This window comes from Nocardioides palaemonis, from assembly GCF_018275325.1.
In the GTDB taxonomy this organism is placed as follows: domain Bacteria; phylum Actinomycetota; class Actinomycetes; order Propionibacteriales; family Nocardioidaceae; genus Nocardioides; species Nocardioides palaemonis.
On record NZ_JAGVQR010000001.1, the window covers coordinates 2,420,518 to 2,476,718 of the forward strand.

Below are 56,201 nucleotides of genomic sequence, written 5' to 3' on the forward strand. Positions count from 1 at the left end.
CGGTGTCGGAGACGACCAGCTCGACCCAGACCGTGGAGCCTCGGAGCGCGGGTCCGTTGTCGGAGCGTCGCAGGTCGAAGCGGACCCGTCCCTCGTCGGTGAACTTCAGTGCGTTGTCGAGCAGGTTGCCGGCGACCTGCATCAGCCGGGCAGGGTCGCCGACGACCGACCGCGGGACGTCCGGACCGATGTGGAGGTCGAGGGCGACCCGGGCGAACCTGGCGCGCGCCCGGTGCGCCTCGGTCAGCTCGGCGGCGAGGTCGTGCAGGTCGAAGGGGACCGACGACAGCTCGACGTGGCCTGCCTCCATGCGGCTGAAGTCGAGGATGTCCTCGACGAGCGACTGCAGCAGCCCGCCCGCCCGGCGCATCCGGTGGACGAGGTCGCGCTGCACGTCGGTGAGCGGGGTGTCCTCCATCATCTCGGCGCAGGCGAGGACCGTCGTGAGCGGCGTGCGCAGCTCGTGGCTCATCGTCGCGACGAACATCGACTTGGCGCGGGAGGCCGCGAGCGCCTCGTCCCGGGCGACCTCGAGGTCGCGCAGGACGAGCTGCTCGGCGCGCATCAGGCGGTAGGTGCGCACGAACGCCAGGGTGATCAGGACGGTCGACCCGACCGCGAGCACCATCGGGTGCTCGTGCCCACCGAGCACGTCCGAGAACACCTCGAGCGCGGGTGGGACCAGCAGTGGCAGCACTCCGACCAGGAGCGGCGCGAGCCACGCACGGGAGGACGGTTCCTCGGCTTCCGTGGTGGGCGTGGTGGACTCCCAGAGCCATGCGGCCCGGGCCATCAGGACGACCGCGACCATCCAGCTGGCGCCGGCAGCCACGTACCCGCCGTGGGTGGGGGCGTGGAGGTAGAGGATGTTGGTGGTCAGCCAAAAACCGACACCGAACGCGAAGCCGGGACCCAGCGTCCGACGCGACCGCTGCCCGATCATCGCCATCAGCACGAGGGCGAGCAGCACGGCCTGCAGCAAGGGGTAGGCCGCCCAGACCAGGCGGACGTGGGTCGGCACGCCGGCGTCCACGAAGCGCCCGATCGCGAGCATCCAGGTGACCAGGACGCTGACCGCGACGACGGTCGTGCCGTCCAGCACCAGGCAGCGGGCGCCGCGGCGGTCCGCGCCGGCGCGGACCAGGACCACCAGCAGCGCCCCGCAGAACACCACGTAGCTGGCGAGCCACGCCGGGTCGGCGACGGACAGGTCGGTCGTCGCGCCACCGGCGTCGAAGACCTTGCAGAGCGCGTCACCGAGCACGGCCAGCACGACGCCGGCGGCGACCAGGCCCGCCACCAGTCGCTGACCCCGGGGAGCGCTCACCGTCGCGACGACCGCAGAGCCGGCATTGAAGACGAGGACGGAGAAGTAGACCGCGTAGTGGACCAGCGGGCGGTCGTCGACGACGTAGACCGCGATCGCGACCACGAGCATCAGGGCGGCGAACGTGTCGACGACGCGGGTGTGGCCGAGGACCATCCGGCGCACGGCGGCGGGGCTGGCCACGGACGCGAGCGTGCTCATGCCGACCGGTCCAGGTCCGCGCCGGCCGCCGGAGCCGCGTGGCCGGTGTCGAGCAGGGCCGCCACGTGGGCGTCGAGGTCACGCAGGGCGAAGGGCTTGGTGAGGTAGCCGGTCGCGCCGGCGGCGAAGGCTCCGGCCCGCGTGTCGGCGTCGGCGTGCGCGGTCACCATGAGGATGGGGGTCTCGGCCAGGTGGACCAGCTCGCGCAGTCGCGCGCAGAGCTCGCCCCCGTTCATCGCCGGCATGCTCCAGTCGAGCAGGGCGAGGTCGACGTGGGCGGTCGTGGCGTGCGCCAGGGCGGCGCCCGGGTCGCCGACGCTGGTCACCTGGTGGCCCATCCGGCGGACCCGCATGGCGATCAGCTCACGGATGTCGTCGTCGTCGTCGACGACCATCACGTCGGCCATGTCGTCACACCCTTTCCATCGATTCCGTGGAGGACTCGCGCCGTCCGTCCCCGGTTTCCTCGCTGCTGTCAGGCCCTAGCCTAGGAATCCTCAGCGGTCATCGTTGAAGGTCGAAGCACGTGAGGACCTGTGTCCGCATCATGTGGCCCGTCCGGGTCATGGGGCACCCACCCCCGGACCAGCGGTCGCGACAAGGGTCCCGGCCGCGCGGTCGGCCACCACCGCGAGCCGCACGGTCGCGACGAACTCGCTCCCTGCGCCCGGCTCGCTGGTGACGGTGATGGTGCCGCCCATCATCTCCGCCAGCTGCCGGCAGATGGCCAGGCCCAGGCCCGTGCCGCCGTGGCGACGCGTGCTCGATCCGTCGACCTGCTCGAACGCGCCGAAGACCGCGGCCAGCCGGTCAGGAGGGATGCCGATGCCGGTGTCGCGCACGACGACCTCCACCGTGACCCCGCGTGGGTCGCGGACTCCGGGCGCGTCCGAGGCGCCGGCGAGGCGTACCTCGAGGGTGAGCCGACCCGCGTCGGTGAACTTCAACGCGTTGTCGAGCAGGTTGCCCGCGACCTGCTGCAGACGGCCCGGGTCGCCCAGCACGAGTCGCGGGAGGGCCGGGTCGACCACGGCCTCGAACTCCAGGCCGGCCTCCGCCGAACGGGCGCGGTAGGAGTGGGCGAGGTCCTCGGCGACGGCCGGCAGGTCGAAGGGGACGACCGCCAGCTCGAGATGCCCGGACTCGATCCGGGAGAAGTCGAGGATGTCCTCGACGAGGGTGTGCAGCAAGCCTCCCGATCGCCGCATCCGGCGCTGCAGGTCCTGCTGGTCCTGGGTCAGGCTGACGTCGTCGAGCATCTCGGCGGTGGCCAGCACGGTCGTGAGCGGCGTGCGGATCTCGTGGCTCATGGTCGCGACGAAGGCGGACTTGGCCCGCGAGGCGGCGAGGGCCTCGTCGCGCGCCTCCTCGAGCTCGCGACGGGCCTGCTGCTCGACGATCATCAGGCGCGCGGTGCGGATGAAGGCGAGCGCCACCAGCAGCACCGAGCCGACTCCGAAGGCCACCGGAGAGTGCGCGGTGCCGCGCAGGTCGGCCGCCACCTCGATCGCCGGCGGGACGAACAGCGGCACCACCGCGATCGCCAGGCCGACCAGCCAGCCGTTGGACGACCGGGCCTCCTCCGGCACCCCGAGGACGGGTCGCCAGCTCCAGGCCGAGCGCGACAGCAGCAGCGGCGCCACCATCCACGCCGACTCCACGATCTCCTTGCCGAGTCCGTCGGGGTCGACGAGGTAGACCACGTCCGACGCCAGCCAGACCAGCACACCGATCCCGAACGCACCGTCGATGGCCGAGCGGGCGCGCGAGCTCAGCAGCACACGGACGACGAGGGCGAGCAGCAGTGCGTCGGAGACCGGGTAGGCGATCCAGACGCCCCGGACGTACGACGGCGCGTCGGCCGCCACGGTCCGGCCGAAGCTCACGCTCCAGAGCACGAGGACGCTCACCACGACGATGGTCGCGGCGTCGATGGCGAACGTGGTCTCGAGGCGACGTCCCGGCTGGGTGCGTGCCATGACCACCCACATGGCGGCGGACAGGAGGAGGAACCCGGCGAGACGAGGCGGGTGGTCGACCGGAATCGCCGGCGACACCCCGGCGGCGTCGAGCACCTGCCACACGACGTCGCCGAGGGCGGTGAGCGACACCCCGGCAGCCACCAGGCACGGCACCAGCCTCTCGTCGCGCGGTGCCGTGCAGGCACCGACGGCGGCCGCGAGCGCTGCGAAGAGGATCGGCACCAGGTAGGCGACGCGGTGCAGCGGTGACTCGGACGTCAGCGCATGGACCAGCAACGAGGTCACCAGCAGCACCATGACGGCGCCATCGACGGCGCGGAACCGGCGCATCACCACGTCCCGGACGCCGTCGAGGGTGTGCGGGACGGCCAGCGCGGTCAGCGTGGACATGGAGATCCCCCGGTCGGTCATCAGGCCCCCAGCCGGTGCGGAGTGCTCCGCGCGGCCAGCTGGGCCGACACCACGTGGTCGAGCTCGTGGAGCGAGAAGGGCGCGGTCAGGCACCCGGAGGCACCGGCCTCGGCGACGCGGCGCCGGGTCCCCTCGTCCGCGTGGCCGGTCACCACGAGGATCGGGGCACCGGCCAGGTGCGGGAGCTCGCGCAGGCGGGCGCAGAGGTCGCTGCCGGACTCGACGGCGGCCGTCCAGCCGACCAGCGCCAGGTCGACGTGGGCAGCGCGGGCGACCGCGAGGGCTGCGCCCGGGTCGCTCACGCACGTGACGCGGTGACCGGCCCTCCGCGCGGCCAGCGCGAGCACGTCTCGCACGTCCTCGTCGTCGTCGACGACCAGCACCTCGGCCATGTGACACCACGTCCTGCCCCGTCCGCGCGGCCCGCGCCCGGGTGGCGCAGGCCTGCCTCGTCGTCAGGCTAGGCAGCCGTGAGCGGCCGCTCGGGGCGAACGGCGCGACCCGGGACCAACGTCGTCACGCTGGCCCGACCGGTCTAGTGCGGACGCGCGCGGTGCCGGGACCTTCGGGGTCAGGAGGCGCGGACGGAGGTCCCGAGGAGGGCGCACACCGAGCCGGCGAGGTCCTGCAGCGCGAACGGCTTGGTGAGGTAGGACGTCGCTCCCGCGCGCTCGGCGCGCTGGCGGGTGGCGAGGTCGGAGTGGGCCGTGACGATGAGCACCGGGAGCCCGTCGAGGTGCGGCAGGCGGTGCAGCCGCTCGCACAGCTCGCCGCCGTCCATGACCGGCATGCTCCAGTCGAGGATGGCGAGGTCGAAGCTCTCCGTGGCAGCCACGTCGAGGGCGGCGTTCGGGTGGCCGACGCTCGTCACGTCGTGCCCGTCGCGACGCACCCGGAAGGCGATGATGTCGCGGATGTCCTCGTCATCGTCGACGACCAGCACCGCAGCCATGCATCCCTCGGATCCGTCCTCTGCGCACCGGCCTCGAGCCGGGGCGACCACCTGCACGGGCCCGTCCCTGGACCCGTGCGCCCACGCTAGTTGCTCGCAGGCGCCTCGGTGGCGGAATCGGTGAATCCACCTGTGTGACGGCTGTGACGGGTGTCGACGGACGTGACGCGTCAGGCCTCGTGCACGCACTCTCCGTCGACCCACGTCGACCGGACCCGAGCAGCACCGAGGTCCTCGGGCGCCCCGAACGGGTCCCGGTCCAGCACGACCAGGTCGGCGACCGTGCCCGGCGCGACGCGGCCGGCGTCGTCGCGGTGGTTCACCCACGCCGAGCCGCTGGTGTAGGCGGCGAACGCCGTCTCGACCGGGAGCGCCTGCTCCGGCAGGAAGGGATCGGTCCCCGCCCTGCCGGCGTCGCCGTGGGTGGTGCGGTGGACCGCGGCGTGCAGCGCCGCGAGCGGGTCGGGGGTGCTGACCGGCCAGTCGCTGCCGGCGACCAGCCGCGCCCCGGCGGCGTGCAGGTCGGCGAACGGGTACTGCCGCGCGGCCCGCTCCTCCCCCAGGAAGGGGATCGTCAGCTCGGTCATCTGGTCGTCGTGGCAGGCCCACAGCGTCTGGAGGTTGGCCGCGACACCCAGCGCCGCGAAACGCCACACGTCGTCGGGGTGGACCAGCTGGAGGTGCGCGACGTGGTGGCGCCGGCGCGGGTCGGTGCCCTCGAAGGCGTCGAGCGCCTCGCGCACCCCGCGGTCACCGAGGCCGTGGACGTGCACCTGGAAGCCCTGCCGGTCGAGCTCGGCGACGTGGCCACGCAGGGCGACCGGGTCGACGAAGGAGAGACCGGAGTTGCTGGTCGCGTGGCCGCACCGGTCGAGGTAGGGCTCGACGAGCGCGGCCGTGCCGTTCTCGGCGACGCCGTCCTGCATGACCTTCACCGACGTCGCCCGGAACCGTCCGCGGCTCCAGTCCTGCCGCTTGGCGACCAGCTCGGCCACCTGCTCGGAGCCCCGGTCGCGGTCCCACCACAGCGCCCCGACGACGGTGGCGACGAGGTCGCCGGACGCGGCGGCGCGGGCGTAGGCCGGGCCGCAGTCGCGCATGCCGGAGTAGGACCCGACGATCGCGTCCTGCCACGACGTGACGCCCAGCGAGAGCAGGTGGCGCTGGCCCTCCAGCAGCGCGTCGTACATCTCCTGCTCGCCGGCCACCGGGAGCACCCCGTCGAGCAGCCGCATGGCGCCCTCGTGGAGCACCCCGGTCGGCTCGCCCGCCGCGTCCCTCTCGACGCGACCGTCGACCGGGTCGGGCGTCCCGGCGGTGACACCGGCGAGCGCGAGGGCGCGGGAGCTCACCCAGAGCCCGTGGTGGTCGCGGTTGGCCAGGGCCACCGGGCGGTCGCCGACGACCCGGTCGAGCTCGGCCGCGGTCGGCAGCCCGCCGGGGAAGGCCGCCATCGCCCAGCCGCCGCGCTGCACCCACGTGCTGCTGGAGCGGGCTGCGTACGCCCCGACGTGCTCGAGGTATGCCCCCGCGTCGGCGGGCAGGTCGCTGAGGTCGCAGCCGAGCCGCTCGAGCCCGCCCTGGACCGGGTGGACGTGCGCGTCGGTGAATCCCGGAAGCAGCAGACCGCCGTCGACGTCCACGACCCGCGCCCCGGGCTGGCCGAGGTCGCCGCCGACGGCCGCGACCCGCCCGTCCTGCACGAGCACGTCGCCGACCCTGCCCCGGTGTCGGAAGCCGTCGAACAGGGACGCGTTGCGGAAGACGGTGGTGGGCACGGGGTCATCCTGCACCCGAGGGGTCCGCTACGTTCGTGTCCCATGTCGACGATCTCGGGCACGACGGACGAGCGAGGGCTGGCCCGCCTCGCCCAGCGCAGCGCAGCATGGACCGAGAAGTGGTTCCCCGACGCCTACGTCTTCGCCCTCGCGGGCGTCGTCCTGGTGTCGGTGGCCGCGATGGTCAACGGCTCGAGCCCGGTCCACGTGGCCGAGACCTTCGGCGGCGGGTTCTGGGACCTCGCCACCTTCACGCTGCAGATGGCGATGGTCGTGCTTACCGGCTACGTCGTGGCCACCTCTCCCCCGGTGGCCCGCCTGATCGAGCGGATCGCGCTCGTCCCGTCGACGCCGCGCGGCGCCGTGGCGTTCGTCGCGCTGCTGTCGTGCCTGGTCTCGATGCTCAACTGGGGCCTGAGTCTGGTCTTCAGCGGCCTGCTCGCCCGCGCGATCGCCCGTCGCGGCGACCTGCGCGCCGACTACCGCGCGCTCGGCGCCGCGGCGTACCTCGGCCTCGGCGCCGTCTGGGCGCTCGGGCTCTCCTCGTCGGCCGCCCAGCTCCAGGCCACCCCTGCGTCGCTGCCGCCCGAGCTCCTCGAGATCACCGGCGTCCTCGACTTCGGCGCCACCATCCTCACCTGGCAGTCGCTGCTGATGGCGGCGGTCCTCATCGCGCTGAGCGTCGTGGTCGCGTGGGCGTCGGCGCCGCAGGGCGGGGCGATCCGGACCGCGGAGGACATGGGCGTCGACCTGTCCGACGAGGTGCAGCCGATGGCCGAGCGCACCCGCCCCGGCGAGTGGCTGGAGTACTCCCGGATCCTGCCCGCGCTCGTCGGTCTGCTCACCCTCGGCTGGCTCGTCCAGCAGCTCGCGACGCTGCCGTTCCTGTCCGTGATCAGCAGCCTCAACGGCTACCTCATGGTGTTCCTCGTCCTCGGGCTGGTGCTCCACGGCACCCCGCGCGGCTTCCTCAACGCCGTCACCCGCGCGGTCCCGACCACCGCCGGGGTGCTGGTGCAGTTCCCGCTCTACGCCGCGATGGCCGCAGTTCTGACCCGCGCCGAGGGGCGAGGCGGGCTGACCGTCTCCGAGCACCTCGCCGACCTGTTCACCAGCATCGGCGGTGGCGGCGGCTTCGCAGTCGTGATCGCGCTCTACACCGCGCTGCTCGGCCTGCTCGTCCCCTCCGGCGGCGGCAAGTGGCTGGTCGAGGCGCCCTACGTCATGCAGTCGGCGACCGACGTCGGGATGAACCTCGGCTGGACGGTGCAGATCTACAACGCCGCCGAGGCGCTGCCCAACCTGGTCAACCCGTTCTTCATGCTCCCGCTGCTCGCCGTGCTCGGCCTGCGGGCCCGCGACCTGGTCGGCTTCACCTTCCTGCAGTTCCTCTTCCACCTGCCGGTCGTGCTGCTGCTGCTCTGGCTGCTCGGGATGACGTTCGAGTTCGTGCCTCCCGTCGCCCCCTGACCCGGCGTCGACATCCCACTCGAGCGGACAAAGGTCCGCTCGACGCACGCCATGGCGTGCGCCTGGCGACAACGACGGTCGACAAGTCCGCCTGCATCGCCGCACGTGCGGCGGACGTGGCCCCGGAATGCGTCGTACGAGGGCCAGGACCGCCGCACGTGCGCGCGCCCGGAGGCGGCTGGTACGCCGACCTACGCTGACAGGGTGGACGACGACGCGCGGCGCAGGGCGGCGGACGCCGCGATGCTGCCGATCCTCGCCTCCCTCGCGCCGGCGGGGGTGACCGGCGTCCACTGGCTGCCCGACACCGGCGGCGACCCGGTCGTGTGGGTCGAGGTGTCGACCGAGGCCGGGCGGGTCGCGGTGGAGTCCTACCCCTGGGTGCTGCCACAGGTGCAGATCGTGCTGTCCAGGCTGGGCCTCGCACCGGAGAAGGTGCTGGCCCTGCGCCTGCAGGTGACGTCCGCGGAGGCGCAGGGCCGGTTGTTCGAGGAGTGACCGCTCAGGCCCGGGCCCCGGTGATCGGGGTGATCCAGGACTGGTGGGTCCGGCTGTCCTTGGTGATCGCCAGCAGCTCGTCCATGTGCGGCTCGAGGCCGGTCACCTTGTCGAGCGGGACGCCGATGACCAGCTGGAAGCCGAGGCCCCTCCACGCCCGCACGGCGCGGCCGGCGAACTCGGAGTCGGCCTTGACGAAGCCCTCGTCGAGGAAGACCGGCGCGAACCGGGGCCGCGAGCGCATCTCGTCGCCGAGGCGGAAGCGCAGGGCGGAGCCGACGATGAACGCCACCAGCTCCTGGCTCTCGCCGCCGCTCTTCTCCCCCAGCGTGCGGTAGGTCGCGCGCAGCTCGCCGGACAGGGCGTCGTAGCGCTCGGCGCTGACCTCGACGTGCCGGCGCACGTCGAGCAGCCGGTCCCGGTCGGACGTGCCCTCGCCGCCCGCCACCGGACGCCGCAGCTGGGCCATGAACCGGCTGAGGTCGGCGAAGCGCTGCTCCAGCCCCGCCTCGTCGAGGTCGGCGGTCGGCCGTTGGGTGAGCGTCCGCAGGTCGCGCAGGAACACCTGCACGTGGGCGGGCGAGAGCCGGCGCAGACGGATCCGGAGCCGGTCGCCGGCACCGCCGAACTCGAGGCGGCGCAGGATGGCGTTGATCGGCTCGAGCCGGTCCTCGATCTCCTCCACCGAGGCGGCCATCGCACCCAGCAGCGGCACCAGGTCCTGGCCGCTCCACTCGGTCAGCCGACGGCGCCACTCCGTGCGGCGCCCGGCCAGGCCGGTGCTGCGGACCTCGTCGAGGATGCGGGCGTAGTCGCCGTAGGAGTCGGGCGTCGCGCCGAGGTTGGGCGACTCCCACTGCAGCTTGTAGGCGCGGAAGACCGTCGTCAGCTCGTCATCGGCACGGCGCAGCTCCGCCTCGGCGTCGCCCACCGCCTCGCGCAGCCGCTCGGCGAGGCGGTGCGAGGACTCGGTGAAGCGGTCGAGGTCCTCGGGGTCGGCGGGGGCGGCCGCGGCGCGGAAGTCCGCGGCCAGTGCCGCCTCCTGCGCCTCGGAGAGCGAGTCCTCGCCGACCGCTGCGAGCCGGTCGGTGACGAGGTCCTCGTCGTCGACGAGGCGCCCGTGGACCTCGTTGAGCTCGCGCTGGCGCGCCTCGAGCTCGAAACGCGTACGCCGTGTCGCCTCGAGCCGCTCGCCGAGCTCCTCGATCTGGCGCTGGAGCACCTGCAGGCCGTCGTCGGCCGACAGGACCTCCTCGCGCCGCGCCTCGAGCTCGGCGATCCGGCGGTCGCTGGCGTCGACGTCGAGGTCGTCGAAGCGCGCCGTGGCGACCGCGTCGTAGGCCGCCCGCTGGTGCTCGAGCACCGACGCGCGACGGTCGAGCTCGGTGACCTCTGCGTCGATCGCGTCGAGCTCGGCCTCGATCCGGGCGAGCTCGGCGTCGACCTCGCCGATCGCGTCCTCGTTGGAGAACCCGATGATGTCGCGGGCGTCGCCGCGCCCGTGCGCACCGCGCCGGCCGTTGCGGGTCTGGCCGGCGAGGGTCACCCGGAAGCCGGGGCCGTCGAGGTCCCGGGCGTCCTCGACGCACAGCGCGTTGCGCGCCGGCTCCGCGACGTGCGACTGGACCCATCCGGAGAACGGGCTGTCGCGGAAGAGCAGCTTGCCGGCGATCCGCTCCGGGTCGTCGGGGGCCAGGTCGGGCAGGTCGAGCTCGACGCCCTCGAAGACCAGCCGACCGCGCAGCCGCAGGCCGTCGATGGCCCGCGAGAAGCGCGCGAGCTCGTCGAGCGGCACGAGCATGGTGCGGGCGCTCGCGCCGAGGACGGTCTCGACGGCCGTGCGCCAGCGCGACTCCTCGGGCGCGACGTCGACCAGCTCGGCGAGGAACGGCAGGTCCTCCTCGGGCAGCCCGCTCGCGCGGGCGACCTCGGCGCGCAGCTCCTGCATCCGCGAGCCGACCCGGCCGGCGCGGCCCTCGAGGGCCGCGCGCTCGCGCCGCAGCTCGGCCTTGCGGTGGCTGAGCGGGTAGCGGCGGTCGCGGGCGCCGTCGCGCTCGCGGGTCAGCCGCTCCTGCTCGCGGTCCCGGCCGGCCAGCCACTGCCGGGCGTGCAGCTGGAGGACGGAGAACGACTCCACCGACATGAGCGCGGAGTCGACGTCGGGCGCCTGGACGTCGGACACGTCGATCAGCGGCAGCATCCGGTCCTGCAGCACCGCGCGCCGTCCCTCACGGTCGGCGCGGAGCGCGCGCTCCTGCTCGACCGACTGGGCCAGCGCCTGCAGCGACGAGCCGCCGGCGGCGCGGTGGGCGTCCTTGGCGGTCTCGAGGTCGCCCTGGAGGGCCCGCTCCGCGGCCGCGGCCGCGGCCAGCTGGTCGGCGACCGCCGCACGGTCCACGCGGTTGGTGGTGACGGCGTCCCCGATCAGGCGCAGGTGCGTGCGCAGCAGCCAGGTCCGCAGCGGGGTGTCGCCGGTGCGGGCGACCCCGAAGGAGTCGAGCTCGGCCAGGCGACGGGCGGCGCGGACCTTGCGCTCGTGGATGTCGGTGATCGGGCCGAGCAGCTCGAGCTTCTGCTCCTCGGTGCGCATCGCGGCGTGGGCGGCGTCGAGGTCGTCGAAGTGCTCGATGGCGCGGTCGGCGGCGGCGTAGGTCGCCGGCCGCTCGAGGACCATGTCCTTGTAGAGCTCGTCGACGCTGCGCACCTGGTTGCCGGACTGGATCCGGGCCAGCAGCCGCAGCGCCTTGGCGCCGTCGCCGTTGGCGCCGATGCCGAGCCGGGCGTGGAGGACGGCGGCGAACTCGGCGTAGGTCCGGTGGACCCGCACGCCCGGGAACAGCTTCTTGAGCGTGGTGGCGTGGAAGCGGTCCGGGACCGCCACCTCGAGCATCTCGAGGGCGAGCGGCCCGTCGTGGGTGACCAGCTGCATCTGCACGTCGCCGGAGCGGGTCGCGCGGCGCGGGACGTAGTAGGTGCGCAGCACGGTGAACTGCCCGCCGCGGTCGTTGACGTAGGTCATCGCGACCGCGCCCCACGTGTCGCTCCCGCGCCCGCGCAGCAGCTTCTCCACCGGACGCCCGGTGCGCGGGTCGTCGACCACGTCGACGGCACCGCGCAGGTAGGACAGCAGGTTGCGCTGGCCGATGCTGCGCGCCCGGCCGGCGACCGCGTCGTTGGAGGCGCCGTTGAACTTCGTGTCCGACGGCATCATCAGCGCGGTGTACGCGTCGAGGATGGTGCTCTTGCCGACGCCCGAGGCGCCGGAGATCATCGTCGCGTCGCCGCCGAGCGGCACGGTCGTGAGTCCGGAGAAGCCGCCCCAGTTGACCAGCTGCAGCAGCCCGGCGCGCCACTGCATGGTGTCGTCGGCCGGCGTGGTGACGGTGTCCTCGGCGAAGAGCCCGTCGCGACCGTCGGCCACGTCGCCGGTCGAGTCCTGGTGGCGGGTCCCGTCGACGCTCATGCCTGCTCCCCCGCGTCGTCGCGGCCGCTCGGGTCCGCCGGTCCCTCGGCGAACAGGTCGTCCTCGGCCGCCGCCTCCTGCGGCGTCGTGCCGTTGGCCCGGCGCAGCGCGTCGAGCAGCTCCTGCAGCAGCTCGAGCGGCAGCAGCGGCTCCACGGCCTCGCTGATCTCGAACCGGTCGTCGCCGGGTGCGCCGATCAGCAGGCCGGCCTTGACGATGCTGGTCACCGCGTTGCGGGCCCGCTTCTCGTCGCCCGCCTCGTCGGTGGCGTGCGCGGGCCGGAAGCTCTCGACGTGGTCGACCACGTCGTCGCGGTCCACGAACACGCGGGTCTCGCCACCCGCGTGGCCGGCACGGAGCCGGTCGCGCAGGTGCACCAGGACGAGCGTCTCCTCGCGCGACCAGGCCGCGTCGTAGAGCAGCGTCGGGAAGCGGCTGCCGGTCTCGGACGTCGCCTGCCGCTTCCACGCCACCTCGCGCGCGCGGTCGACCTGGAGGTCGAGGAAGAGGTCGTTGAGCCGGCCGCGGAGCACCCGCTCGTGCTCAACGAGCACCTTCCAGTCGCGCGGGTGGGTGCGGGCGCTGATGAAGCGCTGCTTGAGCAGCGTCACCAGGGCGTGGCGCTGCTCGTGCGCGAGGCCGCCCTCGTCGCCCTCCCACAGCGACACCGACGCGAGGTCGCCGGCGTCGTCCGCGTCCGCGTCCTCGAGGTCGAGGTCGAGGTCGTCGCCGGGCTCCTCGGGGGTGTCGAGGTCGGTCTCGAGGTCGGTGTCCACGCTCATGCGCGGGCCTCCTGCGGGTCGTGGTCGGGGATGTCGTCGGGCAGCTCCACCCGCGGCACCGCGAAGGTGCGGGTGGTGCCGTCGTGGCGGACCGCGGCGTACGCCTCGGGGCTGCGGTCCCCCGACGGCCCGTCGCCGGGCGCCGACAGCTCGGCGGCGAGGTGCAGCAGGCCGAAGATCTCGACCGGACGGCGCAGCGACGGCTCGAGGCCGTCGAAGAGCTCGCCCAGCGTCCGGGCCCCGCGGTGGGTGCGGGTCTCGTGCAGCCGCTCGCGCAGCACGCCGAGCTGCGGGCCGCCGTGGGCGACCAGCTCCTCCAGCGACAGGCCGGGTGCGTCGGCGGGGTCGGCGACCGTGATCGGCTCGGGCAGCACGTCGTCGGCCGGGTCGTGGAACCGCTCGCGCAGGTGCTCGACCGAGGCCCGGGCCGGGAGCAGCGGCACGTCGTGGGTGGCCCGCGGGCCGGTCGTGGCGAACCACGTCATCAGCTCGGACTCGACCTGGCGCAGGGTCTGCTCGAGCTCGCGGTCGCGCACCGCGTCGTGGGAGACGATGTACTCCTTGAGCGTCGCGGTGACCCGGGAGCGCTGCGACAGGACCCGGTCGAGGCCCTCGCGGACGAGGGAGACGGTGCCGCGGAGCTCGGCGCGGTCGGCGTCGCTGAGCAGCCGGTCGGCGAGCGGGTGCTCGAGCAGCGCGGTGAGGTCCTCGCGCAGCTGCGTGACGAGCGCGTCGTCGCGGAGCAGGGCGAACGCGCCCTCGAACGCGCGACCCTCGTGGGTGGCGGTCATCAGCGCGTCGGCGCGCGCGAGGTAGGCGTCGACGATCTCGCCGGCCGGCCGGTCCTCGGCGCGGAACGCCGCGAGGATCTCGCCGCGGATCGCGCCGAAGCGCTCCTCGACGCGCGCGAAGTCGCTGGGCAGCGCGGAGATCAGCGACAGCAGCTCGGTGAAGCCCTCGTGCATGTAGTCCTCGGTCGCACCGAGCATCTCCTCGCCGTCGACGAGGCGGTCGCGCTCGGCGCGCAGCCGGGCGATCTCCTCGTTGAGGATGCTCACCCGCGACGTCCGGTCCGGGTTGGCCTCGGAGTTGAAGCGGCGCACCGTGCCGAGGATGGTCGCGATCCGATGCTCGCTGAGCGTGGCGCGGTCGCGGCTGAGGTTCTTGACCAGCTCGAGGGCCTGCTGGGCGTGGGAGGTGAGGGTGTAGACCTCCTGGCCCTGCTCGTCGAGCGCGCGCACCAGCCACTGCCCGCGCATCCACCGCTGGCAGATGTCGCGGCCGCTGCCGACGGGGAGGTCGGTCTCGCCGGCCTCGCGGACCCCCGCGAGGTGCTCCTCGACCTGGGTGTGCAGCCGCGCGGTCGGGATCGGTCGGTTGTTGCGACCGAACGCGGCGCGGAAGATCGTGATCACGACCGGCGCCTGCCGCTGGTGGAGCAACGTCAGCGTGGGCTGGGCGAAGGCACCCTTGACGCGCGCGAGCTCGCCGGCGATCTCGCTCACGCGTCACCCAGTCCTCTGCAGCCGTCCGACCCTGACCCGCCGCGCACCTCGGTCGGGCCGTCGCGGCCCGAGGAGTTTCTCACCCGCCCGCTGCGGTCCCGGCGTGCGGGTCCCGCGTGTCGTGCACGGCGGAGCGCAGCGCGCGCTCGAAGCGGTCGGCGAGCGGGTGCGCCGATCCCGTCGGACGCAGCAGCACCAGCTCCACCGCCGGCGCGTCGGCCAGCGCGACGTGGCGTACGCCCGGGTGCGGGCGCTCGCGCGCGGCGGCCGGCAGCACGCCGACGCCGCGGCCCGCCGCGACCATCTCGATCCACTCGTCGTAGGTCTGGCAGGCGACCGCCACCTCGGGGCGCTCGCCCTCCGCCCACAGCTCCGGGGTCACGGTGCCGCTGCCGGCGTTGACGACGAGCGGGTGGGCCGCGACCTCCGACCAGCGCAGGCGCCGGCGGCGGGCCAGCGGGTGACCCGAGCCGACCGCGGCGACCCGGTCCTCCTGCCGCAGCGGGACCGACCGGGTGCCGTCCTCCACGACCGGGCCGTAGACCACGGCGAGGTCGGCGTGGCCGGTCGCGACGCCCGCCGTGCGGTCGTCGCGACGGACCAGCTCCACCTCACCGCCCGCCGTGCGCGCCAGCTCCGCGGCCGCGCGCCGGACCAGCTCACCGGGGAGCAGCCAGGTGAACCCGAGGCGGAGCGTCGGGTGGTCGCTGACGTTGCGCAGCGCCGTCTCCAGGGCCGGCAGGGCGTGGTCGAGGTCGCCGCGCAGGCGCCGGCCCGCGTCGGTGAGCGCGAAGCTGCGGGTCGTGCGGTCGACCAGCCGGGTGCCGACGCTGCGCTCGAGGCGGGCGAGCGCGCGGGTCAGAGTCGGCTGGCTGACCCCGGCGACGGCCGCCGCCACCCCGAAGTGCTCCTCCTCGGCGAGGAGCAGGAACAGCCGCAGGTCGCGGAGCTCGACATCCATGCACCCAGTGTATGAATCACCCCGTTGCTGCAATTCCCCGCGGGCCGCGGCGCTCCTAGCGTGGCGAGAGCACCGGACCGGTCGGGAGCGGCGCCCCCGACCGGCGACCACCACCAGGCGCCAGGAACCAGGAACCCCGTTGCTCCGAGACGACGTCCTCCGCGCGACCACGACCCCGCTGGCCGCTCCGCTGACCGGCAGCGCCTTCCCGCCCGGGCCCTACCGGTTCGTGGACCGCGAGTACCTGAACATCACCTACCGCACCGACCTCGACGCGTTCCGCGCGGTCGTGCCCGAGCCGCTCGAGGTCGCCGACCCCGTCGTGCGCTTCGAGGTGATCCGGATGCCCGACAGCAGCGGGCTCGGCGACTACACCGAGTCCGGCCAGGTCCTGCGCGTCACCCACGAGGGGCGCCCGGCCGACTACGTGCACAGCATGTACCTCGACAACGGGCCCGCCATCGCGCTGGGGCGCGAGGCGAGCGCGTACCCCAAGAAGCTCGGCGGGCCCCGGCTGGCCGTCGACTCGGACACCCTCGTCGGCACGCTCGACTACGGCAGCCTGCGCGTGGCCACGGCCACGATGGGGTTCAAGCACCGCCCGCTCGACCTCGCCACGGCGCGCGCCGAGGTGGCCGCGCCGACGTTCATGCTCAAGCTCGTCCCGGGCTACGACGGCGCGCCGCGGATCGCGGAGCTCGTCCGAACCGAGATCACCGACCTCACGGTGAAGGGCGCGTGGACCGGCCCCGCCCGGCTCCAGCTCTTCGAGCACGCCCTGGCGCCGCTCGCCGACCTGCCCGTGCTCGAGGTGCTCGGTGCGAGCCACGTGCTCACCGACCTCACGCTGCCCCGCGCCGAGCTCGTCCACGACTACCTCGCGGCCTGACCGCCGCCCACCCCGAGGAGACACCCATGAGCACCACACCGATCCCCACCCCTGCCGACCACGACCACGTCCGGCTCGACCTGGCCGGGCGCACGGCCCTCGTGACCGGCGCCGGCAGCGGCATCGGCCGCGCCACCGCGCTGCGGCTGGCCCGCGCCGGCGCCCACGTCCGCGCCCTCGACATCAGCGCCGACGCCGTCGAGGAGGTCGCCCGGACGACCGGGGGCACCGCAGAGGTCGTCGACCTGTCCGACCTCGACGCCGTCTCCGCCCTCGACCTGCGCGCCGACGTCGTCGTCAACTGCGCCGGCATCCAGCACGTCGCGCCGGTCCACGAGTTCCCCGTCGACCGGTTCTCGCTCATCCTGCGGATCATGCTCGAGGCACCGTTCCGCATCATCCGCGGCGCACTGCCCCACATGTACGCCCAGGGCTGGGGCCGCGTCGTCAACGTCTCGTCGGTCCACGGCCTGCGCGCCTCGGAGTTCAAGGCGGCCTACGTCGCGGCCAAGCACGGCCTCGAGGGCCTGTCGAAGGTCGTCGCGCTCGAGGGCGCCGGGCACGGCGTGACCTCCACCTGCGTGAACCCCGGCTACGTCCGCACGCCGCTGGTCGACCAGCAGATCGCCGACCAGGCCCGCGAGCACGGCATCTCCGAGTCCGAGGTGGTCGACGACGTGCTGCTCGCCTCCGCGGCGCTCAAGCGGATGGTCGAGCCCGAGGAGATCGCGGACGCGGTCGCCTTCCTCTGCAGCCCCACCGCCGCCACCATGACCGGCACCTCCCTGGTCCTCGACGGCGGCTGGAGCGCCCACTGACCCTCTGACGGACGTCAGTCGTCCTCCGACGACCCCGACGAGTGGGCGCTGAACGTCGGGACGCCGTCGACGCACCGGGCGACCAGCTCGACGTCGGTGCCGGCACGGTCCTCGCGCCCCTCGAACTCGACCACCAGCGCGGCGTCCTCGGGCTTCACCTCGGCGTGGAAGCCGGTCGCCGGCTGGGCCGAGACCAGCCGGACCCGCCCGCCGTCGCAGGCGACCACGACGGTCCCGGCCGCGCCCTGCCACGTCCGTCGCGCGGCGGGAGGGGGCGACGTGGGCGGGTCGGGTGAGGACGACGGTGACGACGGCGTCGAGGACCCGGTCGGCGTCGACGACGGCGAGGGCGTGGCCGACGCCGTGGGCGAGGCGGGCGACGTGGGAGCCGGCGTCGTCGGCGAGGCCGGGGCGGGGCTCGACGTGCGCGAGGGCGAGCGTGACGGTCGCTTCGTCCCGCCGGCCGCGTCCGCCCCGGGGCGACCTCGGTCGGGGGCGGTGCTGACCACCGTCCGGCCCGACGCCTCGAGGTCGTCGCCGGCGCGCGAGATCACGACCCAGACCAGGGTGGACACACCCGCCACGACGGCCAGCCACACGGCGACCGCGACGAGGACGCGCTGACGGGTCATGACGCCATCCTTCCAGCCCGCGTGCAGGTCCCGGGGACTACGGTTCGCCCATGACCAGCATCCTCGTGGTGGAGGACGACGACGCGATCCGCTCCGCGGTGGTCCGCGGGCTGCGCGAACGCGGTCACGCGGTGGCGGCGGTCGGCACCGGCCTGGCCGGGCTGGAGCACGTCCTGTCCGAACGACCGCAGGTCGTCCTGCTGGACCTCGGGCTCCCGGACGTGGACGGACTGACCCTGCTGGCGATGATCCGGGCCGCCAGCGACGTGCCGCTGATCGTGATCACCGCTCAGGACGACGACCCGACGATGGTGCGCGCCCTCGACAGCGGCGCCGACGACTACGTCGTCAAGCCGTTCGGCACCGACCAGGTCGCCGCACGGATCCGCGCCGTGCTGCGCCGGGGTGGCCGCGACCTGGTCCCCTCGGTGGTCCGGGTCGGTGGACTGGTCGTCGACGAGGGCACGCGCACCGTGACCCTCGACGGCCAGCCGGTCGAGCTCTCCCGCAAGGAGTTCGACGTGCTGGCGCTGCTGGCCTCGCGCCGCGGGCAGGTGGTGACCAAGCGCGAGCTGCTCACCGAGGTGTGGCAGCAGGCCTACGGCGGGTCGGACCGCACGGTCGACGTGCACCTGTCGTGGCTGCGGCGCAAGCTCGGCGAGTCCGCCGCCGAGCCGCGACACCTGCTCAGCGTCCGCGGTGTCGGCGTACGCCTGGTGGACCCTGACGCGCAGGACGAGTGATGCGGCGGCGGATCTCATTGCTCGTCGTCGCGACGACCTCGGCGGTCGTCGTGTCCTTCGTCATCCCGCTGTGCCTGCTGGTGCGCACCCTCGCCGAGGACCGGGCGATGGCCGGCGCCGACCAGGAGGCGCGCAACGTCGCGATCCTGGTGGCCGGGCTCGCCGGCGACGACGCCCAGCTCGCCGAGCTCGTCGCCGGCATCGACGGCCGCGGCGAGCCCGACACCGGCGTGCTGACCGCCGACGGTCGCCAGCTCGGGTCGGGCGACGACCTGGCCGAGGACCCGGAGGTGCGTCGCGCGCTGCAGGGCGAGGCCTTCACCGTCGTCGACGACCGGGGCGGGCGCGTGCTGCTGCCGGTGATCACCGAGGGCGGCACCGCGGTCGTCCGCTCGCAGGTCGGGCCGGACGACCTGCGCCACGGCGTGGCGGGCGCGTGGACGGGGATCATCACGATGGGAGCCCTGCTGCTCGCCGCGTCGGTGGCGATCGCCTGGCAGCTGGGGCGCACGGTCAGCGCACCGCTGCGCAGCGTCGCGGCCACGGCCCACCGGCTGCGCGAGGGCGACCTCGACGCCCGTGCCGCCGTCCTCGGCCCGGCCGAGACCCGGGAGCTGGCGCAGGCCCTCAACGACCTCGCGGACCGGATCGCCGAGCTGCTCGCCACCGAGCGGGCCGCGGTGGGCGACCTGTCCCACCGGCTGCGGACGCCCGTGACTGCCCTGCGCCTCGACTCCGAGGCGGTGGCCGACGCGGACCTCGCCCAGCGGCTGCAGACCCACATCGGCGTCCTCCAGCGCTCGATCGACGCGATCGTGCAGGAGGCACGACGCCCGGTCCGGGCCGACCTCTCCTCGCGCACCCCGGTCGTCGCGACGGTCCGCGGGCGCGTGGAGTTCTGGCGACCGCTGGCCGAGGACCAGGGCCGTGCCATGCGCGTCGAGCTGCCCGGCGAGGACGCTCCGGTCGCCCTGCCCGCGCAGGACCTCGCCGACCTCGTCGACGTGCTCGTCGACAACGTCTTCGCGCACACCCCGGAGGGCACCGCGCTGGGGGTCGCGCTGGCGGTGTCCGCGGAGGAGGTCGTCCTCACCGTCTCCGACGCCGGGCCCGGACTGACGCGCGGCGACGCGCGACGCGAGGGCACCACCGGCCTCGGGCTGGAGATCGCCCGCCGCACCGCCCTCGGCTGCGGTGGGCGCCTGGAGGTCCGCGACGGGCGCGACGGCGGCGTCGTCGCCGAGGTGCGCCTCCCGGTCGCCTCCCCCTGACGTCACCTCAGTCGTCCTCGTCCTAGTCCTCGGCGTGCTCGTCCTCGGCGTGCTCGTCCTCGTGGTCGTCGCCGTGGTCGTCGGCGTGCTCGTCCTCGCCGTGGTCGTCGCCGTGGTCGTCGGCGTGCTCGTCGGCGTGCTCGTCGGCGTGGTCGTCACCCTGGTCGTCACCCAGGTCGTCGCTGCCCTCCGTGCCTGCGCCGTGGTCGTCGGCACCGTCGTCAGAGCCGCGGACCGCCCCGGCCGGGGAGGCGGGCGCGGGCTGCGGCGTGGACGGCAGCACGACGGTGCGCACCACGTCGGTGACGCACGTGCCGCGCTCGAGGACGCTGCCGGCCGGGCAGGGCGCCCAGCGCACCCGCTGGCGGGGCTGGGCGTCGGTGGTGGCGGGTGCTCCCGGGGTCTCCTGGGCGGCCGGTCGGGTGACGACGTCGACGCCGGCCTGCGAGCGGTAGGCCGCGACGGAACCAGCGGTCCCGGCGGCGAGGAGGGCCGACACGACGCCGGCGGTGAGGATCTTCATGGCGACAGCGTGCGGCGACGGACGTCATCGGCGCCTCGCGTGGACCTCAAGTCGAGGTCAAGCCCGCGCATGACGTGGACTTAACAGCGTGATGAGGCCGCCTTGCGCGCCCACGCCCCACGCTGGCGCCATGACCTACACAGCCTCCACGCGGGACCGCTACCGCCTCGCGGTGTGGACCACCACCGCGGCCGTGGCGGCCGGTGCCGTCACCGCCACGGGATGGGTCGCCGGCGCCGCAGCCCAGCAGCAGGACCGTGCCGACGCCGCCGAGCAGGCGCGCCAGGAGGCGCAGGCCCGCAAGGAGTACGACGCGTGGCTCGCCGCGTACGGCGACCAGGCCGCGGAGCGCCCGGTGCGCACCGTGGTCCGGCACCGGCCCACCCGCACGCGGGTCACCACCCGTTACGTCACCGCGGGTGCCACCACGTCAGTCGGCGCGGGCGGCACCGTCAGCACACCGGCACCCTCCGCGCAGACCGCTCCCGCCCCGGCCGCCGGCACGAGCGGGACGAGCGGCTCCGGCGGGAGCGGCGGCGCCTCGACGCCGGCACCTCCGCCTCCGCCCCCGCCGCCCCCGCCGGCGCCGAGCAGCGGGTCCTGAGCCGTGACCGGGCACGCCAGCGCTGCCGCCGACCGCACGTCCGGGTGCTGGGCGAGCTTCGCCGCGCTGGGCACCTCCACCTTCGTCGCCGTGCGGGAGGCGCACGAGCTCGACCTCGCCGTCACCCTCGCCCGCGAGGTGCTGACCGACGTCGACGAGGTCTGCAGCCGCTTCCGCGACGACTCCGACCTGTCCCGCGTCAACGCCCACCCCGGCCGGTGGGTCGAGGTGGACCCGCTGCTCGTGGCAGCCGTGCGGGTCGCGGTCGACGCGGCCCGCGACACCGGCGGCCTGGTGCACCCGCTCCTCGGGCGCCAGCTGGTGCAGCTCGGCTACGACCGCGACTTCGACCTCCTGGTCGACCTCGGCCAGGACGCCGAGGAGGCCGATCCGCCCACGCTGGGCTCCTGGCACCTGATCGACCTGGACCCGGCCGGCGCGGTGCGGATCCCGGGCGGGACCAGCCTGGACCTCGGGGCCACCGGGAAGGCGTGGGCCGCCGACCTGGTCGCGGCGGCCTACGAGGAGCGACTCTCAGCGGGCGCGGTCGTGAGCGTCGGGGGCGACGTACGGATCGCCCGGCCGGACGGCACGCCGTGGCCGGTGTCGGTCACCGAGCGTCCCGGGGACGCGGACGCGACCCTCGTCGCGCTGGACCACGGCGGCCTGGCCACCTCCAGCACGCAGGTCCGGCGCTGGAGCCGGTCGGGGGTCCGCCACCACCACCTGCTCGACCCGCGCACCGGTCAGCCGGCACGCGAGGTCTGGCGCACCGTCACCGCGACCGGTCCCACCTGCGCGGCCGCGAATGCCGCCTCCACCGCGGCCGTCGTGCTCGGGGAGGACGCCCCGGACTGGCTGGAGGACCGCGGCGTGACTGCACGCCTCGTCGCGACCGGCGGCGAGGTCCGGACGACCGGCGCCTGGCCGGGGAGGAGCGCACGATGACCGAGGGTCCGCTGTTCTGGTACCTCAACCGCGCCACGGGCCTGGTGCTGCTCGTGCTGATGACGCTGAGCGTGGTGCTCGGCGTGCTGGCGACGAGCGGCCGGGCCGGCCGGGGGGTGCCGCGCTTCGTGAGCCAGTCGCTCCACCGCAACCTGTCGCTCCTGTCGGTCCTCGCCCTCCTCGCCCACGTCACCACCGCGGTCGTCGACGAGTACGTCGACATCCGCTGGTGGCAGGCGCTCGTCCCGGTCGGCGCGACCTACCGCCCGCTGTGGCTCGGCCTGGGCACGGTGTCGCTCGACCTGCTCGCCGTCGTGGTGCTGACCAGCGTGCTCCGCACCCGCCTGTCCCACCGGTCGTGGCGGCTGGTCCACCTGTCGTCGTGGCTGGCGTTCGCGGCAGCCGTCGCCCACTCGGTGGGCATCGGCACCGACCTCTCCTCCCCCGACGCGCTCGGCGTGGTGCCCGCACTCGTCTGCGTGACGGCCGTCCTCGTGGCCCTGGCCGCCCGCCTCGGCACCGTCGCCCGCGACAGCAGCTCCCCCGCCACCGGACGGTCGGCATGAGCGCGCCCTCCCCCGTCCCGGTCCCGGACCGCGTGGTGGTCCACCCCGGCCCGGCGCTGCTCGCCGGCCTCGAGTCGGGTCCGTGGCTGCCCGCCCACCGCGCCCGCTTCGGTCCGCTCCCCGACGTCTCGCTGGACGACCTGCTGGACCGGGTCGCACGGGTCGGGGTCGCGGGACGGGGCGGCGCCGCCTTCCCCTTCGCCACCAAGCTGGCCACCGCCGCGCGAGGGCGCCGGCCGGTGGTGGTCGTCAACCTCGCCGAGGGCGAGCCCGCCAGCGCGAAGGACACCGCGCTCGCGCTGACCCGCCCGCACCTGGTGCTCGACGGCGCCGTCGCGACGGCACGGGCGCTGCGCGCCCGCGAGGTGCACGTGGTGCTGCCGGGCGAGCGGCCCCGTACGTCGGTGGCCGTGCTCCGAGCGCTCGACGAGCGCCGCGACCCGGTGCGGGTGCGCGTCCACACGGCGTCCCCGACGTTCGTCGCCGGGCAGGCCCGTGCCGTGCTCGAGCTGATGGCGGGGCGCCCCGACCTGCCCGTGACCGCCTGGCAGCCGGAGGCAGTCGCCGGCCACGCGGGTCGACCCACGCTGCTGTCCAACGCCGAGACGTGGGCCCACGTCGCCCACCTGCTCCTCGCGGGTGACCCGCTGCGAGCCGGGCTCGGCACGACGGCGGAGCCCGGCACCACGCTGCTGACGATCAGCCGCGAGGGCGCCCTGCCCGAGGTGCGCGAGGTCGCGCACGGCACCCCCTGGCGCGACGTCCTGGCCGACGTCCCCGACCGACCGGCCGCCGCGCTGGTGGGTGGGTTCCACGGCACGTGGGCGTCGTGGGACCACCTGGAGCGGATGCGCGTGTCGCGGGCCGCGATGCGCGCGGAGGGCATGCCGCTCGGCGCGGGGATCGTGCACGTCCCCGCACCCACGACGTGCCCGCTGGCCCTCACGGCCGACGTGCTCGCCTACCTCGCCGACCAGTCCGCGCGCCGCTGCGGCCCGTGCCTCAACGGCCTGCCGGCCCTTGCCGCCGAGGTCCGCGGCCTGGTCGCCGGCCGCGACGGCACCCGTCGGGTCGAGCGGCTCGCCGCCCTGGTGGACGGCCGGGGCGCGTGTGCCCACCCCGACGGGACGGTCCGGCTGGTCCGCTCCGCGCTCGCCGTGCTGGGCGACGAGGTGGAGGCGCACCGCAGCGGGCAGTGCGCGACCCGCAGCCTGCGGGAGGTGACGTGGTGAGCCACGCACTGCGCGTCGACTGGCCCAGCTGCCACGCCCGGGGCCTGTGCCACGAGCTGCTGCCCGAGGTGGTCGACCTCGACGAGTGGGGCTACCCGTTGGTGACCGGCGAGGTCACCGAGGCCCTGCTGGCCGACGCCCGCGCCGCGGTCCGCGCCTGCCCGCGCCTCGCGCTCCGCCTGGTGGAGGCACCTCCCCGCTGACCGTGCGGAATATACCCCTGGGGGTATATGGTTGGAGTGTCGACAGGCCCGCACCCGGTGGGCCGGCCCCGAGGAGGAGCCCCCATGTACTTCGCCCAGCACTACCTCGACTGCCTGTCGCAGGCGTCGTACCTCATCGGCGACACGACCAGTGGTCGCGCCGTCCTGGTGGACCCGCGCCGTGACATCGACGACTACCTGCGTGACGCCGAGGAGCAGGGCCTGCGGATCGTGGGCGTCATCAACACCCACTTCCACGCCGACTTCCTGGCCGGACACCTCGAGGTGGCCGCCGCGACCGGCGCGTGGATCGGCTACGGCACCGCGGCGCAGGCCGACTACGAGGTCCGCCACCTCGCCGACGGCGAGCGCATCGCGCTCGGCGACGAGGAGGGCGTGACCCTCGAGGTGATGCACACCCCCGGCCACACCCCCGAGTCGATCAGCGTGCTCGTCCGCGAGCACGGCACCGACGAGGTCCCCTACGGCGTGCTGACCGGCGACGCGCTGTTCATCGGCGACGTCGGCCGACCCGACCTGCTCGCCTCCATCGGCTTCAGTGCCGAGGAGCTCGGCACGATGCTGCACGACACGATCCAGCACCGGCTGATGGGCCTGCCCGACGAGGTGCGGGTCTTCCCCGGCCACGGCGCCGGGTCGGCGTGCGGCAAGAACCTCTCCACCGAGAAGCAGTCCACGATCGGCGACGAGCGCCGCACCAACTACGCCTGCCAGCCGATGGACCGCGACGCCTTCGTCGCGATGGTGACCGAGGGGCAGCCGTCCGCCCCGGAGTACTTCCTCCACGACGCCGTGCTCAACCGCAAGCACCACGACACGTTCTCCTCGGCCCCGCTCGCGGCGCTGTCGTGGGCTGGTGCCCGGGACGCCGCCGGCGACGGCGCGATCCTGCTCGACACCCGCGACGCCGAGGAGTTCAACGCCGGCCACGTCCGCGGGTCGGTCAGCGTGCCGCTCGACGGCCGGTTCGCCGAGACCGCGGGCATGCTGCTGAGCCCCGACGACGCCGTTGTGCTCGTCGGCGACGACCCGCAGTGCCGCGAGGCCCACACCCGGCTCGGCCGCATCGGCTTCGACGGCGTCGTCGGCGCGCTCCACGACGTCGAGCAGGTCCTGGTCGACGACGACGCCCACGTCGGGCACGGCAGCCGGCTCACCGCACCCGCCCTCGCACGGCTCCTCGACGCCGACGCCCCGGTCACGGTGGTCGACGTGCGCAACGTCGGCGAGCTCGACGCCGGCGCGATCCCCGGCTCGGTCCACGTCCCGCTCGCCGAGCTCCGGCGCCGGGTCGACGAGGTCCCCCGCGACCGCCCGCTCGTGGTGACCTGCGCGGGCGGCTGGCGCTCGAGCGTGGCGGCGAGCTACCTGCGCAGCCAGGGCTTCACCGACGTGTCCGACCTGCTGGGCGGCTTCACCGCCTGGCAGCTGCTGGCCACGACGGACGCCTGAGGCTCACCTGGCGCGGCGGATCCGGATCGCGCCCTTCGCCGTGGACGGGTCGACGACGCGGCCGCCCTGGGTGATCTCCACCTCGCCCCGGGCGACCAGTCGTCGGGCCGCCCGGCGGGCCGGCTCCATGAGCTCGCGCCAGGTCTCCTCGTCGTCGCCACCCACCGCGCGGGCCGCGTCCGACGGGCAGATGGTCGACGTACGCGCCCGCTGCGCCAGCAGGTCCGTGATCGCCGCCTCGAGCCGCCTGTCGACCTCGGTGACGCCGCGCTTGCGGCACGCGGTCGAGCAGTAGCGGACCTGGTCCCAGTCGCGCTCCCACTTCTTGCGCCACTCGATGGTGCGCCCGCACGACTGGCAGGTCTTCGGCTCGGGAGGCATGCCCCCAGTCTGCTCCCCGGCTGGTGGAGGAGGTCGCCGTCCACGCTCACCGTGATCGTGGAGCCGTCGCGCCACCTGGTGGCTCGAGAGCACCACGATCTGGGCGTCCTGGCTCGCCCTTGAACCCGTCGGTCGCCCGGCGTACGGGTGCCGCGCCCAGCGGGGGTAGTCCAGTGGCGAACTGTCGTCGAGACCGACGTACGTCAGCAGTTCGTCACTGGACTACCCCGGGGGGCGCCCGAGCCTCGGGGTCAGCGGACGACGACGACCGGGCACGCGGCCCGGTGCAGCACCGCCTGGCTCACCGAGCCCAGCAGCAGGCCGCTGAAGAACCCGAGCCCGCGGGCCCCCACCACGACGAGCGAGGCGCCGGCGGAGGCGTCGACGAGCGCGCGGGCCGGTGCGACCGGGACCGCCTCCTGCTCGAAGGCGACGTCGGGGTGCTCGGCGCGGACGCCGGCGACGCACTCGGCGAGCAGGAGCTCGCGCTCCTGGGTCTCCACGCTTCGCGGCTCGGCGTTCCACACGTCGGTCGACGGGACCCGGACGTGCCAGCCGTGCAGGGCCACGACCGTCTCGCCGGTCGCCTCCGCCCGCTCGAAGGCGAGCTCGAGCGCCTCGGTGCTGGGGCGCGAGCCGTCGATGCCGACCACGATCCTGCGCGCGTCGGGGTCGCGCTGCTCGCGTACGACGACGACCGGGCAGCGGGCGTGCCGGGCGAGGTGCTGGCTGACCGAGCCGATGAGGACCTCGGCCGCCGCACCGTGACCGTGGCTGCCCACGACGACCATCGAGGACGACTCGGCGGCCCGCAGCAGCTCGTCGACGACGTGGCCGGTGCGGTGCTGGACGGTCGCGTCGAGCACGCCGGCCTCAGCGAGCTCCTTGCGCACCTGGTCGACCAGGTGGCCGTACTCGTCCACCGGCACCTGCAGGCTCCCGGTCATGGGTGCCCAGCCCGGCGCGCCGCCCCACGGCGGCGGCAGCACCTCGTCGACCATCAGGACCCGGACCGGGACGTGGGCGCGGAGGGACTCTGCCGCGGCCCAGCGCAGCGCGCGCTCGGCGTCCGCGGAGCCGTCGTGGGCCACCAGGAGCGGGAGTGTCGTCGTCATGCCTCCACGCTCCCGCCGCGGAGACCTCGGGGGTCAGGGGCGAAGGTCATCGGGGCCGGGCCACAGGTCCCGGGCCCGGGGTGCGGACCTGGGTCTGTGGCCCGGACCGCCACGTCAGCGGACGGCGAGCTCCCCGAGCTCGGACCACTCGGTGCCCTCGACCGTCGTGTTGACGATCCGCGGCGTCCGCGCGAGGTACGCCGGGAGCTCGCGCGTGGCGGTGTGGAAGTGGTCGGTCCCGACGTGGTGGGCGCCTGCGGCATCGTCGCGGAACGCCTCGACCAGCACATACTCGTGCGGGTCGTCGAGGCTGCGCGACCACTCGAACCACAGGCAGCCCTCCTCGGCCCTGGTCGCCTCGGTGAAGGCTCGCGAGATCTCGGGCCAGTCGTCGGCGTGCTCGGGCCGCACGGGGAACTTCGCAGTGATGAAGATCAACGGACTCTCCTGGTGGATGGGGGTGGGTGGACGGGATCAGACCGCCGGACGGGCTCCGGGCACCGAGCCGGTCGTGGCGGGGCGGTCCACCTGCGCCTGAATGGCCGCACCGACCCGCTCCGAGACCAGGCCGAGCACCGCGCCGGCGACGATCGCGAGCAGCGCGCCGCCGAGGTCGAACCCGGTGCCGAAGTAGATCGCGGTGCCGGCGAACCCGCCCGGGATGAAGGAGAGCAGCGGCACCGCCGCCTCGATGCAGAGCACGAACCCGACCACGGTGACCATCACGGCCAGCGCGAGGGTCGAGCTGCTCACGTGGTCGAGGCCCTGGCCGATGACCCAGCCCCACAGCACGCCGGCGACGTTGGCCGCCAGGCCTTTGGCGAAGCCAGTCGTGCCGCCGCCGGCGGCGAAGAAGCAGGCCCACGCGATGAACGCGACCCACGTGATGAGGGTGAGCTCGACCGAGGCGTAGGTCCAGGCACCGGCCAGGACGCCTACGGAGATGCCGATGCCCAGCAGGGCCTTGATACCGCTCATGGTGTGCTCCTTGTCAGGGGGTGAGGATGGCGCGGCCGCGGACCCGGCCGGCGTCGAGGTCCGAGATGGCGGACTGGAAGTCGTCCAGGGCGTACTTCTGGGTGTGGAGCGTGACCAGGCCGCGGGCGGCGAGGGCCATCAGGTCGCACAGGTCGTTGTAGGAGCCGACCAGGTTGCCGATGACGTTCTTCTCCGCCGAGATGAGGTCGATCGTCGGGACGTCGACGTTCTCGCCGTAGCCCACGACGTGGTAGTCGCCGGCCTGGCGGGTCATCGCAATGCCCTCCGCGGTCGACCCGCCCTCGCCGACGAAGTCGAGCACCACCTCGGCTCCGAGCCCGTGGGTGATGTCGAGGACCTCCTCGACCTGACTGCCCTCGGCGACGACGCCGTGATCAGCGCCGAGATCGAGCGCGAGCTTGAGCGCCTCCGGATTCCGGTCGACAACCAGGAGCGCCGCCGGCGAGAGCGCCTTCATCACCTGGATCCCGATGTGCCCGAGCCCGCCCGCGCCGATGACGACGCAGGTGTCGCGCGGCGTCAGCCGCTTCGCGGCCTTCGCGGCAGCGTGGTACGCCGTGAGCCCGGCGTCGGCGAGCGCGGCGACGTCGGCCGGCTCGAGCGAGTCGTCGATGGGCACCACGCTCCGGGCCGAGGTCCGCAGGTATTCGGCGTACCCGCCGTGGGTGTTGATCCCCGGGAACTGGTTGCTCTCGCAGTGCACGTCGTCCCCGGTGCGACAGGCGCGGCAGAGACCGCAGGTGATGAGGGGATGGACGATCACCTTGTCGCCCTCCCGGACGTTGGTGACCGCGGACCCGACGGCGTGCACCCACCCGGCGTTCTCGTGCCCGATCGTGTACGGCAGCGTCACGCCGGACTTCTCCTCCCACTGCCCCTCCAGGATGTGGAGGTCGGTGCGGCACACGCCGGCGCCGCCGATCCGGACGATCACGTCGAACGGGCCGGTGGCCTCCGGGACGTCGACCTCGCGCATCTCGAGGTCCTGGTGGTAGCCGACCACCTGGACGGCGCGCATCTTCTCGGTGCTCATCGGTGGAGGTCCTTCCGCAGTGATGTGAGGGGGATGAAGGTCGGGTCGTAGGACTCGTCGGCCGGCTCGGCGCCGTCGGCGCGGTGCACCTGGTCGTCCTCCGACCCCGGGTAGCGGGTGCGGAGCAGGCCGCGGCAGAAGTGGGCGTTGCCGTCGATCGAGATCCGCGTCGACCGGGCCCGGCGCAGCGCCATCGGCACGTCGTCGGGCTGGCGGCCGAGGTGGTCGACCAGCACCGGTGCGTCGGGGCGGACCGGGAGGCCCAGGTCCCGGCGGCGCCGGACCAGCGCGTCGAGGCGGTCGCCCGGCTCGAGGTCGCCGAGGACCACGTCGCCGACCGACTCGAGGTCTCGGTCAGGTTCGCGGCGCAGCAGCGCGGTGACACATCGCTCGGCGGCCGCGGTGTGCGCCTTGCGCCGGAACGTCGCGCGCAGGTCCTCGAGGTCCCGATCGGCCTCGCTGCCGAAGGTGCCGCGGTAGCCGGCATCGGCCGCCAGCCCCGCGTTGATCTTGTCGGAGTCGTGGTGGTCGTCCAGGGCGACGACCACCTTCCGCGTCCACGGCACTGCGACGAGGGCGTCCTTGGCGTCGGAGGCCATCAGGTAGGCGAAGTTCGGCGAGCAGAACGACGTCGGCAGGCGCAGGTGGACCTCGAGGTCGTCCTGCTCCCCCAGCGCCACCGAGCGCACGAAGCCGAGGTCGGTGATCGGCTCGTCGAGCTCGGGGTCGAGGACGGTCGAGAGCGCGGCGCGGACGTCAGCCAGCCGGTCGTGGCGCGTCCGGGGAACCACGTCGACGGGAAGGGCGGACACCTCACACCGCCGCGAGGTCGGCGGCCTCGGGCTGGCGGGGGCCCGTGGCGGTCTCGTCCGCCTCGGGGAGCCGCAGCTCGGTGGGCACCTCCACGTCGTACATCGCGGCCGCGTTGAGCCCGAGGATCTTCTTCTTCTGCGCGGTGCTGATCGGGGCGTACTCGCTCATGTCCTCGGGGATCTGGAAGTCCACGAACGACTCGACCAGCCAGCGCGGCGTCCACAGGGCGTAGTCGGAGGAGAACTGGATCCGGTCCTCGCCGATCCAGTAGAGGAGCTCCCCGACGATCTGCGCGAAGTAGCGCGGCCGGGTGTGGATGAACGGCATCGCCACCGCGAGGCCGGCGTGGACGTTGGGCTCCTGGGTGGCGATCCAGCAGAAGTCCTCGAGCCGCGGGAGGCCGCAGTGCTCGACCACGAAGTTGAGGTCGGTGAAGTCCGTCGCCACGTGGTCGACGTCCGCCACGTCGAACGCGTCGCGGTCCAGGGGCCGGATGGTCGGGCCCTTGTGGATGTGGATGTTCGTGATGCCGAGCTCGCGGCACAGCTCGAGGTAGCGGTAGGACCACGGGTCGTCGAGGCGCCAGCCGCGGGAGTCACCGTGCCACTCGGCGGTGTAGAGCTTGACTCCCTTGAGCCCGAAGCGCTCCGCGTCGGCGCGCAGCTGGTCGAGGCCGGCCTCGCCGTTGCGGGGATCCCAGTTGTGGTTGTAGGTGAGCTTGTCCGGATGCGCCGCCGCGAGGGCCGACGCCTCGTCGGTCTGACCGAAGCCGGAGTGGTAGAACTCGCCGAGGTGGGCCGGCTGGAACACCGCGTGGTCGACGTAGCCGTCCTCGAACAGGTCCTTCATCAGCCGGTCGCCGCCCTGGTAGAGGTAGTCCTCCTTGGTCCACACCTCCGACTCCGGCGACAGGTTGCGGTGGTAGTCGTAGAAGCAGTCGATGAACTGCTGTCCGTGGATGTTCTTGATGTTCTCGGGGCGGGCGTCCCACAGGGCGATGTGGGCGTCGACGATGAAGTAGCTCTCGCCGTCCTTGGTGTACATGGGTCCTCCGTGTCGGGTGCGGGACCGGGAGTGACGCCGGTCACGTGCTGATGGACGCGACGCTAGGCGCGGCTCGGGGCGGCCCGGACGGTCGCGCCGTCTCAATCTGAGACCCGGACCTGTCTCAATCTGAGACGCCGGCCGGGTGCTGGGAGCGGGCTCGCGGATGTAACGTCGGTCACACGACGAAGGGGGTGGTTCCCGTGGCCGAGGGAGCCCTGCCGGAGCGTGCGCGACGGCACCAGGAGCTGCGCCGGTCGCTGTCCACCGCCGCCGTCGAGGTGCCCCACCGTCGGGTGTCCGATCGGCTCGTGGCGTCGTGGCAGCGCAGCGAGGACTACGGCGTCTCGCTGGAGGGCGTGCAACCCCTCTTCAGTGGCACGGTCGACCAGGAGTCGCTGTTCTTCGAGTGCGGCCGGCAGGTGCTGGCGGACCTGCACGCCACGCTCGCCGGTGAGCCGGTGTCGTTGATGCTGACCGACGCCGACGGCCTCGTGCTGAACCGGATGAGCGGCGACGCCGGGCTGCTGCGCGCGCTCGACGCCGTCCACCTCGCGCCCGGCTTCGCCTATGCCGAGCGCACGGTGGGAACAAACGGGCTCGGACTGGCGATCGCCGACCGGGTGCCGACGGTCGTGCGGGCGGAGGAGCACTACGCGCTGAGCCTGTGCGGCTACACCTGTGCGGCCGTGCCGGTGCTCGACCCGCTCTCCGGGCGCCTCGAGGGAGCGGTCAACCTCACCACCTGGTCCGACCAGTCGAGCGACCTGCTGCTCGCGCTCGCACAGTCAGCGGCCAGCACCACGTCCGCCCTGATGCTCGCTCGCTCCAGCGGGCACCGCCCCCGGCCACCGCAGCGAGGCGAGGTCTTCCGCGTCGAGACTCCGCGTCTCGCGCCCGGGTCCGGCAGCCTCGACGGACTCGGCGGCGCGTGGGCGGACGCGCTCGGCGAGGCCGAGGCCGCGCTCCGCGACGGACGGGTGGTGGCCGCGGTCGGCGAGGTGGGCACGGGCCGCACCACCCTGCTCGGTCTGGCGCTGCGCCACACGTTTCCGCGTGAACGCATCCTCGCCGCCGCTCCCCCGGCCCCCCAGGACAGCGAGGCGTGGCTTGCGCTGTGGGCACCCGAGCTGGGCAAGCCCGACACCGGCATCCTGCTGCGCGACGTCGAGCTGCTGCCGACGTGGGTCGCCGAGCACGTGCGCGACCTGGTGCAGCAGGCCAGGGTGCGCGCGGCCTCGGGCCACGGCCCCGCCCCGGACGGGGTGCCGTTCTGCGTCACCACCGAGCGCTTCGACATCCTGCCGCCGGCGATCGCCGGCCTGGTCGGGACCGTGGTGACCGTGCCCCCGCTGCGCGAGCGCCCCGACGACGTGCTGCCGCTGGCCCGGCACGTCGCAGCACGCGCGCGCGGGCGCGACGTCGACTTCACCCCTGCCGCAGAGACTGCGCTGCGCGCGTGCGGGTGGCCGGGCAACGTGCGTCAGCTGACCGAGGAGGTCACCCGCGCCGCGACCCGCAGCGACACCGTGGACGTCCGCCACCTCTCCGCCGACGTGCTGTCCGGGTCGACGCGCCGGCTGACCAGGATCGAGGCATTCGAGCGGGACGAGATCGTGCGGGTCCTGACGCGGCCGGGCGTATCGATGCAGCAGGCCGCCACCGAGCTCGGCATGAGCCGCGCCACGGTCTACCGCAAGCTCGCGCAGTACGACGTCCACGTGCCGCGCTCCTGATGGCCGCCATCCCGCCCCGACGGAGGTGACCGGCGCGGGCGCGGGCGACCTAGCGTCACGGACGTGTGGCGCGTCCAGCGCCCGGACCTCGAGGAGCCCACGTGCCCGATCGCGGCGCCGTCCTGATCGGCGAGCCGACCGACGACGACCTCGAGGAGCTCGACGACCTGGTCGACCGGGCTCGCGAGGCGGCGACCGACGTACCGGCGGCGCTGGACCTCGCCCGCGCGGTCGGGACCCAGCTGCCGACCCCGGGATCGGGTCGGACGGCGCACCTGTGGTCGGCACTGGCCAGCGTCGCGGCGATCGACCTCACGGTCGCCCGCGCCCTCGAGCCGCACCTCGACGCGCTCGCGATCCTCGGCCAGGCCGGCAGGTCCGCCCCGTCCGGCACGTGGGGCGTGTTCGCCGCGGAGGGCCCCGGCGAGCCGCTGCGGGCCGAGCCCGCGGGCGAGGGCCACGTCCTGCACGGCCGCAAGCACTGGTGCTCCCTCGGCGGCGTCCTCGACCGGGCGCTCGTCAGCGCGTGGGTCGGTGAGGAACGACAGCTGTTCGCGGTCGACCTGACCCAGCCGGGAGCCACGGCGGTGCCCGGCACGTGGGTGGGCCGGGGCCTGACGGAGGTGGACTCGGGGCCGGTCGACTTCGTCGGAGCGACGGCCGAAGCGGTGGGCGGGCCCGGGTGGTACCTCGAGCGCCCCGGTTTCGCCTGGGGCGGGATCGGCGTCGCCGCCGTGTGGTTCGGGGGCGCCGTCGGCGTGGCCCGTCGGATGCTGCGGGCCGCAGGCTCGCGCCTGCCCGACCAGGTCGCGCTGGTCCACCTCGGCGCGGTCGACGCCGCCCTCCACGCCGCGGGGTGCGTGCTGGCCCGAGCCGCCGAGGACGTCGACGCCGACCGGTTGTCCGGCGCCGACGGGTGGCGGGCAGCGCTGCGGGTGCGGGAGGTGGTGGCGCTGGCGGCGGAGGACGTGCTGACCCGAGCCGCGCACGCCCTCGGTCCCGGACCCCTGGCGACCGAGGAGGACCACGCACGTCGCGTCGCCGACCTGGGCCTCTACCTGCGCCAGTGGCACGCCGAGCGCGACCAGGCCGCCCTGGGGACCGAGCTGCTGCGCCACGGGGCGCGCGGGTGGTGAGCAGCCCCGCCTTCCGGCACGACCGCGCCGGCACGCCCTCCGCAGCGTGGGACGCGGTGGTCGACGGCCTCCCGGAGCTCGAGCTCGGGGCGATGCGGCACCGCCTGGTCGTGGTGGGCGCCCACCCGGACGACGAGACGCTCGGAGCCGGTGGCCTGGTGCACGCCGCGGCCCGCTCCGGGCACGAGGTCACGGTCGTCAGCGTGACAGCGGGCGAGGGCTCGCACCCGCGCTCCCCGAGCGTACGACCCGACGCGCTCGCCCGGATCCGGCGCGAGGAGCTCCGTGCGGCGACCGCCGCCCTGGCTCCCGACGCGACCGTCCGCTGCCTCGGGCTCCCCGACGGTGACGTCGCCGGCCACGAGGACGAGGTCGTGGCCGCCCTCGTCGAGACCATCGGGACCGGCGGTGCCGACGTCGTCCTGTGCGCACCCTGGCGCGGCGACGGCCACCCCGACCACGAGGCGGTGGGCAGGGCCGCCGCCGTCGCTGCGTCCAGGACCGACGCCCTGCTGCTGGAGTACCCCGTCTGGGCGTGGCACTGGGGTGGACCCGGCACGTTCCCGGACCGGACGGTCCGTGTCGCGCTCGCTCCCGGCGACGTCGAAGGCAAGCGGACCGCCGTCGGCCGACACACGAGCCAGGTCGCTCCGCTCTCCCCCGCACCGGGCGACGAGGTGATGCTCGGACCCGACCTGCTCGCCCACTTCGCCCGCCCGGCGGAGGTGTTCATCGCTCCGGCCTCCCACGCCGGCGACGACGCCCTCGACCGGGTCCACCGTGACGACCCGGACCCGTGGCAGGTGGACTCCGCCTACGAGCGCCGCAAGCGCGCGCTGACCCTGGCCAGCCTCCCGCGGGAGCGCTACGCCGACGCGCTCGAGGTCGGCTGCTCGGTCGGCGCGCTCGCCGTCGACCTGGCCTCGCGCTGCGACCACCTGCTCGCGGTCGACGCCAGCGAGGCCGCGATCGCCCTCGCCCGTCGACGGACTGCCGACGTCGCGCACCTGGAGGTGCGCCGCGCGCGTGTCCCGGAGCAGTGGCCGGACGGGCAGCGCGACCTCGTGTGCGTCTCGGAGATCGGCTACTTCCTCAGCCCGCGCGAGCTCCGCGAGGTCGTCGACCTCGCGCTCGGCTCGCTGACCGACGACGGCCACCTCGTGCTCTGTCACTGGCGCCACCAGCCGGTGGGGTGGCCGCTGGCCGGCCCCGCGGTCCACGACGCGTTCCTCGCGTCCGGAGCGCCGGTCCTCGTCGAGCACCAGGAGCCGGACTTCCTGATGCACGTCCTCGGTCGCCCGTCGTGACCGCGCCCGCCGCCGTGGCAGTGGTCGTCCCGGCGCGGGACGAGGAGACGCTGCTGTCCGACTGCCTCGACTCGGTCGCGCACGCCCGGGACCTGCTGCACACGACCCACCCGGAGGTGGCCAGCCGCACCTTCGTGGTCCTCGACGCCTGTCGCGACCGCACGCCCGCGATCGTCGCGGCGCGCGCCGACGTCGTCGGCGTGCCGAGCTCGGCCGGCAGCGTCGGCGCCGCCCGTGCCCTCGGTGTCGAGGCCGCAGCGCGGTGGGCTGCGACGAGCCACCACGCCCCGCTGTGGGTGGCAGGCACCGATGCCGACAGCGTCGTGCCGCCGCACTGGCTGGTCGCGCAGGTGGAGATGGCGACGCTCGGACGGGACCTGGTCGTCGGCACCGTCACGCCCAGGCCCGGCGACCTCACGGCCGACGTGCTGGACGCCTGGGTCGCCGCGCACGACGTGACCGATGGGCACCCCCACGTCCACGGCGCCAACCTGGGCTTCTCCCTGCGCGCCTACGAGCACGTCGGCGGGTTCGCACCGGTGCCGGTCCACGAGGACGTCGGGCTCGTCGCGGCCGTACGGAGCGCGGGGCTCGACTGGACGGCGACCGGCGCGATTCCCGTCACCACGTCGGGACGGCGCTCGGCCCGCGCGCCCCACGGGTTCGCGCACTACCTCGAGGGCCTCGGCGCCTGAGCCCGTCTAGGCTGGCAGGCGATCGCCATGACACCCAGCCCCTCCGACCCCGCTGCCCGCCGCCTGCTGCTGGTCGTCGACGCCCCGTCGCTGCTCCACCGCAACCACCACGCGCGGTCGCACACCGGGCTCCGCGACCGGCAGGGACGACCGATCTGGGCGCTGCACGGCATGCTGCGCCAGATCCTGGAGTCGATCGACTCGTTCGCGCCCGACGCCGTGCTGTTCGGCCTCGACGACCGCAGCGGCTCGCTGCGACGCGACGCCTACCCCGACTACAAGGCCGGTCGCGCGGAGAAGGACCCCGAGCTCGTCGACCAGCTCGACCGGGCCGGCGCCCTGCTGGACGCGCTGGGCCTGGCCACCCTGACGCCGCCCGGCCTGGAGGCCGACGACGTCAACGCCTCCGGCGCGACGTGGGCCGAGCGGCACGGGTGGGACTGCGTCATCATCACCTCCGACCGCGACGCCTTCGCCCACATCAGCCACCACACCCGGGTGCTGCGCCTCATCGACGGCGGCATCCACGGCTCCCCGCTGCTCAACCCGGCCAGGCTCTTCGACCTCTACGGCGTCCGTCCGGCCAACTACCTCGCGTTCGCCGCGCTGCGGGGCGACGCGAGCGACAACCTGCCCGGCGTGCAGGGCATCGGGGAGAAGACGGCCGCCATCCTGCTGGACGTGGCCGGGTCGATGGACGCGGCGTGGGCCGACGTCGACCACGAGGACGGTCGCAACCTCCTCGCCGCCCTCGACGACTGGTCGGCGGAGACCGGCGGTCGCCGGATCGGGGCGAGCGTCGTCAAGCGGCTGCTTGCCGACGGGGCTCGGGAGCGCTACGACTTCAACGTCGAGATGATGTCGGGTCGCCACGACCTCGACCTCGGCCTCACCCCGGACGTGCCGGGGTCCCGCGGCCTGCTGCCCCTCGACCTCGACCGGGTCACGCGCGTGGTCGGCTTCCTCGACAACGACTTCACCACCGACCTGGCCGTGCGGGTGCTGACCGGGCGGCCGGCCTCGGCCTGACCGCCCGGTGCCGGTCAGTCGACCTGCATCTCCCCCAGCTCGTTCCAGCCGGTCTGGTCGACCTCGGTGCTCACGATGTCGGGGGTGCGGCTGAGGTACTGCGGGAGCTCGCGCTGGGCCGCCTTGAAGTGGTCGGACTGGACGTGCGCCGCGCCGGCGTCACCGTCGCGGAACGCCTCGACGAGGACGTACGTGTTCGGGTCGGTCACGCTGCGCGACCACTCGAACCACAGGCAGCCCTCCTCGGCGTTGCACGCCTCGGTGAAGGCGCGCGACAGCTCGGGCCAGTCGTCGGCGTGCTCGGGCAACACGGGGAACTTGGCGGTGATGAAGATCAACGGATCTCTCCTTCTTCTCGGGGTGGGGGGACGGTCAGCTGCCGGCGGCGCCGCCGGCGGCGATGGCCGGCAGGATCGCGGCGGTCATGATCGCGGTGTTCATCGCCTGCACGGCCTTCGCCACTGCCGCGCCAGCCTGCACGTCGGTGGAGACCTCCTCGATGCGTCGCTTGAGGTCGCGCCTGCCGAGCCCGCCCTTCTCGTCGGCGAGCACCTTGCCGACCAGACCGAGGCCCTGCAGCACGGACAGCAGCGTCGCGTCGGCCGGCTGCGGCGTACCCCCGGCCAGCACCGTGCGGAGCCGCTCGCGCACCCGCCGCTCGGGCTCGGGGTCGAGGATCGGGTAGCGCGCCGGGACCAGGCCGAGGGCCCGCTTCTCCTCCACCCGGACGACACCGGCCGACGAGAGCGCCTCGGCGACCTCGTGCTCGACGTTCAGGCGCCGGTCCGTCACGAGCGAGGACAGCTTCTTGCCGTCCTTCTCGACCAGCCGGGCGAGCGCCACGTCGAGCGCGGGGTGGCCGGCGGGCGCGGGCGACACCACGGCCATCCGCGGGTCCTTGTCGTCGCTCAGCGTCACCTTCTCGGCGAGCACGAGGTCGGTCACGACGGCCGCGGCGAGGCCGTAGCCGTTCTGCGAGGTGGCGCTCTCGGCCTTGCCGTCGTCACGCCTCAGCAGCAGGAACAGCTCCTCCACGATCAGCATGACGCCCACCCTACGGACCGCCCGCAGCACACCGCCCCGACCGGCGTCCGGCAGTTCACCTGATGTGCACCTGCCGTCCCCCTGTCCGTGGCCGGCGCCGCACAGGGTGGATCGGCAGCACACCCCGCGCCCCACCCCGCGCCCTTGTCGGGCGCCCACTCGGCATCGGAGACACACCTCATGACGGACACCACCTCGCGCCCGCTCCTCCCGATGGCGGGCCTCACGCACGGCAACCGCAGCCCGGTGACGTGTCACCTGCGCTGCGGCGACGCCTGCTCGGTCGCCGCGCCCAACACCACCGACACGACCTACTTCCGCGACGTCGCCGCCCAGGCCCTGCGCCGCCGCACCGTCGTCGGCGCCTCGCTGACCGCCGCGGCCCTCGGCGTCGCGAGCACCGCCCCCGCCGCCGCCACCGGTCGCGGCCACGGGCACGGCCACCCGGGTGGCGGGCACGGCGGGCACACCCCCCGCGACCCGCTGGCCTTCACCGCGATCGCCCCCGTCGCCACGACCGTCGACGACGTCACCGTGCCGACCGGCTACGAGTGGGACCCGATCATCCGGTGGGGCGACCCGATCCTCCGCGGCGCGCCGCGCTTCGACGCCGCGGCGCAGAGCCCCGAGGCGCAGGCCGGCCAGTTCGGCTACAACAACGACTACCTCGACATCATCGAGACCAACCGCGCCGGCACCCGCGCGCTGCTCGTGTGCAACCACGAGTACACCAACGAGGCGATCATGTTCCCGCCCGGCACCGACCCGGAGACGCTCGTCCGCACGGTGTGGGCCGCCCACGGCATGTCGGTCGTCGAGCTGCGCCGCCGCCGTCGCGGCGACACCTGGCAGTACGTCCCCGGCGCCCGGCTCAACCGCCGGATCACCCTCGACACGCCCTTCGCCGTCGACGGCCCGGCCGCCGGGTCGGACCTGCTGAAGACCGCGGAGGACCCCACCGGCACGCGGGTGCGGGGCACGATGAACAACTGCTCGGGCGGCACCACCCCGTGGGGGACGGTGCTGTCGGGCGAGGAGAACTTCAACCAGTACTTCAAGGCCACCGGCACCGACCCGCGGGAGACGCGCTACGGCCTGTCGTCGACCCAGGACGCCCGCAACTGGCGCGCGGTCGACCCGCGCTGGGACGCCACCACCGAGGGCTTCCGCAACGAGCCCAACCGCTTCGGCTGGGTCGTCGAGATCGACCCGTCGGACCCGCGCTCCACCCCGGTCAAGCACACCGCGATGGGCCGCTTCAAGCACGAGGGCGCCAACGTCATCGTCAACCGCGACGGCCACGTCGTGGCCTACATGGGCGACGACGAGCGCTTCGACTACCTCTACCGGTTCGTCTCCCGCGACCGCCTGCAGGGACGCGGCGGCAGCTGGAAGCGGCACGGCAACCGCTCGCCGCTCGCCGACGGTGACCTGTCGGTCGCGCGGTTCACCGGCGACGGCCTCGAGGACGGCGTCAGCGACGGCACGGGTGAGTGGATCCCGCTGACGAAGAACGGTCAGTCGATGGTCCCGGGCTTCACGCTCGAGGAGGTCCTCGTCTACACCCGGCTGGCGGCGGACGCGGTGATGCCGACCAAGATGGACCGGCCCGAGGACGTCCAGCCGAGCCTGCACAACGGCCGGATCTACGTCGCGTGCACCAACAACACCGACCGCGGCAAGGTCGGCAAGGAGGGCCCCACCGAGCCCAACCCGCGCGCGGCCAACAAGGACGGCCACATCGTCGAGATCACCCCGACCGGTGGCGACCACACCAGCGGCACCTTCGCGTGGGACCTGTTCCTCATCTGCGGCGACGCCGCCTCGGCCGGCACCTACTTCGGCGGCTGGACCGGACCGGTGTCGCCGATCTCCTGCCCCGACAACGTCGCCTTCGACAGCGTCGGCAACCTCTGGATCTCCACCGACGGCCAGCCCAGCTCCATCAAGCTCAGCGACGGCCTGTTCAAGGTGCCCGTCGAGGGCCCCGAGCGCGGCCACGTCCAGCAGTTCCTCGCCGTCCCCTCGGGCGCCGAGACCTGCGGACCGGTCGTCCACGACCGCGACGGCTCGGTCTTCGTCGCCGTCCAGCACCCGGGCGAGGACGGGACCTGGGACGCACCCCAGTCCCGCTTCCCCGACTTCGTCCCCGCGGGCGGCACGGCTCTTCCCGGCCAGTTCGCCGGTCCGCGGCCCACGGTGGTCCAGGTGACGCGCCGCTGAGGCGCCCGCTGACCCGCACCTGACCACCCGTCGACCACGGGCCGTACCCCACCCCGGCCCGTGGTCGACCCCTGCCCTGCACCGATCCGTTCGCCACCCTCGGAAACCGCGAAGGACCCCTCATGCTCCTGCCCCGTCCGGCGCTCGCCGCCCTCACCGCGCTCGTCCTCACCCCGCTCACCGTCGCGCCCGCCCACGCCGACCCCGGACGCGCCGGTGGCCACGACCGCGGGCACCACGGGTCGCGCACCGTCGACGTCCCCACGCTGCTCGGGCGCGCCACCCTCGACGCCGACTTCCTCGCCCCGGGCCCGCCGTCCGGTGCGCAGGCCACGCCCGCCAACGGACGTACCGGCCCGTTCCCCGGCCAGGTCGTGCCCGGCTTCTCCGCCATGCTCGACAACGGCGACGGCACCTTCTGGGCGATGCCCGACAACGGCTTCGGGACGAAGGCCAACTCCGCCGACTTCCTGCTGCGGATGTACCTCGTGCGCCCGTCCTTCGAGGGCGAGGGCGGCAACGGCACCGTCGCCCTGCCCGACCTCATCTCGTTCAGCGACCCCGACCACGAGGCCGGCTTCCCGATCGTCAACGAGGACACCGACGAGCGGCTGCTGACCGGGGCCGACCTCGACATCGAGTCGGTCGTGCGCCTGCGCGACGGCAGCTTCCTGGTCGGCGACGAGTTCGGTCCTTTCGTGCTGCACTTCGGCGCCGACGGTGTGCTGCTCGACGCGCCGGTCCCGCTCCCCGGCGTGCGGTCGCCGCAGGACCCGTTCCTCGGGTCCGCCCAGCCGACCCTCCCGGCCAGCAAGGGCTTCGAGGCGATGGCCTACGACGGCTCGCGCTACGCCTACCCCGTCCTCGAGGGCGCCCTCACCGCCGAGACCGACCAGCGCGTGCGGCGCATCCAGCAGCTCGACACCCGGACCATGCGCTACACCGGCCGCTCGTGGGTCTACCGCACGGTCGAGGCCGCGAACCTCGTCGGCGACGCGTTCATGACCGGCCGCGACCGGATGCTGCTGCTCGAGCGCGACAACTTCGGCGGTGCCCAGGCGGTCACCAAGCGCGTCGTCGAGGTCGACCTCGGCCGCACCGAGCCCGGCGGCCACCTGGTCGCCGAGCCGGTCCTCGACCTGCTCGACCTCGCCAACCCCGACGAGATCGGCGAGGGCGACGGCTACGGGACCGGTGACCCTTTCGCCTTCCCGTTCGTCTCCACCGAGACCGTGGTCCAGATGCGCGACGGGAGCTTCGTCCTCGCCAACGACACCAACTTCCCCGGTGACGACGCCCGCGTCGACGGCCAGCCCGACGACGTCGAGATCATCCACGTCGGCCTGCGACGCCAGCGGGTCCGCACCGGTGGGCCGACGGTCTTCGCGCACCGCGGCGCCTCCGGCTACCGCCCCGAGCACACCGTCGCCGCCTACGAGCTCGCCGCGCGCCAGTGCGCCGACTACGTCGAGCCCGACCTCGTGATGACCCGCGACGGCGTGCTCGTCGACCGCCACGAGCCGGAGATCGGTGGCACCACCGACGTCGCGTCGCGCCCGGAGTTCGCCGACCGGCGGACGACCAAGCAGCTCGACGGCCGACCCGTCACCGGCTGGTTCGTGGAGGACTTCACCCTCGCCGAGCTCAAGACGCTCCGCGCGGTCGAGCGGCTGCCCCAGCTCCGGCCGGAGAGCCGGTCCTTCGACGGGCTCTACCAGGTGCCGACGTTCGAGGAGGTGCTCGCCTTCGCCCGCCGCACCGAGACCTGCGACGGCGAGCCGATGGGCGTCATCCCGGAGATCAAGCACAGCACCTACCTCGCCGCCGCCGGTCACCCTGCCGAGCGGGCCGTGCTCGACGCGTTCGCGCGCAACGGCGTACGCCCCGGCCGCACGCCGGTCGTGATCCAGAGCTTCGAGGTGTCCAACCTGCGCCGGCTCGACCGGATGACCCGCTTCGACCTGGTCCAGCTCGTCGACTGCTCGGGCGCGCCCTACGACCAGGTCGTCGCCGGCACCGGCGTGACCTACGACGACCTGGTCACCCGCGCCGGGATGCGCGGGATCGCGCGCTACGCCGACAGCGTGGGGCTGTGCAAGGACCGGATGATCCCCCGCGACGCCGACGGCAGCCTCGGTGCCCCGACCGACGCGATCGCCCACGCCCACCGCGCCGGGCTGACCGTCACCGGCTGGACCTTCCGGCGGGAGAACTCCTTCCTCCCGCTGGAGTTCCGCTCCTCCGCCGACCCGGCCGCGCCCGGGGACCTGACCGGCGAGATCCGCACGTTCCTCGCCGCCGGCATGGACGACTTCTTCACCGACAACCCCGACATCGGTGCCGCCGTGGCCGACTCCTGGTCGTCCTAGGCTGCCCCGACCCCTCCGGAAGGCTCACCCGATGACATCCCGACGCACCCTGGCCGCCGTCGCGACGCTCGCGCTCGCCGGCCTCACCACCCCCGTCCTCGTCGCCCCGGCCGTCGCCGGCGACCGCGACGACGACGGACGCGGGCACCACCACGGGCACCACCACCACGGCCACGGCCACGGGCACGGACAGCCCACCGACGTCCGGTTCTCGACCTTCAACGCCTCGCTCAACCGCACGGCGTCAGGCGACCTGGTCCGGGACCTGTCCACGCCCGGCAACGCGCAGGCTGCCGCAGTGGCCGAGACGATCCAGCGCACCGATCCCGACGTGCTGCTGGTCAACGAGTTCGACTACGTCGAGGGCGGACGCGCCGCCGAGCTGTTCCGCGACAACTACCTCGAGGTGCCCCACCACGGCGCTCCGGCGGTCGACTACCCCTACTACTACGTCGCGCCGGTCAACACCGGGGTGCCGAGCGGGCTCGACCTCGACAACAGCGGCACGGTCGGCGGCGGCAACGACGCCTTCGGCTTCGGGGAGTTCCCCGGCCAGTACGGCATGGTCGTCTACTCCAAGTTCCCGATCGACACCCGGGGTGTCCGGACCTTCCAGGACTTCCTCTGGAAGGACATGCCGGGCGCGCTCCTGCCCGACGACCCCGCCACCGCCGCGCCGGCGGACTGGTACTCCCCCGCCGAGCTCGACGCCGTGCGCCTGTCGTCGAAGTCGCACTGGGACGTGCCGATCCGGGTGGGCCGCTCGACCGTGCACTTCCTGGTGTCCCACCCGACGCCGCCGGTCTTCGACGGCCCGGAGGACCGCAACGGCCTGCGCAACCACGACGAGATCAGGCTCTGGGGCGACTACGTCCGTGACCGCGCCGACTACCTCTACGACGACGAGGGCAGGCGCGGCGGCCTGCGACGTGGCAGCACGTTCGTCATCGCCGGCGACCAGAACTCCGACCCCCTCGACGGCGACTCGGTGGCGGGATCGGCCCAGCAGCTGCTCGACAACCCGGCGGTCAACACCCGGGTCACCCCGACCAGCGACGGCGCGGTGGAGGCGTCCGAGCGCGACGGTGGGGTCAACCTCACCCACCTCGGCGACCCGCGGTTCGACACGGCCGACTTCTCCGAGCCGCCCGGCAACATCCGCGCCGACTACGTCCTCCCCGACCGCGCGACGCGCATCACCGACGCCGGGGTGTTCTGGCCGACGTCGACCGACCCGCTCTTCCGCCTGGTCGGCACCTTCCCGTTCCCGGCCAGCGACCACCGCCTGGTGTGGGTCGACGTCCGGGTGGGTCGCGGCTCCCGGCACAGACCTCCCCCCAGCGGAGACGCGCAGGCATTGGTGGGCACGCAGGCGTCAGCGCCCGCGTGCGGCGCAGACCTCGTCCGACCAATGCCTGCGCGTCTGCGGGTCCGATGATCGCGGCGCGGGAGGGTTGACCCCGCCCACGTCGGTGTAGGTAGATGGACCGCTGCCCCCGGGCAGCCTCGGACCATTCGGATCTCTCGGAAAGCGATGCACCATGCCCACCCCCACCCAGCCCACCCCCGCCCGCCGCACGGTCGTGACGGGGGCTGCCGCCCTCGCCGCCGCCGGCTTCGTCGCCGCCCCCACCCCGGCGCAGGCGCACGGCGGACGGCACGGCCACCACCACGGCCGTCCGACGACCCGTCTGACCGTGCTCGGCACGACCGACCTGCACGGCAACGTCCTCAACTGGGACTACTTCAAGAACGCCGACTTCGACAACACCGCCCACGACGACATCGGGCTGGCCAAGGCCGCCACGCTGATCAAGGCCGCGCGCAAGGAGCTGCGCCACCAGCCGGTCCTCACCCTCGACGCCGGCGACACCATCCAGGGCACGCCGCTGGCCTACTACTACGCCCGGATCGACCCGATCACCGGCGGCTCGACGCACCCGATGGCCCGCGCGATGAACCTCGTCGGCTACGACGCCGCGGCGCTCGGCAACCACGAGTTCAACTACGGCATCGACACCCTGCGCACCTTCGAGTCCCAGCTCGACTTCCCGCTCCTCGGCGCCAACGCCGTCGACCCGGCCACGAAGCGTCCGGTCTTCCCGCCCTACGTCATCAAGCGCTTCCGGGTGAAGGGCGGCCCGCACGTCACCGTCGGCGTGCTCGGCCTGACCAACCCCGGCATCGCGCTGTGGGACAAGGCCAACGTCGAGGGCCGCATGGAGTTCCCCGGCCTGGTCGAGCAGGCGAGGAAGTTCGTCCCCGAGCTCAAGCGCCGCGGCTGCGACGTCGTCGTCATCAGCGCGCACAGCGGCGCTGACACCTCCTCGTCCTACGGCGACGCGCTGCCGTACCCGGAGAACGCCGCCTCGCTGGTCGCCGAGCAGGTCCCCGGCGTCGACGCGATCCTCGTCGGCCACGCGCACAAGGAGATCCCGCAGCGCTACGTCACCAACGCGACCACCGGCCAGCAGGTGCTGCTGTGCGAGCCGCTCTACTGGGGCATGCGCGTCGCGGTGATGGACCTCGACCTCGAGCTCCACCGCGGCCGCTGGAAGGTCGTCGCCACCCACGGCCAGACGCTCAACTCCAACACCGTCGACGGCGACCCGGCCGTGCTGGCCGCGGTGCGCGACCAGCACCGGACCGTCGTCGACTACGTCAACTCCCCCGTCGGCACCTCGACGACCGCCCTGTCGGCCGACCGGGCCGTCGTGGAGGACGTGCCGATCATCGACTTCGTGCAGTACGTCCAGGCCGACGCGGTGAAGGCCGGGCTGTCGGCCGCCGATGCCGCGCTGCCGGTGCTCTCCATCGCGGCGCCGTTCAACCGCGAGGCGTCGTTCCCGTCCGGCCAGGTCACCGTGCGCGACGTCGCGGGTCTCTACATCTACGACAACACCCTGCTCGGGGTGCGGATCACGGGCGCGCAGGTCAAGGACTACCTCGAGTACTCCGCCCGCTACTTCCAGCAGGTGTCCGGCACCGGCCCGTTCACCGTCGAGCAGGTCACCCGCGCCGTCACGCCCACGGCGCCGAACGGCACGCCCGACTACAACTTCGACTCCGTCGCGGGCCTCGACGCCCCCCTGACCTACGAGATCGACATCGCGCAGCCGGTCGGCTCGCGCATCGTCGGCCTCGCCTACGACGGGGTCCCGGTGACGGCCGACCAGGAGTTCGCGATGGCGGTCAACAACTACCGCCAGTCCGGCGGCGGTGGCTTCCCGCACGTGTCCACCGCCCCCGTCGTCTACAACCAGCAGAACGAGATCCGCCAGCTGATCATCGACTGGGTGACCGAGCACGGCACCATCGACCCGGCGCAGTTCGCCTCGGTCGACTGGCGCCTGGTCTCGGGTGGCCAGCCGGTCACCATCTCCTGACCCTGCTCGTCGGTTCCACAGTCGCACCCCGTCCGGTCCGCCGGGCGGGGTGCGACGTATTTCCGGTCGTGACCAATCCGTGACCACCGCCGCCCCGAATGACCCGTGTCACACCAGCCGGGCCTCAGTCCCGGCGGGCCGTCGGAGGCCTCGACGACCTTGATTCGCACGGCGAACACCCCTGAACGGAGTACGCATGTTCGGCAAGGCAGTAGTCACAGACATGATCAACCGGAGCGCGGAGAACGAGACCGACCGCCGCCTCTTCCTGAAGTCGGCCGGCGTCGCCGGTCTCGGCGTGGTCGGCGCAGGTGCGCTCGGCGGGGCGGCCCACGCCGCTCCCGGCGGCGTCAGCGACGGCGCGGTCCTCAACTTCGCGCTGAACCTGGAGTACCTCGAGGCCGAGTTCTACTCCTACGCCGCGTTCGGCAAGGGCCTCGACGACAAGCTGACGTCGGGCAAGGGCAAGAAGGGCGGCGTCAAGGGCGGCCGCCAGGTCTCCTTCGCCACCCCGGCGATCCGCAAGTACGCCGAGGAGATCGCCAAGGACGAGCACGACCACGTCGCCTTCCTGCGCAAGGCGCTCGGTGGCGCCAAGGTGGCCCGACCGGCCATCGACATCGAGGCCAGCTTCACCGCGGCCGCCAGGGCCGCCGGCCTGATCCAGCCCGGCCAGACCTTCGACCCGTACGCCAACGAGGACAACTTCCTCCTCGCGGCCTACATCTTCGAGGACGTGGGCGTCACGGCCTACAAGGGCGCCGCCCCGCTGATCTCCAACAAGACCTACCTCGAGGCGGCCGCCGGCATCCTCGCGGTCGAGGCCTACCACGCCGGCATCGTCCGGACGTCGCTCTACTCCAAGGGCCTGCAGGACGCCGCCAAGGCGATCTCCAACGCCCGCGACAGCCTCGACGGCAAGTCCAACAAGGACCAGGGCATCGGCTCGGCCGCGGGCAAGGCCAACCTCGTCCCGACGGACAAGTTCGGCATCGCCTACAGCCGCACGCCCGGCCAGGTGCTCAACGTGGTCTACCTCAACCCGAAGTCGGTCACCAAGGGCGGCTTCTTCCCCAAGGGCGTCAACGGCGCCGTCAACAAGAGCGCGTGATCCACGTGCCCGCCATCGAGATCGTCGCGATGCTGATGCTGGCTGCGGTCGTGCTGCGTGCGGTGTGGCTGGTGACCCACCAGTCCGCCCACCACGCGGCGCTCCAGCCCGCGCGGTGGTCGCGCGAGGTCGACCGGGTCCTCGTCGGGCGCTCCGCCCGGCACCGGGCCTGACACCAGGCTCCGCCCGGGTGGACCGGGTGCCCACGGGCGCCCGGTCCACCCCGGAGCAGGAACTGCGGGAAGGAACCCCCATGTTCGGCATCGGACTCCCCGAGCTCGCCGTGATCGCCTTCTTCGGCGTGGTGCTGCTCGGTCCCGACAAGCTCCCCGGGCTGGCCAAGCAGCTGGCCCACGGCATCAAGGCCGCCAGGCGCATGGGTGACTCCGTGCGCGACGACCTCCGCTCCTCGCTCGGCGAGGGCTACTCCGACCTCGAGCTCCGCGACCTCGACCCGCGCGCGATCGTGCGCCGCCAGGTCGAGGAGATCCTCGCCGAGCGCGACGACGACGAGGACGACGACACCGACAGCGAGGACGACACCTCGCTCCACGCAGCACCCGTTGAAAGGAAGACGGCATGACTTCCACCCTGATCTCCCCGCTGCTCGTCGGCGGACTGGGCGGCATGGAGCTGCTCATCATCCTGGCCGTGCTGGTGCTGCTCTTCGGCGCCAGCAAGCTCCCCGAGCTCGCCCGCGGCTCCGGCCAGGCACTGCGGATCTTCAAGGCCGAGACCAAGGGCCTGACCGACTCGGACAAGGACGCGGCCACGACGCCCGTCGCCGAGACGCCGGCCTCCGAGCCGATCATCGTCGAGACCCCCCGCGAGCACGACGCTCAGCGCGGCTGACGGGGGCGCGTGATGTCGATCGCCGGCGTCGTGGACGTGCTCCGCGGACCCACCGCCCGCCCGGGCGCGGTCCCGGGGAGCATGTCCCTGGCCGACCACCTCCGCGAGGTGCGGGCCAGGCTGATCCGCTCCGCCCTCGTCCTCGTGGTGGCGTTCTTCGTCGCGCTGCCCTTCTACGACCAGCTCCTCGCGCTGGTCCTCGGGCCCTACAACCAGGCCCAGACCCTCATCGGCGAGGACACCGTCAGCACCGCGTACGTCGCGGGCGCCACGGGTCCGCTGATGCTCAACCTCAAGCTGTGCGGGACGGCCGCCCTCGTGGCGGCCAGCCCGTACTGGCTGTGGCAGGTGTGGGCGTTCGTCGTCCCGGGGCTGCTGCCGCGCGAGAAGCGGTGGTCGCGGGTCTTCGCGGCGGTGGCAGGGCCGCTGTTCATCGCCGGCGTCGCGCTGGGCTACTACGTGCTGCCGAAGGGCCTCGGCGTCCTCATCGGCTTCACCCCGGCCGGCATGGAGAACCTCGTCGAGTTCGGCGACTACTTCTCCTTCTTCAGCCGGATGCTGCTCGTCTTCGGCATCGCCGTCGAGATCCCGTTCTTCCTGGTGCTGCTCAACCTCGCGGGCGTCGTCTCGGGAGCCCAGCTGGGCCGGCACCGCTCGGTCATCCTCATGGCAGCGGTGGTCTTCGCCGCCGTCGCGACGCCCTCCACCGACCCGTTCTCGATGCTCATGCTCGCGATCCCGATGATGGCGCTCTTCGTCCTCGCCGAGGTCATCTGCCGGGTCATCGACCGGCGACGCGCCCGCAGGGCACCGGCGCCGCCTCCCCTCCTGCTGAGCGACGAGGACTGACGTGTTCCAGACGCCGCGGTACGCCGCCCCGCCCACTCGTCGTACGACGTCCGCCGCCGCGGTGCTCGACCAGCCGTCCCCGGCGGTCGGGCTCCGCGGCCGGCTCGGCCGGATGTGGCCGCTGCTCGGCCCGGCGTTCGTCACGGCGGTCGCCTACGTCGACCCGGGCAACTTCGCCACGAACATCTCCGCCGGCTCCGCCTACGGCTACCTGCTCGTGTGGGTCGTCGTCGTCAGCAACGTCATGGCGATGCTCATCCAGTACCTCTCGGCCAAGGCCGGCGTCGCCACCGGGCTGAGCCTGCCGGCGCTGTGCCGCGAGCACCTGCCCCGCCGGGTCGCCCGCGGGCTGTGGGGCCAGGCCGAGCTCGTGGCGATCGCCACCGACCTGGCCGAGATCGTCGGCGGCGCTCTGGCGCTCAAGCTGCTCTTCGACCTCCCGCTCCTCGCGGGCGGCACCATCACCGCCGTCGTGTCCTTCGTCGTCCTGGGCCTCAAGGGCAGGAGCCACCGCCAGTTCGAGAGCGTGATCATCGGGCTCCTCGGCGTGATCCTCGTCGGCTTCGCCTACGACGTCGCGATCAGCGGGGTGGACTCGATGGCCGTCCTGGACGGCACGCTCCCCCGGTTCGCGGGGATGGACAGCGTGATGCTCGCCGCCGGGATGCTCGGGGCGACCGTCATGCCGCACGCAATCTACCTGCACAGCGCGCTCACCAGCGAGCGGCTCCACGCCCGCACCGAGGCCGAGCGGGTCACCGTGATGCGCAGCCAGCGGATCGACGTGATCGTCGCGATGACCGTGGCGGGGCTGATGAATCTCTCGCTCCTGCTGGTCGCCGCCTCGGCCCTCTCGGGCCAGGGCATCGACACCATCGAGGCCGCGCACGCCGGTCTCGGCGACTCGCTCGGGCAGGGCGCCGCGCTCCTCTTCGCCCTCGGCCTGCTGGCCTCGGGGTTCGCGTCGAGCAGCGTCGGCACGCTGTCGGGGCAGGTGATCATGGAGGGCTTCATCCGTCGCCACATCCCGGTCGCCGCACGCCGCCTCGTCACGCTGGCGCCCGCCCTGCTGATCCTCGCCCTCGGCGTCGACCCGACCGCCGCGCTCGTCGGGTCGCAGGTGGTGCTGTCCTTCGGCATCCCGTTCGCGCTGGTGCCGCTGGTGTGGTTCACCGCGCGGCGCGACGTCATGGGCTCGCTGGTCAACCGGCCCACGACCACCGCCGCCGGCATCGTGGTCGCGGCGGCGATCATCGCCCTCAACGCGGTGCTGCTGGTGCAGCTGGCGCGCTGAGGGCGGTCTGCCCAGCCGTCAGTCGTTCGCGTTGCCGTCGACGAACCGGCCGTCGGGCGTGACCGGGTCGTCGACGTTGATCGCCACGACGTTCTCGCCCGGCTCGGGCAGCTGCTCGGGGCGCTTGTCGAGGTGGACGCCCGCGATCATGCAGCGCACCGAGCCGCCGGCGAGCTCGATGGTCGGGATGTCGACGGCGACGATCTCGCACGACTCCTCGATCACGGCGACCTGCTCGGGCCGCAGCGACCGCTTGGCCCGCGCCGACATCGCCATCACGTAGCGCCGCTTGCCCTCAGGCGTGCGGCCGCACAGCTCGACGGCGTTCCCGGCGAACTCGCGGATCTGCTCCTCGGTGAGCTCGACGATGGTGCGGCCGGTGACCGCGAGGCGCTCGCGCACCTGCTCGCGGCGCACCTCGTCGGGGATCATCTCGAGGGCGATCATCGCGACGTCTGTGCCGATGCAGGCGATCACGTTGGTGTGGTAGACCGGCACGCCCTCGGAGTCGACGGCGTCGAAGGCCATCGGCTCGTAGGTGAAGTCAGTGCAGAATCGCTCCAGCACCGCGGCGTCGGCGCGGTGGCTGCGGGCGGTGTAGGCCACCCGGGAGACGTGGTCGAGGACCATCGCGCCGGTGCCCTCGAGGAAGATGCCGTCCGGCTCGAGACCGGAGTAGTCGACGATCGTCTGCACGCGGTAGTGCGACTTCAGCATCTCCAGCACGTCGGCCCGGCGCTCGTGGCGCCGGTTGGAGGCGTACATCGGGTAGACCGCGACGGCGCCGCCGGCGTGCGTGGAGACCCAGTTGTTGGGGAACACGCTGTCGGGGCGGGTGTGGTCGTCGTCCTCGAAGACGTGGACCCGCACGCCGACGGCCCGCAGCGCGTCGGCGAGGGCGTCCATCTCGGCGAGCGCCATGGCCGAGGTGGCCTCCTCGGTCTGGCCGGCCGGGGCGTCGGCCTGGAAGGCGTTGTCGGCGGCGGTCGCCGGGTTGGGGACGAACTTCGCCGCGCGGACGAGGATGACAGCAGAGGGGGCCTGGGCACTCACGGGAGGAATGTAGGGGACGCCCGTCCCCCGCAGCGAGTCAGGCCGAGCGAGTCACGCCACGACCGCCGCGAGCTGCTCGGCGACCTCGGCGGGGTCGCGGTCGACGGCCGCGTCGTAGCAGGTGAGCTCGGTGACGACCCAGCCCGGCACGTCGGCCGGCTGCCACAGGCCCGACGGCACCACGTGGTGCTCCTCCGTGTAGGCCACGACGCGCTCGTTGACCTCGTCGGCCTTGCCGGGGGCGTAGGCCAGGAACGTCGCGATGTGCGGCTGCTCGGGGACCGTGCGGATGCCGCGCTGCTGGAGCTCGGCCGCGAGCGCGATCGCCCAGTCGCGGTAGGCCGCGAACCGGTCGACGTGCTCGCGCAGCCCCTTCAGGCCACCGACCGCGGCCGTCGTCATCGAGAAGATGGTGCCGCCCATCCGCTGCCGCCACGACCGCAGCTCGCCGGCCAGGTCCTCGGGGCAGACCACCAGCGCGCCGCTGGTGCCGCCGAGACCCTTGTAGAGCGAGACGTACATCGAGTCGACCAGGTCGGCCGCCTCGGCGAGGGTCCGACCCCAGTGCGGCACCGACTCCCAGATCCGGGCCCCGTCCGCGTGCAGCGGTACGCCGCGCCCGCGGGCGGCCTCCGACAGCGCGACCAGGTCCTCCCAAGGCGGCAGCAGGCACCCGGCGTCGCGCAGCGGCAGCTCGACCATGGCGGCGCCGAGGCGTCCCGGGACCTTGTCCAGCGCGGCGGCCGTCGGGGTCTCGCGGCCCGTGGTCAGCGGCTCGAGCTCGAGGCCCATCACCCGCCGCGGCCCGTCCTGCTCGTAGCGCAGGAGGTGGGACATGTCGGGCAGGGCCACCCGGCGCGAGCCGGAGCGGTCGCACCAGGACCGGAGGGTCGCCTGTTGAGCCATCACGCCGCTGGGGAACATCACCGCGGCGGGCTTGCCGAGCAGCCCGGCGACCTCGGCCTCGAGCTGCTCGACGGCGCCGCGCTCGCCGTAGCGGTCCCACGCGACGTCGTGCTCCTCGGCGAAGGCCGCGAGCTCGCGGAACATCGCCGCAGGGGTCGACGGCTCGCGCCAGAACACCGCCTCGGCGGTGGCCGAGGCGGCGCGGAACCGGTCGTGCAGGTCGCTCACGTCGTCGACCGGCGCCGGGTCAGGACTGCTTCTTGAACCAGTACGTCGTCTCGACGCCGGGGATCACCTGCACCAGCTCCCAGCCGCTGGCGCCGAGCGAGGACAGCAGGTCCTCCCACGACTCGGTGCCGGCCACGATCGACTCGGGGTCGGCGTTGTAGCCGCCGACCTCGACGTTGCCCTGGTCGTCGACGGTGATCTCGAGGTGCGCCCATGAAGCCATGCCGCGATCCTGCCACAGCAGCCCTCACCCTCCTCCGAGGCACCACTCGTGGAGGACCCGGCAGGCACCGGACTCCCACCACGCGAGCTGGAGCCGGTCGAGCACCACCTCGACCGGGACGGTCCCGGCGAGCAGCCGTGCGGTCGAGGCGAGGTCGACGTCGGGCGACGCGGCGTCGACGGTGAGGTGCGGGCGTACGTCCTCGGGACCGCCGAACTCACCGCCGTAGGGCGGCCACTGCGGGAACGCCGCGACCAGCCGGGCGGTCAGGTCGCGGAGCCGGTCGTCGGGGTCCGGCACGAGGTGGATGATCCCGTTCGGGAACTGCGCGAGCTCGGCCAGGCGGACCGCCACCGGATCCGTCGCGGCGGCGACCGCGGCGACGGTGGCCAGCGTCGCGGGCGTCGGGTCCGGGTCGAAGGGGCCGAGCGCCGTCACGTGGGCGTGGCCGAAGCGCGGGTCGGCGGAGACGAACCCCGCGTCGTAGTGGGCGGTCCGCGCCTTCACCCAGTCCTCGAGCGCCGGGACGGGGAGCTGCAGGACGGAGTGGCCGGTCACGCCACCAGCCTCGCAGCAGGCCGTGGTGCCGCGTCACTAGGCTGGCGCGGCCATGGACGACACCTCGCGCACCGCCCCGCCCTCCCCCGCCGTCGCCGCTCTCGCCCGGGAGCGGCTGGCCGGGCTCGCGACCCCGGCCGGGGCGCTCGGACGGGTCGGCGAGGTCGGGGCCTGGCTGGCCGCGGTGCAGGGCGAGGTCCCGCCGCGCCCGCTCGACGACGTACGCCTCGTGGTGCTGGCCGGCGACCACGGCGTCGCCCGGCACGGGGTCTCCGCCTACCCCGCCGCGGTCACCGAGGCGATGGTGCGCACGATCGTCGCGGGACGGGCGGGCGTCTCCGCCCTCGCGGCGGCGCACGGGGTCACCGTGAGCGTCCTCGACGTCGCCGTCGACGCCGACCTCTCCGACCTGCCCGCGCACGTCACCGCCCACAAGCTGCGCCGCGGGTCGGGCGCGATCCACCTCGAGGACGCGCTGACGCGGGCCGAGTGCGACGACGCGCTCGCCCTCGGCTCAGCCCTGGCCCGCGACCACGTCGCGGACGGCGCCCAGCTGCTGATGACCGGCGACCTCGGCATCGGCAACACCACCCCGGCCGCCGCGCTGGTCGCCGCGCTGCTCGGGGTGTCCGCCGACGAGGTCACCGGCCGCGGCACCGGGATCGACGACGAGGGGTGGACCCGCAAGCGCGACGTGGTCGCCGCCGCGCTCGCCCGCGTGGGCGACCGTGCCGCCGATCCCGCCGAGGCCCTCGCCGCCCTGGGCAGTGCCGACCTCGCCGTCACCGCCGGGTTCCAGGCCGAGGCGTCGCGCCTCGGGGTGCCGGTCCTGCTCGACGGCGTGGTGTCGGTCGCGTGCGCGCTGGTGGCCGAGGCGCTCGCGCCGGGAGCCAGCGCGTGGTGGGTCGCCGGGCACCGGTCCACCGAGCCCGCCCAGTCGCTCGCGCTCGCCTCGTTGGGGCTCGAGCCGCTGCTCGACCTCGGCATGCGTCTCGGCGAGGGGTCGGGCGCGGTCGCCGCGCTGCCGGTCCTGCGCTCGGGTGTCGCCGTGATGCGTGACGTGGCGCTGCTGTCCGAGGTCCTGCCCTCGTGAGCCTGCGCGACGGCTGGCTGCTCGCCACCGGGACGCTCACCGCGGTGCGGGTGCCGGCGCCGGGGCGGGTCGACCGGCAGGTCGCCGGCCTCGCGATGCTCCTCGCCCCGCTGGCGGTCGTGCCGCTCGCCGTCGCCGCGGCGGTCGTGGTCGTGGTCGGCGACCTCGTCGACCTGCCCCCGCTCGCCACGGCGTACGTCGTGCTGCTGGTGCTCGCGCTCGGCACGCGCGCACTCCACTGGGACGGGCTCGCCGACACCGCGGACGGGCTGACCGCGTCGTACTCGCGCGAGCGGTCGCTCGAGGTGATGCGCACCGGCCCCGTGGGGCCGGCCGGCGTGGTCGCCGTCGTCCTGGTCGTCGGGCTCCAGGCCGCGGGGCTGACGGCCGTGGTGCGGCACGACCACGCCTGGCTGGTGGTCGGGCTGCTGGTCTGCGCGTCGCGCTCGATGCTCGCGCCGGCCTGCGTGCGCGGCGTCCCCGCGGCCCGGCCGGACGGGCTCGGGTCGACCGTCATCGGCGCCGTGCCCGTGGTCGGAGCGGTCGGCGCACTGCTGGTCGGCCTCGTGCTCAGCGGTCTCGCCGGGCACCTCCTCGGCGCGGCGCTCGTCGGGCTCGCCGGCGCCGCGCTGGCGGTGGCGGCGGTCGCTGCCCTGCTGGTGCGGTGCTCGCGGCGGCTCGGCGGCATCACCGGCGACGTCCTCGGCGCGGTCGTCGAGGTCTCCCTCGCGGCGCTCGTGCTCGCGGCCGCCGCTGCCTGAGCACGCTCTGGGAGGATCGGCGGCATGCGGATCCTGGTCACCGGCGGCGTCCGGTCGGGCAAGTCGACCCACGCCGAGGCGCTCGTGCGCGACCTCGCGGGCGGAGGCCCGGCGACCTACGTCGCCGCCGGTCCGTCCCCCGACGTCGAGGCCGACCCCGACTGGGCGGCGCGGGTCGCGGCGCACCGCGCCCGCCGTCCGTCCGCCTGGTCGACGGTGGAGACCACGGACGTCGCCGCGGCCGTGCGGGCCGCCGGCGACCCGGTGCTCGTCGACTGCCTCGGCACCTGGCTCACCGCCGTGGTCGACGCCGCCGACGCGTGGGAGCACGAGTCCGACGCGGTGCACGCGCTCGTGCTGGCCGGCGCCGACGACCTCGTCGCGGCGCTGCGCGCCTCGTCCTCCGACGTGGTGCTGGTGACCAACGAGGTCGGACTCGGCGTCGTCCCCGAGCACCGCTCCGGCCGCCTGTTCCGCGACCTCCTCGGCATCGTCAACCAGCGCGTCGCCGCCGCGTGCGACGAGGTGCACCTCGTCGTCGCCGGACGGGTGCTGCGGCTCTGAGCTCGGTTGGCCAGTCCGCCGGCACCGCTCGGCAACTTCCGTTCCGTCGACCGCGTCACAGCGGCATGGACATCCGCCGTCGGGCCTCTGGCACCGCCCTCCCGCTCGCCCTGGCCGCCGCCCTCGGGCTGACCGCCTGCAGCACCGACGCCGCCCCGGCAGCCCGCGACGCCCAGGTGGAGCCCGCCGCCGGTCGGTCGTCGGTGAGCGAGTCGCCGGAGCCCACCGAGTCCTCGACCGCGACGAACCCTCCAGGGGTGCAGTGCCTCGACGTCCCCCGCCCCGTGCTGGCTCGTCTCCTGGCGGGCGCGCGCGACGGGGTACGACTCGACGCGGGACAGGCCTTCGCCCAGGAGTCGGACCGTCGCGCGGGTCGCTACTTCGTGTCGGTCCAGGTCGACGTGTCCGGCCCCTCCGCGTCCGCGGCGGACCGTGCGGAGCGCCAGCTCGCGGTCTGGGTCGTCGACGCCGCGACGTGGGACGGCCGTCAGGGCACCGTGCTCGCCGCCGACGCCGACGCGCAGCGGCTCACCCGGTTCGCACCGGCCGACGCCTCCCCGCTGCACATCGCGCCGGACGACCCGGACGTCGGCGGCGCGGAGGCCTGCCAGCTGGTCTGAGGAGGCTCGTCCCGCTGCACCATGCAGGCAGTTCGCGCGACCGCGCGCCGTGCTGAGCGTGGGACAGGCCGCTGCTCGCCCGAACTGCCTGCATGGTGCGCACGGCCCGCCTCCAGCAGGCAGTTCGCGCCGCCGAGCCGCCGGCCGAGCGCGGCTTCGGCGGTCGACGCCGCGAACTGCCTATTTTGGTGCCGACCCACCAGCCCCGGCGCCGACCCGAGGAGTCAGATGACCACCATCGACTGGATCCCGCTGCTCCGCAGGCACACCGCGCGGTTCGCCGAGCTCCTCGGGCGGGCCGACCCGGACGCGCCGGTCGAGCACTGCCCGGGCTGGACGGTGCGCGACGTCGCGGTGCACCTCGGCGGGGTCCACCAGTGGGTCGTGCACGCGGTCGTCGCGGGTGACCCGAGCCTGGCGCCGGAGCCTCCAGTGCCCGGAGAGGACCTGGCCGAGTGGTACGCCCGCCAGGCGCAGGCGCTGGTCGGGCTGCTCGCCGCCACTCCCCCGGACGCCGCGGCGTGGACCCTCGACCGCGACGACCGGA

General features: G+C 74.0%; 57 protein-coding genes (2 of these 57 only partly in view). 32 read left to right on the top strand and 25 right to left on the bottom strand.

Annotation, left to right across the window (positions count from 1 at the left end):
• From KDN32_RS23330 to KDN32_RS11805, 6 genes are all read right to left on the bottom strand, one after another.
• On the bottom strand, positions 1–1,510 hold the 5' portion of the coding sequence (locus KDN32_RS23330; protein WP_211732242.1) for a sensor histidine kinase. The gene continues 284 nt to the left of window position 1, outside the view; only the first 1,510 of its 1,794 coding nucleotides appear in the window; the start codon lies at positions 1,508–1,510; its stop codon lies beyond the left edge, outside the window.
• 14 nt (positions 1,511–1,524) lie between these two features.
• Positions 1,525–1,935 carry a response regulator transcription factor gene (locus KDN32_RS11785; protein WP_211732243.1) on the bottom strand — a complete coding sequence of 137 codons (411 nt, stop codon included), beginning with the start codon at positions 1,933–1,935 and terminating at the stop codon, positions 1,525–1,527.
• Positions 1,936–2,091: 156 nt separating this feature from the next.
• Positions 2,092–3,900, bottom strand: a complete 1,809-nt coding sequence (locus KDN32_RS11790; protein ID WP_211732244.1) for an ATP-binding protein — start codon at positions 3,898–3,900, stop codon at positions 2,092–2,094.
• 20 nt (positions 3,901–3,920) lie between these two features.
• Positions 3,921–4,313, bottom strand: a complete 393-nt coding sequence (locus tag KDN32_RS11795; RefSeq protein WP_211732245.1) for a response regulator — start codon at positions 4,311–4,313, stop codon at positions 3,921–3,923.
• A gap of 179 nt (positions 4,314–4,492) precedes the next feature.
• A complete protein-coding gene (locus KDN32_RS11800; RefSeq protein ID WP_211732246.1) occupies positions 4,493–4,873 on the bottom strand; it encodes a response regulator in 381 nt (126 codons plus the stop codon).
• Between the two features lie 170 nt (positions 4,874–5,043).
• Positions 5,044–6,651, bottom strand: a complete 1,608-nt coding sequence (locus KDN32_RS11805; RefSeq protein ID WP_211732247.1) for an amidohydrolase — start codon at positions 6,649–6,651, stop codon at positions 5,044–5,046.
• A gap of 42 nt (positions 6,652–6,693) precedes the next feature.
• On the opposite strand from KDN32_RS11805, the gene KDN32_RS11810 reads away from it, so the two are divergent.
• On the top strand, positions 6,694–8,121 hold the full coding sequence (locus KDN32_RS11810) for a short-chain fatty acid transporter (protein WP_211732248.1): 1,428 nt from the start codon (positions 6,694–6,696) through the stop codon (positions 8,119–8,121).
• Positions 8,122–8,325: 204 nt separating this feature from the next.
• Positions 8,326–8,619: a hypothetical protein gene (locus KDN32_RS11815; RefSeq protein WP_211732249.1), complete on the top strand. Its 294-nt coding sequence runs from the start codon at positions 8,326–8,328 to the stop codon at positions 8,617–8,619.
• Positions 8,620–8,623: 4 nt separating this feature from the next.
• On the opposite strand, the gene KDN32_RS11820 is transcribed toward KDN32_RS11815, so the two are convergent.
• The 4 genes from KDN32_RS11820 to KDN32_RS11835 form a co-directional block, all read right to left on the bottom strand.
• Positions 8,624–12,082, bottom strand: coding sequence for an ATP-binding protein (locus KDN32_RS11820; RefSeq protein ID WP_211732250.1), 3,459 nt, complete (start codon positions 12,080–12,082; stop codon positions 8,624–8,626).
• A complete protein-coding gene (locus tag KDN32_RS11825; protein ID WP_211732251.1) occupies positions 12,079–12,864 on the bottom strand; it encodes a DUF4194 domain-containing protein in 786 nt (261 codons plus the stop codon). The genes KDN32_RS11820 and KDN32_RS11825 overlap by 4 nt, the downstream gene beginning before the upstream one ends.
• A complete protein-coding gene (locus KDN32_RS11830; RefSeq protein ID WP_211732252.1) occupies positions 12,861–14,369 on the bottom strand; it encodes a DUF3375 domain-containing protein in 1,509 nt (502 codons plus the stop codon). The genes KDN32_RS11825 and KDN32_RS11830 overlap by 4 nt, the downstream gene beginning before the upstream one ends.
• Positions 14,370–14,448: 79 nt before the next feature.
• Complete coding sequence (locus tag KDN32_RS11835) at positions 14,449–15,330, bottom strand: LysR family transcriptional regulator (RefSeq protein WP_211732253.1); 882 nt, start codon at positions 15,328–15,330, stop codon at positions 14,449–14,451.
• Between the two features lie 139 nt (positions 15,331–15,469).
• Here KDN32_RS11835 and KDN32_RS11840 point away from each other — a divergent pair, with 139 nt between their 5' ends.
• Together KDN32_RS11840 and KDN32_RS11845 are read left to right on the top strand one after the other, a co-directional pair.
• Positions 15,470–16,219, top strand: coding sequence for an acetoacetate decarboxylase (locus KDN32_RS11840; protein WP_211732254.1), 750 nt, complete (start codon positions 15,470–15,472; stop codon positions 16,217–16,219).
• 26 nt (positions 16,220–16,245) lie between these two features.
• Positions 16,246–17,037, top strand: a complete 792-nt coding sequence (locus tag KDN32_RS11845) for a 3-hydroxybutyrate dehydrogenase (RefSeq protein WP_211732255.1) — start codon at positions 16,246–16,248, stop codon at positions 17,035–17,037.
• A gap of 14 nt (positions 17,038–17,051) precedes the next feature.
• Here KDN32_RS11845 and KDN32_RS11850 read toward each other — a convergent pair whose 3' ends face one another.
• On the bottom strand, positions 17,052–17,669 hold the full coding sequence (locus KDN32_RS11850) for a hypothetical protein (RefSeq protein WP_211732256.1): 618 nt from the start codon (positions 17,667–17,669) through the stop codon (positions 17,052–17,054).
• Positions 17,670–17,719: 50 nt separating this feature from the next.
• On the opposite strand from KDN32_RS11850, the gene KDN32_RS11855 reads away from it, so the two are divergent.
• Entirely contained in the window at positions 17,720–18,412 is a 693-nt protein-coding gene (locus tag KDN32_RS11855) for a response regulator transcription factor (protein WP_211732257.1), read from the top strand.
• A complete protein-coding gene (locus KDN32_RS11860; protein ID WP_211732258.1) occupies positions 18,412–19,683 on the top strand; it encodes a sensor histidine kinase in 1,272 nt (423 codons plus the stop codon). Before KDN32_RS11855 ends, KDN32_RS11860 begins: the two co-directional genes overlap by 1 nt.
• 22 nt (positions 19,684–19,705) lie before the next feature.
• Here KDN32_RS11860 and KDN32_RS11865 read toward each other — a convergent pair whose 3' ends face one another.
• The gene (locus KDN32_RS11865) at positions 19,706–20,206 is read right to left on the bottom strand and encodes a hypothetical protein (protein WP_211732259.1); all 501 of its coding nucleotides are present in this window, start codon (positions 20,204–20,206) and stop codon (positions 19,706–19,708) included.
• 130 nt (positions 20,207–20,336) lie between these two features.
• Between KDN32_RS11865 and KDN32_RS11870 the strand changes: the two genes are divergently transcribed.
• From KDN32_RS11870 to KDN32_RS11895, 6 genes are all read left to right on the top strand, one after another.
• Positions 20,337–20,810 carry a hypothetical protein gene (locus KDN32_RS11870; protein ID WP_211732260.1) on the top strand — a complete coding sequence of 158 codons (474 nt, stop codon included), beginning with the start codon at positions 20,337–20,339 and terminating at the stop codon, positions 20,808–20,810.
• A 3-nt stretch (positions 20,811–20,813) separates the two neighbouring features.
• Positions 20,814–21,758 (top strand): FAD:protein FMN transferase, encoded by a 945-nt coding sequence (locus KDN32_RS11875; RefSeq protein WP_211732261.1) that lies wholly within the window; start codon positions 20,814–20,816, stop codon positions 21,756–21,758.
• The gene (locus KDN32_RS11880) at positions 21,755–22,324 is read left to right on the top strand and encodes a DUF8596 domain-containing protein (RefSeq protein WP_211732262.1); all 570 of its coding nucleotides are present in this window, start codon (positions 21,755–21,757) and stop codon (positions 22,322–22,324) included. Before KDN32_RS11875 ends, KDN32_RS11880 begins: the two co-directional genes overlap by 4 nt.
• A complete protein-coding gene (locus KDN32_RS11885) occupies positions 22,321–23,556 on the top strand; it encodes an NADH-ubiquinone oxidoreductase-F iron-sulfur binding region domain-containing protein (protein ID WP_211732263.1) in 1,236 nt (411 codons plus the stop codon). Before KDN32_RS11880 ends, KDN32_RS11885 begins: the two co-directional genes overlap by 4 nt.
• Complete coding sequence (locus KDN32_RS11890; RefSeq protein ID WP_211732264.1) at positions 23,553–23,759, top strand: ferredoxin; 207 nt, start codon at positions 23,553–23,555, stop codon at positions 23,757–23,759. The genes KDN32_RS11885 and KDN32_RS11890 overlap by 4 nt, the downstream gene beginning before the upstream one ends.
• 84 nt (positions 23,760–23,843) lie before the next feature.
• Positions 23,844–25,232: an MBL fold metallo-hydrolase gene (locus KDN32_RS11895; RefSeq protein WP_211732265.1), complete on the top strand. Its 1,389-nt coding sequence runs from the start codon at positions 23,844–23,846 to the stop codon at positions 25,230–25,232.
• 3 nt (positions 25,233–25,235) lie between these two features.
• On the opposite strand, the gene KDN32_RS11900 is transcribed toward KDN32_RS11895, so the two are convergent.
• The 7 genes from KDN32_RS11900 to KDN32_RS11930 all read right to left on the bottom strand — a co-directional run bounded on the left by KDN32_RS11900 (position 25,236) and on the right by KDN32_RS11930 (position 30,617).
• On the bottom strand, positions 25,236–25,613 hold the full coding sequence (locus KDN32_RS11900) for a DUF2256 and DUF3253 domain-containing protein (RefSeq protein WP_211732519.1): 378 nt from the start codon (positions 25,611–25,613) through the stop codon (positions 25,236–25,238).
• A gap of 251 nt (positions 25,614–25,864) precedes the next feature.
• A complete protein-coding gene (locus KDN32_RS11905) occupies positions 25,865–26,728 on the bottom strand; it encodes a universal stress protein (protein ID WP_211732266.1) in 864 nt (287 codons plus the stop codon).
• Positions 26,729–26,842: 114 nt separating this feature from the next.
• Positions 26,843–27,166, bottom strand: coding sequence for a putative quinol monooxygenase (locus tag KDN32_RS11910; RefSeq protein ID WP_211732267.1), 324 nt, complete (start codon positions 27,164–27,166; stop codon positions 26,843–26,845).
• Positions 27,167–27,202: 36 nt separating this feature from the next.
• Positions 27,203–27,706: a DUF1097 domain-containing protein gene (locus tag KDN32_RS11915; protein ID WP_211732268.1), complete on the bottom strand. Its 504-nt coding sequence runs from the start codon at positions 27,704–27,706 to the stop codon at positions 27,203–27,205.
• A 13-nt stretch (positions 27,707–27,719) separates the two neighbouring features.
• A complete protein-coding gene (locus tag KDN32_RS11920) occupies positions 27,720–28,760 on the bottom strand; it encodes an NAD(P)-dependent alcohol dehydrogenase (protein ID WP_249216416.1) in 1,041 nt (346 codons plus the stop codon).
• A complete protein-coding gene (locus KDN32_RS11925) occupies positions 28,757–29,551 on the bottom strand; it encodes an iron-sulfur cluster assembly protein (protein WP_211732269.1) in 795 nt (264 codons plus the stop codon). The genes KDN32_RS11920 and KDN32_RS11925 overlap by 4 nt, the downstream gene beginning before the upstream one ends.
• Positions 29,552–29,573: 22 nt before the next feature.
• Positions 29,574–30,617, bottom strand: a complete 1,044-nt coding sequence (locus KDN32_RS11930; RefSeq protein ID WP_211732270.1) for an amidohydrolase family protein — start codon at positions 30,615–30,617, stop codon at positions 29,574–29,576.
• Between the two features lie 203 nt (positions 30,618–30,820).
• On the opposite strand from KDN32_RS11930, the gene KDN32_RS23335 reads away from it, so the two are divergent.
• From KDN32_RS23335 to KDN32_RS11955, 5 genes are all read left to right on the top strand, one after another.
• Positions 30,821–32,353 carry an AAA-type ATPase lid domain-containing protein gene (locus KDN32_RS23335; RefSeq protein ID WP_211732271.1) on the top strand — a complete coding sequence of 511 codons (1,533 nt, stop codon included), beginning with the start codon at positions 30,821–30,823 and terminating at the stop codon, positions 32,351–32,353.
• 101 nt (positions 32,354–32,454) lie between these two features.
• Positions 32,455–33,489 (top strand): acyl-CoA dehydrogenase family protein, encoded by a 1,035-nt coding sequence (locus KDN32_RS11940; protein WP_211732272.1) that lies wholly within the window; start codon positions 32,455–32,457, stop codon positions 33,487–33,489.
• Complete coding sequence (locus tag KDN32_RS11945; protein WP_211732273.1) at positions 33,486–34,796, top strand: bifunctional PIG-L family deacetylase/class I SAM-dependent methyltransferase; 1,311 nt, start codon at positions 33,486–33,488, stop codon at positions 34,794–34,796. Before KDN32_RS11940 ends, KDN32_RS11945 begins: the two co-directional genes overlap by 4 nt.
• Positions 34,793–35,491 (top strand): glycosyltransferase family 2 protein, encoded by a 699-nt coding sequence (locus KDN32_RS11950; protein ID WP_211732274.1) that lies wholly within the window; start codon positions 34,793–34,795, stop codon positions 35,489–35,491. Before KDN32_RS11945 ends, KDN32_RS11950 begins: the two co-directional genes overlap by 4 nt.
• A 27-nt stretch (positions 35,492–35,518) precedes the next feature.
• Positions 35,519–36,520 carry a 5'-3' exonuclease gene (locus KDN32_RS11955; RefSeq protein WP_211732275.1) on the top strand — a complete coding sequence of 334 codons (1,002 nt, stop codon included), beginning with the start codon at positions 35,519–35,521 and terminating at the stop codon, positions 36,518–36,520.
• 14 nt (positions 36,521–36,534) lie between these two features.
• Here the strand turns inward: KDN32_RS11955 and KDN32_RS11960 are convergent, their stop codons facing one another.
• Together KDN32_RS11960 and KDN32_RS11965 are read right to left on the bottom strand one after the other, a co-directional pair.
• Positions 36,535–36,858 carry a putative quinol monooxygenase gene (locus KDN32_RS11960; RefSeq protein WP_211732276.1) on the bottom strand — a complete coding sequence of 108 codons (324 nt, stop codon included), beginning with the start codon at positions 36,856–36,858 and terminating at the stop codon, positions 36,535–36,537.
• A 34-nt stretch (positions 36,859–36,892) separates the two neighbouring features.
• Positions 36,893–37,564 carry a GOLPH3/VPS74 family protein gene (locus KDN32_RS11965; RefSeq protein WP_211732277.1) on the bottom strand — a complete coding sequence of 224 codons (672 nt, stop codon included), beginning with the start codon at positions 37,562–37,564 and terminating at the stop codon, positions 36,893–36,895.
• 180 nt (positions 37,565–37,744) lie between these two features.
• Between KDN32_RS11965 and KDN32_RS11970 the strand changes: the two genes are divergently transcribed.
• The 10 genes from KDN32_RS11970 to KDN32_RS12015 all read left to right on the top strand — a co-directional run bounded on the left by KDN32_RS11970 (position 37,745) and on the right by KDN32_RS12015 (position 49,648).
• A complete protein-coding gene (locus KDN32_RS11970) occupies positions 37,745–39,787 on the top strand; it encodes a PhoX family protein (protein WP_211732278.1) in 2,043 nt (680 codons plus the stop codon).
• A gap of 122 nt (positions 39,788–39,909) precedes the next feature.
• The gene (locus tag KDN32_RS22430; protein ID WP_249216417.1) at positions 39,910–42,156 is read left to right on the top strand and encodes an esterase-like activity of phytase family protein; all 2,247 of its coding nucleotides are present in this window, start codon (positions 39,910–39,912) and stop codon (positions 42,154–42,156) included.
• Positions 42,157–42,187: 31 nt separating this feature from the next.
• Positions 42,188–43,594, top strand: coding sequence for an endonuclease/exonuclease/phosphatase family protein (locus tag KDN32_RS11980; RefSeq protein ID WP_211732279.1), 1,407 nt, complete (start codon positions 42,188–42,190; stop codon positions 43,592–43,594).
• Positions 43,595–43,697: 103 nt separating this feature from the next.
• Positions 43,698–45,542: a bifunctional metallophosphatase/5'-nucleotidase gene (locus KDN32_RS11985; RefSeq protein ID WP_211732280.1), complete on the top strand. Its 1,845-nt coding sequence runs from the start codon at positions 43,698–43,700 to the stop codon at positions 45,540–45,542.
• 223 nt (positions 45,543–45,765) lie between these two features.
• Entirely contained in the window at positions 45,766–46,653 is an 888-nt protein-coding gene (locus KDN32_RS11990; protein WP_249216418.1) for a ferritin-like domain-containing protein, read from the top strand.
• Positions 46,650–46,826, top strand: a complete 177-nt coding sequence (locus KDN32_RS11995) for a hypothetical protein (protein WP_211732282.1) — start codon at positions 46,650–46,652, stop codon at positions 46,824–46,826. The genes KDN32_RS11990 and KDN32_RS11995 overlap by 4 nt, the downstream gene beginning before the upstream one ends.
• A gap of 80 nt (positions 46,827–46,906) precedes the next feature.
• A complete protein-coding gene (locus KDN32_RS12000) occupies positions 46,907–47,236 on the top strand; it encodes a twin-arginine translocase TatA/TatE family subunit (RefSeq protein WP_211732283.1) in 330 nt (109 codons plus the stop codon).
• Entirely contained in the window at positions 47,233–47,505 is a 273-nt protein-coding gene (tatA, locus tag KDN32_RS12005) for a twin-arginine translocase TatA/TatE family subunit (RefSeq protein ID WP_211732284.1), read from the top strand. The genes KDN32_RS12000 and tatA overlap by 4 nt, the downstream gene beginning before the upstream one ends.
• Before the next feature lie 12 nt (positions 47,506–47,517).
• On the top strand, positions 47,518–48,354 hold the full coding sequence (tatC, locus tag KDN32_RS12010; protein ID WP_211732522.1) for a twin-arginine translocase subunit TatC: 837 nt from the start codon (positions 47,518–47,520) through the stop codon (positions 48,352–48,354).
• Positions 48,355–48,466: 112 nt separating this feature from the next.
• The gene (locus KDN32_RS12015; protein ID WP_211732523.1) at positions 48,467–49,648 is read left to right on the top strand and encodes an Nramp family divalent metal transporter; all 1,182 of its coding nucleotides are present in this window, start codon (positions 48,467–48,469) and stop codon (positions 49,646–49,648) included.
• An 18-nt stretch (positions 49,649–49,666) separates the two neighbouring features.
• Here the strand turns inward: KDN32_RS12015 and ctlX are convergent, their stop codons facing one another.
• The 4 genes from ctlX to KDN32_RS12035 are packed head-to-tail and all read right to left on the bottom strand — an operon-like array spanning position 49,667 to position 52,616.
• A complete protein-coding gene (gene ctlX, locus KDN32_RS12020) occupies positions 49,667–50,701 on the bottom strand; it encodes a citrulline utilization hydrolase CtlX (RefSeq protein ID WP_307853982.1) in 1,035 nt (344 codons plus the stop codon).
• 51 nt (positions 50,702–50,752) lie between these two features.
• Entirely contained in the window at positions 50,753–51,835 is a 1,083-nt protein-coding gene (locus tag KDN32_RS12025) for a threonine aldolase family protein (RefSeq protein WP_211732285.1), read from the bottom strand.
• Between the two features lie 19 nt (positions 51,836–51,854).
• The gene (locus KDN32_RS12030) at positions 51,855–52,058 is read right to left on the bottom strand and encodes a hypothetical protein (RefSeq protein WP_211732286.1); all 204 of its coding nucleotides are present in this window, start codon (positions 52,056–52,058) and stop codon (positions 51,855–51,857) included.
• A gap of 24 nt (positions 52,059–52,082) precedes the next feature.
• Positions 52,083–52,616, bottom strand: a complete 534-nt coding sequence (locus tag KDN32_RS12035; RefSeq protein ID WP_211732287.1) for a 2'-5' RNA ligase family protein — start codon at positions 52,614–52,616, stop codon at positions 52,083–52,085.
• 52 nt (positions 52,617–52,668) lie between these two features.
• Between KDN32_RS12035 and cobT the strand changes: the two genes are divergently transcribed.
• The 5 genes from cobT to KDN32_RS12060 form a co-directional block, all read left to right on the top strand.
• Positions 52,669–53,709 (top strand): nicotinate-nucleotide--dimethylbenzimidazole phosphoribosyltransferase, encoded by a 1,041-nt coding sequence (cobT, locus tag KDN32_RS12040; protein WP_211732288.1) that lies wholly within the window; start codon positions 52,669–52,671, stop codon positions 53,707–53,709.
• Entirely contained in the window at positions 53,706–54,470 is a 765-nt protein-coding gene (locus tag KDN32_RS12045; RefSeq protein ID WP_307853983.1) for an adenosylcobinamide-GDP ribazoletransferase, read from the top strand. Before cobT ends, KDN32_RS12045 begins: the two co-directional genes overlap by 4 nt.
• Before the next feature lie 24 nt (positions 54,471–54,494).
• Positions 54,495–55,034, top strand: coding sequence for a bifunctional adenosylcobinamide kinase/adenosylcobinamide-phosphate guanylyltransferase (gene cobU, locus KDN32_RS12050; protein WP_211732289.1), 540 nt, complete (start codon positions 54,495–54,497; stop codon positions 55,032–55,034).
• 65 nt (positions 55,035–55,099) lie between these two features.
• A complete protein-coding gene (locus tag KDN32_RS12055) occupies positions 55,100–55,654 on the top strand; it encodes a hypothetical protein (protein WP_211732290.1) in 555 nt (184 codons plus the stop codon).
• 228 nt (positions 55,655–55,882) lie between these two features.
• Positions 55,883–56,201 carry the 5' portion of a maleylpyruvate isomerase family mycothiol-dependent enzyme gene (locus KDN32_RS12060; protein WP_211732291.1) on the top strand. 368 nt of this gene lie beyond the right edge of the window, so only the first 319 of its 687 coding nucleotides appear in the window; its start codon is at positions 55,883–55,885; its stop codon lies beyond the right edge, outside the window.

Coding starts and splice junctions, on each gene's coding strand:
- KDN32_RS11870 (WP_211732260.1), top strand. CDS start 20,337: ATGACCTACACAGCCTCCACGCGGGACCGCTACCGCCTCGCGGTGTGG.
- KDN32_RS11880 (WP_211732262.1), top strand. CDS start 21,755: ATGACCGAGGGTCCGCTGTTCTGGTACCTCAACCGCGCCACGGGCCTG.
- KDN32_RS11810 (WP_211732248.1), top strand. CDS start 6,694: ATGTCGACGATCTCGGGCACGACGGACGAGCGAGGGCTGGCCCGCCTC.
- KDN32_RS11795 (WP_211732245.1), bottom strand. CDS start 4,313: ATGGCCGAGGTGCTGGTCGTCGACGACGACGAGGACGTGCGAGACGTG.
- KDN32_RS12030 (WP_211732286.1), bottom strand. CDS start 52,058: ATGGCTTCATGGGCGCACCTCGAGATCACCGTCGACGACCAGGGCAAC.
- KDN32_RS11790 (WP_211732244.1), bottom strand. CDS start 3,900: ATGTCCACGCTGACCGCGCTGGCCGTCCCGCACACCCTCGACGGCGTC.
- KDN32_RS11930 (WP_211732270.1), bottom strand. CDS start 30,617: ATGTACACCAAGGACGGCGAGAGCTACTTCATCGTCGACGCCCACATC.
- KDN32_RS11855 (WP_211732257.1), top strand. CDS start 17,720: ATGACCAGCATCCTCGTGGTGGAGGACGACGACGCGATCCGCTCCGCG.
- KDN32_RS11920 (WP_249216416.1), bottom strand. CDS start 28,760: ATGAGCACCGAGAAGATGCGCGCCGTCCAGGTGGTCGGCTACCACCAG.
- KDN32_RS11985 (WP_211732280.1), top strand. CDS start 43,698: ATGCCCACCCCCACCCAGCCCACCCCCGCCCGCCGCACGGTCGTGACG.
- KDN32_RS11865 (WP_211732259.1), bottom strand. CDS start 20,206: ATGAAGATCCTCACCGCCGGCGTCGTGTCGGCCCTCCTCGCCGCCGGG.
- KDN32_RS11965 (WP_211732277.1), bottom strand. CDS start 37,564: ATGCTGATCGTGGAGGAGCTGTTCCTGCTGCTGAGGCGTGACGACGGC.
- KDN32_RS11895 (WP_211732265.1), top strand. CDS start 23,844: ATGTACTTCGCCCAGCACTACCTCGACTGCCTGTCGCAGGCGTCGTAC.
- KDN32_RS11980 (WP_211732279.1), top strand. CDS start 42,188: ATGACATCCCGACGCACCCTGGCCGCCGTCGCGACGCTCGCGCTCGCC.
- tatA (WP_211732284.1), top strand. CDS start 47,233: ATGACTTCCACCCTGATCTCCCCGCTGCTCGTCGGCGGACTGGGCGGC.
- KDN32_RS11970 (WP_211732278.1), top strand. CDS start 37,745: ATGACGGACACCACCTCGCGCCCGCTCCTCCCGATGGCGGGCCTCACG.
- KDN32_RS11835 (WP_211732253.1), bottom strand. CDS start 15,330: ATGGATGTCGAGCTCCGCGACCTGCGGCTGTTCCTGCTCCTCGCCGAG.
- KDN32_RS11845 (WP_211732255.1), top strand. CDS start 16,246: ATGAGCACCACACCGATCCCCACCCCTGCCGACCACGACCACGTCCGG.
- KDN32_RS22430 (WP_249216417.1), top strand. CDS start 39,910: ATGCTCCTGCCCCGTCCGGCGCTCGCCGCCCTCACCGCGCTCGTCCTC.
- tatC (WP_211732522.1), top strand. CDS start 47,518: ATGTCGATCGCCGGCGTCGTGGACGTGCTCCGCGGACCCACCGCCCGC.
- KDN32_RS11800 (WP_211732246.1), bottom strand. CDS start 4,873: ATGGCTGCGGTGCTGGTCGTCGACGATGACGAGGACATCCGCGACATC.
- cobU (WP_211732289.1), top strand. CDS start 54,495: ATGCGGATCCTGGTCACCGGCGGCGTCCGGTCGGGCAAGTCGACCCAC.
- KDN32_RS12000 (WP_211732283.1), top strand. CDS start 46,907: ATGTTCGGCATCGGACTCCCCGAGCTCGCCGTGATCGCCTTCTTCGGC.
- KDN32_RS11885 (WP_211732263.1), top strand. CDS start 22,321: ATGAGCGCGCCCTCCCCCGTCCCGGTCCCGGACCGCGTGGTGGTCCAC.
- KDN32_RS11955 (WP_211732275.1), top strand. CDS start 35,519: ATGACACCCAGCCCCTCCGACCCCGCTGCCCGCCGCCTGCTGCTGGTC.
- KDN32_RS11785 (WP_211732243.1), bottom strand. CDS start 1,935: ATGGCCGACGTGATGGTCGTCGACGACGACGACGACATCCGTGAGCTG.
- KDN32_RS11900 (WP_211732519.1), bottom strand. CDS start 25,613: ATGCCTCCCGAGCCGAAGACCTGCCAGTCGTGCGGGCGCACCATCGAG.
- KDN32_RS11850 (WP_211732256.1), bottom strand. CDS start 17,669: ATGACCCGTCAGCGCGTCCTCGTCGCGGTCGCCGTGTGGCTGGCCGTC.
- KDN32_RS12055 (WP_211732290.1), top strand. CDS start 55,100: ATGGACATCCGCCGTCGGGCCTCTGGCACCGCCCTCCCGCTCGCCCTG.
- KDN32_RS11990 (WP_249216418.1), top strand. CDS start 45,766: ATGATCAACCGGAGCGCGGAGAACGAGACCGACCGCCGCCTCTTCCTG.
- KDN32_RS11825 (WP_211732251.1), bottom strand. CDS start 12,864: ATGAGCGTGGACACCGACCTCGAGACCGACCTCGACACCCCCGAGGAG.
- KDN32_RS11915 (WP_211732268.1), bottom strand. CDS start 27,706: ATGAGCGGTATCAAGGCCCTGCTGGGCATCGGCATCTCCGTAGGCGTC.
- cobT (WP_211732288.1), top strand. CDS start 52,669: ATGGACGACACCTCGCGCACCGCCCCGCCCTCCCCCGCCGTCGCCGCT.
- KDN32_RS11905 (WP_211732266.1), bottom strand. CDS start 26,728: ATGACGACGACACTCCCGCTCCTGGTGGCCCACGACGGCTCCGCGGAC.
- KDN32_RS11820 (WP_211732250.1), bottom strand. CDS start 12,082: ATGAGCGTCGACGGGACCCGCCACCAGGACTCGACCGGCGACGTGGCC.
- KDN32_RS11860 (WP_211732258.1), top strand. CDS start 18,412: ATGCGGCGGCGGATCTCATTGCTCGTCGTCGCGACGACCTCGGCGGTC.
- KDN32_RS12015 (WP_211732523.1), top strand. CDS start 48,467: ATGTGGCCGCTGCTCGGCCCGGCGTTCGTCACGGCGGTCGCCTACGTC.